Source organism: Delftia sp. S65, assembly GCF_016516495.1.
Classification (GTDB): Bacteria; Pseudomonadota; Gammaproteobacteria; order Burkholderiales; family Burkholderiaceae_C; genus Comamonas; species Comamonas acidovorans.
The window spans coordinates 1-54,233 of sequence record NZ_JACVUR010000012.1 but is presented as its reverse complement, the minus strand read 5'-3'; the positions used below and the strand labels follow the sequence as shown (position 1 = coordinate 54,233).

The following is a 54,233-nucleotide window of genomic DNA, read 5'->3' as shown; positions in this document are numbered from 1 at the left end:
CATCAGCGGCGGGTGCATGCCCCAGCCCATCCCCAGCTCGCAGGCCCGCGTATAGCCCTGGTTGGAGGGAAGAAAGTGGCGCGGGGTGTTGCGCCGCCCCTCCGCGCCCAGGCGCTGCAGCCACTGGTCCTGCAGGCTGTCCTTGCGGCCGTAGCTCATCATGGGAGTGCGCGCCATGGCCTCGGGCGTGATGCCGTCCTTCAGGTAGCGGCGGATGAAGTCGGGGCTGGCGGCCGCCACGTAGCGCATGCGGCCCAGCGGCCAGGTATTGCAGCCGGGAATGGCCGAGGAAGTGGCCGTGACGGCGGCCAGCACCTCGCCCTCGCGGATGCGCTTGGCCGTGTGGTCCTGGTCGTCGATGCTGATGTCCAGCAGCTCGTTGCCGTCGCGCGTGAAGGCGGACATGGCATCCATGAACCAGGTGGACAGCGAGTCGGCATTGACGGCCAGCTTGAGCGTGGGCAGGGCGGTCTGCCCCTCGGGGACCAGCTCCGGGTTCTTGCGGCGCAGATCGTTTTCGAGCAGGGCCACCTGCTCCAGGTGCAGGCACAGCCTGCGGCCCGCATCGGTGCCCGAGCAGGGCTGGCCGCGCAGTACCAGCACCTGGCCCACACGCTCCTCCAGCAGCTTGATGCGCTGGGAAACGGCCGAGGGCGTGACATGCAGCTTGCGCGCCGCGCGCTCGAAGCTGCCTTCGCGCACCACGGCCGCCAGGGCTTCGAGTCCGGCGTAGTCGAGCATTTAGATATTCTTCATTTGGTTGAGTAAATGTAATTTTACTTAACCATTTGCCAGCCAGACAATCCCGGCCATGTGGACTGCAAATGTTTCTTCTTCCTGGCTGGCGGGCTTCACGGTCTGCCTGTCTCTCATCGTCTCCATCGGCGCCCAGAACCTCTATGTGCTGCGCCAGGCCGTGCAAGGCCAGCATGTGCGCGCCTGCGTGGCCTGGTGCGTGGTGAGCGACGTGGTGCTCATCGGCCTGGGCGTGGCGGGCATGGCCCGGCTGCTGGGCGACAACCCCGACCTGGCCCGCTACCTGACGCTGGGCGGCGCCCTGTTCCTGCTGGCCTATGGGCTGATCGCGCTGTGGCGCATGGCCATGGCGCCCGATGCGCAACTGGCGGCATCGGGCGGGCAACTGGCCCCGCGTGGCCTGCTGGGCGTGGTCTCCACGCTGGCCGTGATCACCCTGTTCAACCCCCATGTCTATCTGGACACGGTGCTGCTCATGGGCTCCATCGGCGCGCGCCAGGAAGGTGTGCTCAAGTGGGTCTATGTGGTGGGCGCCGCATCGGCCAGCCTGTCGTGGTTCGTGGCGCTGGCCTTTGCGGGCCGCCGCATGAAGCGCCTGTTCGAGAAGCCGCAGGCCTGGCGCGTTCTCGATGGCCTCACGGGCGTGATGATGCTGGCGCTGGCCTGGTGGGTGGCTGGCAGCGCGTTGGCACCGGCAGTTGGCTGACCGCGCAGATCAGTCTGCGACCGGGGCTTCCTCGCCGGGCGCCCAGGTGCCCACGGCCTCGATGAGGTTCCAGCTGTTGCATTCGATGCAGTAGTGGCCCGTGGCGCCGGTCTTCTGGCTGGTCGCCTCGATGACGACCTTGTGGCCATGGCGCTGGGCCTCGGACAAGGGCTGGATCTTGTCGTAGTTGTATTGCTCGGCCAGGTCGCCCCGGAAGGAAATGGTGATGCGGTCGCGCTTGGGATAGTAGTCACGCTCGTACTTGTCGAGGGTGCGTGTGGCGACGAGGCGGGCCATGCTGTCCGGTGAAGGTGCGCTCAAAGCAGTCTCCTGGTGTATGTCTAGGTTGTGTCAACTTGTTTCATTGTCGGGCTTGTGTTCTGCCATCGGCAACTGCAGCCCGGTCTTGATGCGTTCCAGAGCGATCGAGGTGGTGTAGCGCCGGATGTTGTCGTCTCCGGAGAACAGCCGCGCCGCCAGCGCCTGGTACTCCTGCATATCGGCAGCCGTGACGATCAATGAATAGTCGGCTTCCCCGGTCACGTAGTAGCACTGCTGCACAGCGGGCTCTCGCGCCACGCGCGCGCGAAAGGCCAGGGACAGGTCCGGGCGCTCGTTGGCCAGCTGCACGTTGATGAGCACGGTGAGCGGGCGCCCCGTGCGCACGGGATCGACCACAGCCACGTTGGCCGTGATCACGCCCAGCTCCTGCAGGCGCCGTATGCGCCGCTGCACGGCCGGTGCCGAAAGGTGGACCTGCTCGGCAATGAGGCGCTGCGGCGTGAGGTTGTCGCGCTGGAGCACGTCGAGGATGGCGCGGTCAAAAGTATCGAGTGCGATGGCGGGCATGGGGGAGGGGCGGAAAACGGATGCGGAGCGGTCGGAAAGAGCGAATATTGCGCGAAGAGGCCCCAAAACGAGCCTTTTGCATCGCTGGCCTGCAATATCGTACGTGCCATGACAACAAACACCACATGGAACCGCGCCTGGCCCCTGCTGGCCGTGCTGGGCTCGGTCACGGCATTGGGCGTGGGCACTTCACTGGCCAAGCAGCTTTTTCCGGTGCTGGGCGCCCAGGGCACTTCGGCATTGCGCGTGGGCTTTGCCGCGCTGATCCTGGTGGCCATCTGGCGGCCCTGGCGCTGGACGCTGGCCCGCCCCCAGGCGTGGGCGCTGCTGCGTTTCGGCGTGGCGCTGGGCGCCATGAACCTGCTGTTCTACATGGCGCTGCGCACCATTCCCTTTGGCCTGGCCGTGGCCATCGAATTCTCCGGTCCGCTGGCCGTGGCCATCTACCACTCGCGCCGGCCGGTGGACTTTGTCTGGCTGGCGCTGGCCGTGGCGGGGCTGGCCCTGATTTTGCCGATAGGGGGCGCCGGCGCGGGCGGATTGGTGCTGGAGCCCGTGGGCATTGCCTGCGCCGTGGGCGCTGCCATCTGCTGGGCGCTGTACATCCTGCTGGGGCAGCGCCTGGGCAGCATTCCCAGCGGCCAGGCCGTGTCGCTGGGCCTGGTGTTCGCCGCCATGGTGGTGGTGCCTTTCGGCGTGGCCGAAGCGGGGGCCAAGCTGCTGCAGCCGTCCATCCTGGCCTTCGGCCTGGTGGTGGCGGCCATCTCCAGCGCCTTGCCCTATACGCTGGAGATGATGGCCCTGCGCCGCCTGCCACCGGCCACCTTCGGCATCGCCCTGGCCACGGAGCCTGCGATTGCCGCCCTCATGGGCATGCTGCTGCTGCATGAGCACCTGGTGGGGACCCAGTGGCTGGCCATCGCCTGCATCATGGGCGCGGCCATGGGCAGCGCCATCACGCGGCCCGCTGCGGCGGCCAAGGCGCCGGCCGAGGTGACGCCTGCGGGTTGAGTGGCGATACCAGGGAAGGGGAATGAAAAAAGCGCTGCCGAGGCAGCGCTTTTTTTGCGGGGACATGATGCAGCCGACCGGCTGCACTCCTTGTGCCTCAGAACGCAGGAACGACAGCGCCCTTGTACTTCTCGAGGATGAACTTCTTCACGTCGGGCGTGTGCAGCGCATTCATCAGCTTGGCGATGTTGGGATCGTTGGCACGGTCCTGGCGCGAGACCACGATGTTGGTGTAGGGCGAATCGGCGCCTTCGATGAACAGCGCATCCTTGGTGGGATTGAGCTTGGCCTCGATGGCGTAGTTGGTGTTGATCAAGGCCAGGTCCACGTCAGCCAGCGCGCGTGGCAGCAGCGGGGCTTCGAGTTCCTTGAACTTGAGCTTCTTGGGGTTCTTGGCCACGTCCAGCGGTGTGGGCGTCAGGCTCTTGGGGTCCTTGAGCTCGATCAGGCCCTGCTTGGCCAGCAGGATCAGGGCGCGGCCGCCGTTGGAGGGGTCGTTGGGGATGGCGATGGTGGCGCCGTCCTTCAGATCCTTCACGTTCTTGATCTTCTGCGAGTAACCGCCGAAGGGCTCCACGTGGACCTTGCCATTGGGCACGGCCACCAGCGAGGTCTTGCGGTCCTTGTTGTAGCTGTCCAGGTAGGGCTGGTGCTGGAAGAAGTTCACGTCCAGCTGCTTGTCCTCGACGGCCGCATTGGGCTGCACGTAGTCGCTGAATTCCTTGATCTGCAGGTCGATGCCTTGGGCCTTCAGGGCCGGCTTCACATGGTTGAGGATTTCTGCATGGGGCACAGCGGTGGCGCCGACCTTGAGCACGTCGGCGGCCTGGGCCGTCAGGGCCAGCGTGGCAATCGCGATTGCGGAGAGGGCTTTCTTCAACATGACCGGAGGACTTTCTTCAACGGGTTGCAAAAACGCCGCAGGCCCGGTGGAGTGGTTCTGTATCGGGCGGTACGGCAGGCAGGCGCATAGTCTAGTGCGGCGCCAGCGGCCGCAATGAACAATTTTGCTATTTGGTTATAAGGCTGTGGCTTTTTATGCAGATTCTTGCGATGCCGCAGCGCGTACCATCGCCGCCATGGACTCCGAAATGCTGCAAAAGCTGGTGCAGGTGCACATGCCCTATGGCAAGTACAAGGGCCGGCTGATCGCCGACCTGCCCGGCAACTATCTGAACTGGTTCGCACGCGAAGGCTTCCCCAAGGGAGAGCTGGGCCAGTTGTTGGCGCTGATGCAGGAGCTGGACCACAACGGCCTGTCGCACCTGCTGCAGCCGCTGCGCGCCGGGCCGCGCTGAAGCGCAAGGCCGCTGAACCGGGCCCTGGCCCGGCAGGCTCAGGGGGGAAAGCCTTCCACGGTATCCCGCAACTGAACGAGTACGGCCTCCAGTTGCGGCAGAGGCACCGAACCCAGTCCCAGGCGCAGCGCATGCGGGGCATGGGGTGTCGTTGCGTAGGCGTGGGCCTGCGATACGGCGATGCCGCACTGGGCCAGCGCCGTGGCCACCCGGTCCATTCGCAGCTCCCCGGGCAGGCGCAGCCAGAGGAAGAGCGAGCAGGGGTGGGCCAGCATCTGCATTCCTGCCAGCGCCTTGCGCGCAATCGCCTGCCGGCGCCGTGCCTCCTGCCGCATGCGTTGTTCCTGCTGCCGCACGGAGCCGCTGGCCATCCAGCGCGTGGCCATGGCCGTGATCAGGCCCGGCATGCTCCAGTGGCTGGCGCGCACCACGGCCTTGACGCGGCCGGCCCATGCCTGGGGCACCACCATGAAGCCGAAGCGCAACCCGCTGGCCACGCTTTTCGAGAGGCTGGAGACGTGAATGCAGCGCTCTGGCGCCAGCGTTGCGAGGGTTGCGGGCGCCTTGCCTGCAAGAAAGGCATAGGCAGCATCCTCGATCAGCAGGCAATCGTGGCGCCTTGCGATCTCCACCAGGCGCTGGCGCTGCGCCAGCGGCATCACCCATCCCAGGGGGTTGTGCAGCGTGGGCATGGATGGCGCGTATGCGCCGGCGTGCGCACAGCCGCTCCAATGCATCGAGGTCGGGACCCTCGTCAAGGGCAGGGACCGGCTGGAGGTCCAGGTCCTGGAGCTCGGCCAGCATCCTGAAGCCCGGGTAGGTCAGCGCATCCACGGCCACCGCATCGCCGGGCCGCAGCAGCGCACGCACGGCAATGTCCAGTCCTTGCTGCGCGCCATTGACCAGGAAGATGCGTTCCGGCTCGGCAGCCAGGCCGCGTTCGCGGGCAAGGAAGTCGGCCACGATGCGCCGCTCGTGCAGCCGGCCGCCGGGCGGCTGCTGGTGCATGAGCGCAGCCAGGTCGCCCGAAGCAGCCAGTTCGCGCAGCATGGAGCGCAACAGCCCGGCCTGCCCGGGCCAGGTGGGATGGTTGAAGGACAGGTCGGCCGTGTCCGAACTCAGGCGGGATTCGTCGCCGCCATCCCATTCGCGCTGCTGCGGCCGATCCCGCACAAAGGTGCCGCGCCCGGTTTCACCGATGACCAGGCCGAGGGAGGCCAGCCGCGCATACACCTTGCTGGCGGACGCCACGGCCATGCCATGGCGGGCCGCGAGGTCGCGGTGCGTGGGCATCAGCGTGCCGGGCGCGAGCCGGCCGGCGCGGATGTCTTCGGCCAGCCGTTCAGTCAGCAGAGCAACGCGAGAGGCAGCCATGGAGTGTAGCTAGGACAATTTTTTGATTGTTCCAGTCTAGGTCATCACACTGGCGAGACGGGCATTCCCTTGCCCTCCCTCTCCAGACAGGAAATCCATGCATCTTCCCAGCACTTATCTCCCCGTGCTCGACTATCTGCAGCGGCAGATCGAAGGGCGGCTTGCCGCAGACGAGGCCACGCACATGCGCTATCCCACCGCGATCTCGCAGATGCTGGGGTTTCGCATAGTGGCCGTCGGCGAAGCCATGGCCGTCGTGGAGTTCGACGCCGATGCGCAGCGCCATGGCAACCAGCAGGGCACGGTCCATGGCGGAATGCTGTGCGAACTGGCCGATGCTGCCATAGGCACGGCGCATTCCACTTTGATGGAGCCAGGCCAGAGTTTCACCAGCATCGACCTGAAGGCGGCCTTCCTGCGCCCGGTCTGGCGCTCCAGGCTGTGCGCGCGGGCGTGGGCCGAGCACCGTGGACGCACGATCAGCCACTACCGCTGTGAAATCGAGCGTGATGATGGCAAGACCGTTGCGAGCATTGCCAGCGCCGTGATGACGCTGCGTGGAGAGCATGCGCAAGGCCGTTGAAGCAGCCGCTGGACAAAACAGAAAGGCCGCGACAGGCGCGGCCTTTTGCAAGGAGCAGGCGGTTTACTTGGCGGCAGCGCGGGCGGCTTCTGCCTTGGCCTTGGCTTCGTCGGCCTTGCGCTGCAGCTCGGCTGCCTCGGTTTCAGCGGCCTTGGCCTTGGCTTCGGCTTCCTTGGCGGCTGCATCCTTTTCAGGAGTCATGGCGCCAGCCAGCGCATTGCCGGCCATGGAGCCGGCCACGGCGCCCACGGCAGCGGCGCCCAGCGTGCCCATCATGCCGGAGCCGCGTGCTGCGGGAGCGGCAGCCGCGCCAGGTGCAGCAGCAGCGGGGGCGGCCCCAGCCGCAGGTGCCGCAGCGGGGGCTGCCCCAGCGGTCGGGGCTGCAGGCGCGGCCGGTGCGGCGGGGGTGGACGGAGTCGCCGCCTTGCTGGCGGTGGGCGCCGCAGGCGCTGCGGGCTGAGCGGGGGCCTTGCCGATCGACGCCGGGCGCACGGACTTGCCGCCGCTGCCCATGCGCTTGGCCTGGGCCAGCGTGGGCACGGTCAGCGATGCAATGGCCAGGGCGATCACGGAGGCAGTGGCGCGGAACGAAGTCTTCACGGAGTTTTTTCCAATCATGGTGGTCATGTACACGGTCGGCGCAGGCGGGCCCGCGCCGGTCGGCGCGCCACAGGCTGCCCGTATGCGGGCAGCCTGTGGCCTTGTGTGTCACATGGGGATGGGGAAGGAGATTCCAAGCACCGGCGCGCGGATGCGCCGGCGTGCAGCCTGCTGTTGTAGGTGGGCCACCCGGCGCTGGGGCGGTGGCCTATGGGGCTGCGTGAAGCATTGTAGAAAAGACTGGGGCTTGCCGGAAAAGCAAGCCCACAGAACATTCTCAGCTATTGATTGCGGAGCAGGAGAGTGTCTCTCAGTCTGTCTCGTAGCGGGCTGTCTCTCTCTGCTTCCAACGCCGCAACCGCCATCCACCTGTTGGCATCTTCTCCTAAATCCATAGCAATGTTTCCAGCAAGCATGGGGCTTAGGCGACCTGCCTTCTTAGCGTTCGTGAAGGTGCCAGGTGTGATGTTGTAGTCCCTGCTCCACGCAGATGCGCTCTTCTTTTCGAGCGCTTTCGTCAGTAGTTCCAGAGTGCTAGTCATCTAAAGGCTCCTGTCTGTCAAGCACTTTCCGATTTTGCACGAGTCGTGTAACCGTTGTTATACGAGTCGTGAAAACTGGTAACTTCACGACTCGTCGAATTTCACGATTCGTCGAAGGGGCCAGCAAGCTCGGTCGCAGGCAGTGAACAACAGCCGGGCCTACCGCCAGAAGCAGAGCAGGCGGCTCCTCATCACAACCCAGGAGCCGCCAGCATGCCTACACCTCGAACCCCGTTACGTCCTCCACCTGGTCAAACAAGTCTGGCCGCGCGCCTGGCGGCTCCCGACCAGGCCGACCAGGTGGGGGGCACCCTCACGATTGATCAGTTTGACGCTTGGCTGCATCAAGAGATTGAGGCAGCTAGGGCGAATATGTGGCACAGCCCTCCCGACGAGAGCTTGGCGGATGAGGTTATTCGTTGCGCTTCAGATGTGCGCCACATGGCGCAGTGCCGAGCAGCCTTAGAACTGTTGCGTCGTTTCGGGGAGGGCAAATGACTAGCCGTCTCTACCCACGCCGTTCCGACCAGGTGGGGGACACCCAGCGTGGGCGCGTCTCGGTGTCGGCGCTCTTCTTCCTCGTCTGCGGACTGTTAGCAATCGCGCTACAGGCCTGTTTGCTCGCTGATGCGGTCCAGCGCTTTCTCGGATGGTTCGCATGACCGGCCGCCCCTACACCCACGCGGAGCATGCCGCGCGCTGCCGTGCTGCAGCCCAGGCCGGTCACACCCTCCAGTCACAGCATGTCCAGATCATGCGGCGCGGCGTTCTGTACTGCGCGCAGATCTGCAACGCATGGACCACCCCTGACGGCCAGGACCTCTGGACCGTCGAAACCTCGTTCCCGGAAGCCGCGCGCTTCACGGTGCCTTGCCGTCAGGTGCGCCTGTGCGAACGCTGCTCGTGCGCTGCGGAGGGCACCGGGGCGGAGGGGGCCCCGCTTGCGGGGGAGGGTCCGCGCCGGGGCCCGGAGGGCGTGACGTGCTTGTAACACGTCACTTTAGTCTCACCGATGAGACTTTTCCTGTTCTGGACGCTGCCGTTCCGGGCAACGTTGTCGACCTGGCAGAGCGCCGGGCCGGTCGCGCGGAGTGGTACCCCGCACCCATCACAAAAGCCCAGCTCGTCGGCTTCTGCGACTGGCTTTCGATCTACCAGCGGCACGCATGCGGTGGCCTGCCGCAGATATCGGACGGTGCGTTCATGCGCATCGACAGCGACGGCCAGGTCGAATCGATCACGCTCAAGAAATCGCGTATCGAAGGCTCATTCGAAACTGCTGTGTTTGTGCGCTGCGACGGCGAAACCGTCTGGTTTGAGGGCAACGTTTCGAAGTGGGGCAGGACCGACAACGTGTTCGGTTACTCGTTCATGCAGTGCCTGCAGATCATCAACCGCTTGTTGCTCTCGCTGGGCCTGCCTCCGTTCACCGAAGGTGAAAAGTTCATCACGAACTTCAAGGGCGAGCCTCGCACATGCTGGACCGGCGCCGTCGTCACCCGCGTCGATGTGACCCAGAACTGGAGCGTGGGCGGCAAGGAAAACGCCTACCACTTCATGCGCTACCTGCAGAGCCAGCAGGCGAGCCGTTTGAAGACCGGCACCTACGGCGACGGCGAGACCGTTGACTTCGGCCGCGGCTCCCGCCGTGTCTATTTCAAGGCCTATCTCAAGGGGCCGGAACTGCGCCGCCATGCGGGCCGCGTCGCTGATTCCTCCACGTTCGAAAAGGCCCCCGTCGATCCATATGTCCTGCAGCTTGCCGACTGGTGCGATGCCGTTGGCCTGGTGCGTGTGGAGATGACTTTCAAGGCAACCAAGCTGCACGACATGGGCTGCCACTTCCTCGGGGGATTCGACATGAAGCAAATCGAGATGGAGTTTGAGCAGCGCTGCGAAGTGCTCACGCGCGCCTGCGCTGACGTGGACGAGTTGTCCGAGCTGCCCAAGGCTCTGTTGTCCACCTATCGCATGTGGCAGGCCGGTGACGACCTGACCACCAAGCTGAGCCGCGCCACCTTCTACAGGCATCGGCGCGAGCTCCTTCCGTACGGGGTCGATATCGCCATCAAAAGCAACGTCGTCCCTTTGAAAACGAGGACCCGGGTAATCAAGCTCGGCCCGGTGTCCATGCCTGACTGGTACGAGCTACCGCCACCCGAAAGGAATCGAAATGGCACTCATGGTTGAAGTTGTGGGAATGAAAGCCTTCAAGGGCTTTGTGAACGGAGAGGGCATCAACAGCGGCACCGTGTACGCACGCGTGAAGCTGGACGACCGCTACAACAAGCCGGGCGAGAACTTCAAGGGCGGCTATGCCGTCGAGGACTGGAAGATGCCCGACGCGGATGCTGTGTTTCGCATGCAGCACATCCCACTGCCCTTCGTTGCCGAGCTCGAAGTCGAGCGCGTGAGCAACGGCAAAGAGTCCCGTGAAGTCGTCATCGGTGTGCGGCCCGTTGAGACCCTCGCGCAGGCCCCTGCACGGCCTGCTGCAGCGGATGCAGTGGTACCGGCTGCCGCTCGCCCTGAAGCCCCCGCACAGGCCCGCCAGCAGGCCCCAGCAATGAAGGCGGCAGCGTAGCCATGGACGCTCTCACTCATGACCAGTTTCAACAGCTCATCGCGGGCTTGTTTTTTATCGCGGTCGCGGGGGGCATCTGCGGTGCTGTGGTGCTCAGCGCATTCGTGCATGTCGCTTATCGCTGCGTCCTCTTGATTGGTCGCTATTTCGACCGCCGTGACCGCATCGCGGCCGCTCGCCAGCGTGCCGATTTTTCTTCAGGAGTAAAGCCATGAGTACCTATGTCTGCTATGGCTGCGGATCGTTTTTTGAGACCGAGCAGGAGGAAGGCTCCGATGAGGTTGCATGCACGGAATGCGGCTCCATCGATACGGACTCCCAGGGTGACTACGAGGACTTCGTGGGTAGCTGATGTCTGGCTACTTCGTCTGTCTCCAGCCTGAAATCCCCTGCCAGGCCGTGCACCAGGTCGCGGTAACCGAGGTCACTTTGCAGGACCTCGCCGCGCTGGGCATCACCCCCGGCAGTGTGTCTGTAGCCGTGGGCATCGGCTTCGGTCTTGTCTTCGCGCTCGCAATGCTCGGCTTCGGCTTGGGCGTTGCCTTGCGCATGGTTCGCAGGATCTGAGTTTGCAGCCCAGAGCCCTGCGGCTCTGCGGTGCAAGTTCGCACCTTTTCACCCAACTTTTTTTCGAGGAAAAACCATGATCGCAACCACTCGCAATCTCGCTCGCAAGTACGGCGCCAAGATCGTCGCAGCCACTGGCACAGCCATGGCCGTGACCGCCTCGCACGCCGCTGGCATGGAGGATCTGTTCGATGCCGTGGACATCTCCGGCATTGCTGCGAAGGCTACGGCTCTGTGTCTGGTCATCGTCGGCATCGCCCTGGTCATGAAGGGCCCCTCGGTCGTCAAGCGCATCATCGCCAAAATCTAACAGGCGTTAGCCATGTTGGTCGTCGCCCTGGTTGTCGCTGTTCATGCCGTATTCGCGCTGATCGGCGCGATCGGGGCGATTTGTTTTTTCATGCTTGCGAGGATCTGATGCGCAATCTATTCAGGACTCTTTGCGCCCTCGCGCTATTGGTTTTTGGCGCTGCAGCGCACGCGGATTTCGGCCGTCCTGCCACATACATTTTTAATGGTCAAAGCTATCCCAGTGCTGCCGCTGCGTGTAAGGCTGTTGATCCTAGCTATCCGCCTGCGATGGGTGTTGAGCCTAGTGGATCGGCTGCGGAGACGTACTGGACGCATATGTGTTTACGCCCTGACTCCGATTCGGGCGCTCCAGCATCTGTAGGTTCTCATTGCCCTGATATTGCAGGTCGAACGCGCATTGCGCGAACTCCCGGCCCTATTGCGGGTCGAGGCGTCACGCTGGATGCTGACACCTGTAATTACTCTGGTAGCGACCCCGATGGCACCGGCAATAACGAGGCATGCAAAGGCCTTGAAGATTTCTGCTCAGACCGAAAAAAACAAGGCTGGAACGCGATTTTTCGTGCTCCCGGGATGGGGGCTGAATTCGTTTGCCACGCGGCAGAAAATGCTAACTCTGGTGGTTGGAGCGAGCCCGCGTTTCCAGGGTGCTCTAAGGGCTGCATGGTCAGTACTGGTACTACTGTGTCCGTGCAGGATGATGCAGGCAAGTGGTACACGACAGGCACGGGCAGCTACGCGGGATCGACCTGCGATCCAAACGTCATCAACAAGCTCAACGAGGGAAAGGAAGACGAAAAAGAGGTCACTCCCCCCGACAGCAAAGACCCCGGTAAATGCAATGGTCAGGCGGGCACGGTCAATGGCAAAGATGTGTGTTTGCCCTGGTCTGGCGCAGAGGGCGACAACAAGAGCGAGACGAAGAAAAACCCAGACGGCTCCACCACGAAGACCGACACGAAAACCACCTGCACAGGAAATAGCTGTACCACGACCACGACCACCACCGGCAAGGACAGCAGCGGCAACACGACTGGCACAACTACGACCAGCACCACGACCACCAAAGATGATTACTGCAGTAAGAATTCAGGTAGCTCAGTGTGCGGAGCATTGGACCCATCAAAGAAACCTGGTACAGGCACTGGCGGAGGCTCGGGCGGCTCGGGGAGTGGCTCCTGTGAAGGCGCCGACTGTGAAGATAATGATGGCCCCACGCTGCCCGGCAAGCCTGCCTTTGGCAAGTTCGGCGCTCCTGAGCAGCCCAAGCTCTACACGACCAAATACCCCGACGGCATAGCGGGCGTCTGGAGCGCCAAGACTGCAGAAATTAAGAGCGCGCCGATTGCAAATCTTGTTGGTGATCTGATGCCCAAGGTAGCGGACGGCGGCACCCCTCCCACCTGGATCATTGATCTTGACATGGGCGGCATCGGCAACTTTGGCCAGCGCGACATATCGCCGCCCAGCTGGCTCTGGGGTGTACTCAAAGCCATCACGATTTTGTCCGCGCTGCTGCTCGCGCGTCGGCTTGTTTTTGGGGGTTGACATGCTCAATTGGCTCAAGACAACCATTGCTGACTTTGTGGGCTGGCTCAAGTCCACATGGACCGATTTCGTGGACTGGATCAGGGACACGATTACCACGCTCGTCAAATTTTTCTCTGACTTGGTCGTCAACGTCTTCAAGGCGTTATGGGACATGGCGACGGACCTTGTGTGTTGGGTCATCGAAAAATTGCTCGATCTGGTTGTGTCAGCCGTCAAGGCTCTGGATCTCAGTGGCCTGCAGGGCTTCGCGCCAGCTGGAGGCCTACCCGAAGAAATCCTCAATGTTATGGCGCTGTGCGGCGTGGGATCTGCTGTTGCCATCATCACCACGGCAATCGGTATCCGCCTCGCGCTACAGCTCATTCCATTTACACGGCTCGGATCATGATTAACGGCCTTGAAGGCATCCCAGGCTCGGGCAAGAGCTATGAAGCTGTGGCGTATCACGTCCTGCCCGCGCTCCGGGCGGGGCGCAAGGTCATCACGAACCTGCCGCTCAACATCGACGCCTTTGCGGCCATCGACCCGGCTTGGCGCGATCTGATCGAGATTCGCACCAGGCCGGCGCCGCGGATCGGCGACTGGAATGCCGCCAACATTGCCGAGCATGAGGCATTCCGGCTGTGGACCGACCGCGAGCCTGAGCCTCAGCCTGAAAACATCTTCACGTTCGGCAGCGTCTGGGACTACTACAGCACATGGCGCGGCGACAAGGATCAAGGCCCGCTGTACGTCATTGACGAATGCCACGTCGCGCTCCCCAAAATCGGCACGCCTGATGCTGTTGTCCAGTGGTTCAAGCTGCACCGGCACTACAACGCCGAAGTGCTGCTGATGACTCAATCCTTCCGCGACATCAACCAGCCGATTGCCCAGCTCGTCGCGACAATGATCAAGTGCCGCAAGGCCGACATCCTGGGCAATGCAGATGAGTACATCCGCAAGGTACATGCGGGCTATCGTGGCGCAGTCATCCAGACAGACCGGCGCAAGTACGAATCCAAGTACTTCGGGCTCTACAAGAGCAACACCCAAAGCAGCGGCAGCGCTGAATCGAAAGCTCAGGACGTCTCGCCCATGATCGTGAAGTTCAAGCGCTTCACGCGGCTATTTTGGGTCTTTGCCATCGCTTACATGGTCTACGCGTTTTGGCCCCAGGACGACACCAGCGTATGGGGTCACAAGACCGCGCCTGCAGCCAAAAGATCCACTGCGGCCGTACCCGTGCAGGTCCAGCATGCCCCGACCGCGCCACAGGCCCAGCAAGGCCTCGCCCAGGGCGCACAGCAGTCTGCAGGCACGTCGGCAACCCCAACTGCACCTGAGGTCAAAGACCCTCTGTTTGGCAAGCTGCTGCACATGACTGGCGACCTCAGTAAGCAGGGCAGGGACCAGATCACATTTGTTGTCAGTAGCGAGGGGCGCCGCGTGTTCGACCTGACAAGCGACGACCTGGTGCAAGCTGGCTACAAGGTCCACCGGCTGGCGAACTGCATGGCGACGGTCACATATCAAAGCGTGGTACGGCCAGTCACTTGCGATGCTCCGTACACGGCCAGCGGGAGGGGGGATAAGCCGGTGGTCATTGACACATCGACAGGCGCTCGCAGCGATCGGCCGACACAAACGCTAGCGGCGCCGCTCCAGCAGGTCCCCCAGCTCGTGGCCCAGCAGGCGACTCAGCAGGAGGGCTACAGCGCTGCACTCGCGCGCCGCAATGCTCAGGTGAGATCTGTGTTGACAGATTGATTCTGTTACAACCCTGTCTATGCAACTCAAAGCAGCGACAGTATTTCTATTTGTCCTTCTGATTAGCTCGGCAAATGCTCAGGTGTATCGATGTGGCAATACATATAGCAACCAACCGTGTAAAGGCGCGAAGGAGGTCGATACATCGCCCGCCTTGGCAGATCCCAGAGGTGCACAAACCAAAGAGATATTTTTGTGTCGGGCTGCACCGGGACGGCTGTATTGGAATCATGAACATTGCTCTGCTCGAGGGTGGACTGTCGAACGGATCGCAAGGGTTCCTCTGGCTGCTTCGTGGGATGATCAGGTCGAGATGGCACGTAGCCAAAAACGCAATGCGGAATCGCTGGCCAGTGCGCCCTACTCGTCCGGTTCTTCGAGTTCAGAAGCACCGTCGAATAGATCAGCCTGCCAGCAGCTCGATGAGCGCATCAAGTGGCTGGATGGCTTGGCGCGAGTTGACAGCAGACCCTGGATTACCGAAGAGCGTCGTCTTTCGAGAGACAAGCAATTCAGGCTACGCTGCTGAGGGGTATGGGGCATCGCCCCATGTCAACACTTGCCGCGCAACATGCCCGGCGCCATCGTCCATCAGGTCTAAACCGCGCCTGGCCCGCGCTTCCAGATTTCGACCAGGTCGAACACATCGTCCAGCCGCAGCCCTCGCAAGCCGAGGCGTTTCGCGCGTTGGCAAAACCCTCGCAAACTGACCAAGCCTGCTGCGTGCCCTGAGAAACGGTATTGCTGCAGGCATTTTTATTCCCACAAAAATACGCTAGGAGAACGTATGCGTTATGGGTATGCGCGAGTAAGCACCCTTGATCAAGACACATCAATGCAGGCGAGCGCACTTGTTGCGGCACGGTGTCATGAGGTTGTTCAGGAAAAGCGTTCAGCGGTGAAGTACAGGCCAGAGCTCGAAGCTCTACTGCTGCGTCTTCGTCGAGGTGATGAGCTTGTCGTTTACAAGCTGGATCGGCTCGCTCGTAGTCTGCGCGATTTGATCCGCATCATTGAGCATGTTCAGGGAGTAGGAGCCAGGCTTCGCAGTCTCACAGAGCCCATCGACGTGGAGACTTCAATGGGGCGGATGATGCTGCAGGTCCTTGGCGCTGTTGCAGAGTTTGAGCGGAGCTTGATTAGAGAGCGGTGCATGGCCGGGCAGCTTGAGGCAATCAAGAAGGGCAAGACCCTTGGCCGGCCGCCGAGCATTCCTTTGCAGGATGCAAACGAGATCATCCAGCTTGCTGATTCCGGTATTCCACAGCGGGCTATTGCAGAGGCCTATGGCGTCAGCCCGTCCAGTGTCTTCCGCTTGCACGCAGAGGCGACGGGCCGCAAACCTCGCAGATATGGCCAACTCAGACAGTTGGTCTATAACAACTTAAAACCCACTCGCTGAGTGGGTTTTTGAGTGCTTTTAATGGCTTTTGCTATCAGTTTTGATTGCTTCAAAAGCCATTGATTGCGGAGCGGCGCAGCGGCCTGCGCCCGCCGCTGCCGCCCGTTTTCAGCGCAGGACTTCCAGCAGGCGGTCCAGGCCGCCTTCGGTGATGGAGACCTTGGCTTCGTTGCGCACGCGCGGCTTGGCGTGGTAGGCCACGGACAGGCCTGCGACCTGCATCATGGGAATGTCGTTGCTGCCGTCGCCCACGGCGATGCACTGGTCGGGGCGAATGCCCAGCAGCGAGGCGACTTCCAGCAGGGTGCGGCGCTTTTCGGCGCCGTCGCAGATGTCGCCCCAGGGCTGCTCGATCAGGCCGCCGGTCAGCGCGCCGTCACGCATCTCCAGCACGTTGGCACGCACGAAGTCGATGCCCAGCATGCCGCGCACATGTTCGGCAAAGTAGGTGAAGCCGCCCGAGACCAGCAGCACCTTCAGGCCCGCAGCCTGGGCTGCGCGCACCAGGGTCTCGGCGCCCGGGGAGAGCTTCAGGCGCTCGGCCAGCACGCGGGCCATGTCGGCCTCGGTCACGCCGACGAGCTTGCCCACGCGCTGGCGCAGGCTGTCCTTGAAGTCGGTGATCTCGCCGCGCATGGTGGCTTCGGTGATGGCCGAGACCTCGGCCTTCTTGCCGGTGGCGTCGGCGATTTCGTCGATGCACTCGATGGTGATCAGCGTCGAGTCCATGTCGAACGCGATGAGCTTGTAGTCGGCCAGCTTCAGTGGCGGCTGGATGCCGCGGATCAGCAGTCCGGGCGCGAATTCGGTGACATCGGTCATGGGTGGGGCAGCAAAAAGGGGACGGGCCGCCGGGCTGGCGGGAAACAGGCGCAGATCATATCCAGTGGCGGGCCTGCCGTCAGGCTGCGGGCGGCTGGCGCAGGTAGATGGCGTCCGACCAGGTGGCCAGCCATTGGGGGCGAAACACCACGAAGATGGCGGTGACCATGCCGGTGACCACGGCATCTCCCCAGGCCATGAGCCAGCGCGCGATGCGTGACAGATCCTCGTTGACGCCGGGCAGGGCGTGGCCCGCCGCCTGGGCCAGCAGGGCCGAGATGAAAACGCACAGCACCGTGCCCGCAAAGCCGCGCGCGAGAATGAAGACAAAGATCTGGTGCGGCAGCCAGCGCCGCAGCGCTGCACCCCAGAGCATGGCCAGCGTGGCGGGCACGATGCCCTGCCAGACCGAGATGCCCAGCGCATCGCCCCAGCCCAGGGCCGGCGACAGCAGGGCGGCCAGCCCGCCCACGATGAGCAGCAGCGGCACGGCCAGAGGCCAGCCCAGCATGAGCACCACCAGCGGCGCAGATGACCACTGCAGTTGCAGCGGCATGCGGTGCAGCGTGGGCAGGGCCCAGATCCAGGGCAGCAGCACGAGCACGCCCAGCAGCGGCGTGACCAGGGGCGAGGCCATGCGGTCCTGCGGGCCGCCCGGACCAGTGCGGCCGGCCAGCATGCGCCAGGGGCGCAGCCACAGCGCGGTGGCCAGGGCCAGCAGGGCGATGCTCGCTTCGAGGAACATGGCTGGAACGACGCGTTCTATGCGGGCTGGGCCGCCTTCGCCTCCACCAGCGGCTGGCCCAGGCTGCGCAGCACGTCGCGCACCATCTGGGCACGGTCCTTGGGGTTGTCCAGGGCACGCTCGATGCGCAGCTTTTCGTTGCCGGCCAGCTTGATGTGCTTGTTCTTCTGGATGAGGTGGATGATGGCCATCGGGTCCACGGGTGGCTGGGGCTTGAAGGTGATGTTGATGACGCCGGGCGCCGCATCCACCTTGACCACGCCGTAGGGCTGGGACAGCACGCGCAGGCGGTGCACGTCGATCAGCGTCTGCGCCTGGGGCGGCAGCTTGCCGAAGCGGTCCACGATTTCTTCGAGCAGGGTGTCGATCTGGTCGCTGGTGCGGGCCGTGGCCAGTTTCTTGTAGAAGGACAGGCGCAGGTGCACGTCGCCACAGTAGTCGTTGGGCAGCAGGGCCGGCGCGTGCAGGTTGATGTCGGTGGAGGCCGACAGCGGGCTGAGCAGGTCGGGCTCCTTGCCGGCCTTGAGGCTGCGCACGGCCTCGGACAGCATCTCGTTGTAGAGCTGGAAGCCCACCTCCATCATGTTGCCGCTCTGGTTCTCGCCCAGCACCTCGCCGGCGCCGCGGATCTCCAGGTCGTGCATGGCCAGGTAGAAGCCCGAACCCAGCTCCTCCATCTGCTGGATGGCCTCCAGCCGCTGCTGGGCCTGCTTGGTCAGGCTGTCCAGGTCGGGCACCATCAGGTAGGCATAGGCCTGGTGGTGGCTGCGGCCCACGCGGCCGCGCAGCTGGTGCAGCTGGGCCAGGCCGAACTTGTCGGCGCGGCTGATGAGGATGGTGTTGGAGCTGGGCACGTCGATGCCGGTCTCGATGATGGTCGAGCACAGCAGGATGTTGTAGCGCTGGGCCACGAAGTCGCGCATCACGCGTTCGAGCTCGCGCTCGGGCATCTGGCCGTGGGCCACGGCAATGCGTGCCTCGGGCAGGATTTCCTCGAGCTTTTGCTTGCGGTTCTCGATGGTCTCGACCTCGTTGTGCAGGAAGTAGCACTGGCCGCCGCGCTTGAGCTCGCGCAGCACGGCCTCGCGGATCACGCCCGTGCCCTCGTTGCGCACAAAGGTCTTGATGGCCAGGCGCCGCTGGGGCGCGGTGGCGATGACGGACAGGTCGCGCAGGCCTTCCAGCGCCATGCCCATGGTGCGCGGGATGGGCGTGGCCGTCAGCGTGAGCACGTCCACCTCGGCGCGCATGGCCTTCATGGCTTCCTTGTGGCGCACGCCGAAGCGGTGCTCCTCGTCGATGATCAGCAGGCCCAGGTTCTTGAACTGCGTGGACTCGGACAGCAGCTTGTGCGTGCCCACGACGATGTCCACCGAGCCGTCGGCAATGCCCTTGACGGCCGCCGTGATCTCCTTGCCCGAGCGAAAGCGCGAGACTTCGGCCACCTTGATCGGCCACTTGGAGAAGCGGTCCACCAGGGTCTGGTAATGCTGCTCGGCCAGCAGCGTGGTGGGCGCGAGAAAGGCCACCTGCTTGCCGCCTGTGATGGCCACGAAGGCCGCGCGCAGCGCCACCTCGGTCTTGCCGAAGCCCACGTCGCCGCAGACCAGGCGGTCCATGGGCTGGGGGCTGATCATGTCCTGGATCACGGCGTGGATGGCGGCGCGCTGGTCCGCCGTTTCCTCGAAGCCGAAGTCGTTGGCGAACTGCTCGTAGTCCTGGGGCGAGTAGCGGAAGGCATGGCCCTGGCGTGCGGCGCGGCGCGCATAGATGTTCAGCAGCTCGGCTGCCGAGTCGCGCACCTGCTCGGCCGCCTTGCGCTTGGCCTTTTCCCACTGCGTGCCGCCGAGCTTGTGCAGCGGCGCGTCCTCGGGCGAGACGCCCGTGTAGCGGCTGATCAGCTGCAACTGGCTGACGGGCACGTAGAGCACGGCGTTGCCCGCGTACTCCAGGTGCAGGAACTCCTGCACGGCCGGCGTGCCGTCAGGGTTCTTCTGGCCCATGTCCATGTTGACCAGGCCCTGGTAGCGGCCGATGCCGTGGTCCGAATGCACCACGGGGTCGCCCACCTTGAGTTCGGACAGGTCCTTGATCAGCGCCTCCACATCGCTGACCTGCTCCTGGCGGCGGCGCCTGCGGCCCGTGGGGCTGGTGGCGAACAGCTCCGTCTCGGTGACGAAGTCCAGGCCTTCCTCCACCCAGGCAAAGCCGTTCATCAGCCCGGCCGTGGCAATGCCCACCTTCTCGCCCGCATCGCCCTGGAACTCGGCCAGCGAGTCGAAGACCGGCGGGTTCACGCCCGAGGCGCGGAAGAAGTCCAGCAGGCTTTCGCGCCGGCCATCGGACTCGGCCAGCAGCAGGATGCGGTGGGCGCTGCTGGCAATGTGCCTTTGCAGGCGCGCCAGCGGGTCTTCCGCGCCGCGCACCACGGACAGGTCCTCCAGCTTCTGGAAGATGGCGCTGTCGGCCACGTCCTCGGTGCCTGGGCGCAGCGCGAGCTGGGCGTGCTCCTTGGCGCGCGTGTAGAACTGGTCGGCGGACAGGAACAGCACCTCGGGCGGCAGGGCCGGGCGCTCGGGGTCGCCCTGCACCAGGCGGAAGCGCTCCTTGGTGTCCTGCCAAAAGCGCTGGAAGGCCGGCTCCAGGTCGCCATGCATCACCACGGTGGCATCGGCGCCCAGGTAGTCGAACACGGTGGCCGTTTCGTCGAAGAACAGCGGCAGGTAGTACTCGATGCCGGCCGTGGCAATACCCTGGCCCATGTCCTTGTAGATGCGGCTGCGCGTGGGGTCGCCCTCCAGCAGCTCGCGCCAGCGCTGGCGGAACTTGGCGCGCGCGTCCTCGTCCATGGGGAACTCGCGGCCGGGCAGCAGGCGCACCTCGGGCACGGGGTAGAGGCTGCGCTGGGTGTCGGGGTCGAAGGTGCGGATGGAGTCGATCTCATCGTCGAACAGATCCACGCGGTAGGGCTGCAGCGAGCCCATGGGAAACAGGTCGATCAGGCCGCCGCGCACCGCGTACTCGCCGTGGCTGACCACCTGGGAGACATGCTGGTAGCCGGCCAGCGTCAGCTGGGCCTTGAGCTTGGCCTCGTCCAGCTTCTGGCCGCTCTTGAACTCGAAGGTGTAGCCGGCCAGGAAGGAGGGCGGCGCCAGCCGGTACAGCGCCGTGGTGGCGGGCACCAGCACCACGTCGGCACCATGCTCCTTGTCGCGCTGGTTGATGCGCCACAGCGTGGCCAGGCGCTCGCTGATCAGGTCCTGGTGGGGAGAGAAGCTGTCGTAGGGCAGGGTCTCCCAGTCGGGGAACAGCGCGCAGCGCAGGCCCGGGGCGAAGAAGGCCATCTCGTCGATCAGCCGCTGGGCATCCGAGGCGTCGGCCGTGACGATGGCCGTCACCCGGCCAGCAGCCTTCTCGCGCTCGCCCAGGCGGGCCAGCAGCAGGGCGTCGGCGCTGCCCACAGGGCGGGGCAGGGTGAAGCGTTTTCCGGGAGTGAGCTTGGGCAGTTCCATGGTGCTTGGACGTGGGCGCCGCAGCGCCTGGGCGAAGTAACGACAAAACCCCTCGGCACGCGCAGAGGGGTATCGAACCATTTTAGCCAGCACGCATGACGGACATGCAGGCATGCCCGCATGTCCATGGTGGCGCATGGCCGTCACTACAATGCGCCACCATGACAGATCTGCTTGCGGCGGCTGCGCCCGCATCCCTGGAGCCGGCCCGCCTGTGGGCCTTGATCCCCTGTGCGGGCACGGGCTCGCGCGCCATCGCGCCCGATGCGCCTGCGCCTGAACTGCCCAAGCAATACCACCTGGTGGCCGGTGCGCCCATGGTGGCGCACACGCTGGCCGCCTTTGCGGGCGCAGCGCGCGTGCACCATACCCTGGTGGTGATCGCGCCTGGCGATGATTTCTGGCGCCAGGGCCTGCCGGGCCCGTCGCCCACGCGCTACTCCACGGCGGCCTGCGGCGGCGCCACGCGGGCCGAATCCGTGACCAACGGCCTGAAGGAGCTGCTGGCGCGCGGTGCGAGCGCGCACGACTGGGTGCTGGTGCACGACGCCGCGCGCTGCCTGGTGACGCCCGAACTGATCGATGCCCTGATCGACGCCTGCGAGCACGATGCCGTGGGCGGCCTGCTGGCGCACAAGCTGCCCGACACGCTCAAGACGGCCGTGACCGGGCCTGGCGGGGTGCGCGTGGCGGGCACGGTGGACCGCAGCGACAAATGGCTGGCGCAGACGCCGCAGATGTTTCGCATCGCGCCGCTGCTTGACGCCCTGGAGCACGCGGGATCGGCCGTGACCGACGAGGCCAGCGCCATGGAGGCCGTGGGCCAGCGCCCGCGCCTGGTGCCCGGCGGCGCGCAGAACTTCAAGGTCACCTATCCCGATGACTTTGCGCTGGCCGCCGCCGTGCTGTCGCAGCGCGCGCATGGCGCGACGCTGGAACGCTACCGGGGCAAGCGCGACCAGCCGCAGGCGTCGGGCAATCCGTTTTTCTGAACCTGGAATGTTTCACATGAATTTTCGTATTGGCGAGGGCTGGGACGTGCATGCCCTGGTGCCCGGGCGCAAGCTGATCCTGGGCGGCATCGAGGTGCCGCATGAACTGGGCCTGCTGGGCCACTCCGATGCCGACGTGCTGCTGCACGCCATCACCGACGCGCTGCTGGGCGGCGCGGCGCTGGGCGACATCGGCCGGCATTTCCCCGACACCGACCCCGAGTTCCGCGGCGCCGATTCGCTGGTGCTGCTGGTGGAGGCGGCGCGCCGCGTGCGCGCCACGGGCCTGGAGATTGGCAACATCGACAGCACCATCATTGCCCAGGCCCCCAAGCTGGCGCCGCACATTCCTGCCATGCGCGAGCGTATCGCCACGGCGCTGGGCCTGGCGCTGGACCAGGTCAACGTCAAGGCCAAGACGGCCGAGAAGCTCGGGCCCGTGGGCCAGCAACAGGCCATGGAGGCGCGCGCTGCCGCCTTGCTGTTCCGCGCCTGACCAGCTGGATGCCATCCCCATGCAAAAGGCCCCGGCGATCGGTCAACGATCGCCGGGGCCTTTGTATTTGCCGAACGTATCTGCCGAACGCGCGCTGCGTGCTCAGTCCTCTCCGTCCAGGGCGCCGTCCTGCGCACGCGGAGGTAGCTGGCGCTTGATCTGCGGGCGCTGCAGACGCTGCTCGGGCTCGGCACCCTTGGCCACGCCCGAGGCACGCTGCAACTGCACATGGGCAACCAGCCCGCCCGTGGAGGAGTTGGACAGCGCAAACACGCCGCCCATGCGCTGCACCGTCTTGTCCACGATGGACAGGCCCAGGCCCGCGCCCGCTGCGGCCGTGCGCGCGGAGTCGCCACGGAAGAAGGGCTGGGTCAGGCTGGCCAGCTGCTCGGGCGGCACGCCACGGCCATGGTCGCGGATGCGAATCACGACCCAGCTTTCGCGCTCCGATGCCGTCACGTCCACGTGGGTGGTTTCGGTCTCGGGCGTCTTGCCGTAGCGGCGTGCGTTCTCGAACAGGTTGGAGATCACGCGCGCCAGTTCCACCTCGTCGGCCAGCACATAGACGCCTTCGGGCACGGCCATGCTGATCTGCAGCTCGCGGTGGTCCTGCACCGCATAGACGCAGGACGACACCACGGCATGCAGGTTGACCGGGTTGAGGGTCACATGGTCGGGGCGGGCGTAGTCCAGGAATTTGTCGATGGTGGCGTCGAGCTGCACGATGTCGGCCACCATGTGCTCGCGCGCCACGTCGTCTACCACGCTCATCTCGGTCTCCAGCCGCAGGCGGGCCAGCGGCGTGCGCAGGTCGTGGGAGATGCCAGCCAGCATCACCGCGCGGTCCTGCTCCAGCTGGGCCAGTTTCTGCGCCATGCGGTTGAAGCCGATATTGACCTCGCGGATCTCGCTGGTGACGGCTTCCTCGTCGAGCTGGCTGGCGTCGAAGTCGCCATCCCGCACGCGGTTGGCCGCATAGCTCAACTGCTTGAGCGGCCGGTTGATCAGGCGCGCGATGGCTGCCGCCCCCGCCAGGGACAGCAGGCCGGCCGTGATCAGCCAGATCAGCCAGGTGCGCCCGCTGGCCGGTGTGAAGCGCGAGCGGTCCATCAGCAGCCAGGTGCGGTCGCCATTGATGGTGAAGCCCACCCACAGCCCCGGTTCGCCATTGACGCTGCGTGCCACGATGGTGCCGTAGCCCAGGCGGCGCGTGAGTTCTTCGGTCAGGCGCTTGCCCAGCGTGCTCTGGTCCAGCAGCTCGAAGCTGTCGCCGGGCTCGCGCGGCAGAATGCGCACGCCTTCCTGGTCGGCCATGGTCTTGATCAGCGAGACACGGTTGATGGCATCCGAATGCACCAGGGCCGCGCGGCTGAGGTTGACCAGCGAGGCGATCTGCTGGGCGGTGTGCAGCGTGCGCGGCTCGAACTCGAAGGCGCGCAGCGTCTGCAGCCACGCCAGGATGCTGCCCACCAGCAGCAGGGCCAGCAGGCAGAAGGTACGCCAGAAAAGATTGAGTCCCAGCGGAGAGCGCGCAGTCATGCGCCGCTCGTAGTCGAGCGGCGCAGGGCTGGTGGCGTCGTGGGGCGGGACGGTGAAGGAACTCATGGAATGCGGTTCGTCATTCTAGGGGCCGGCTGCGAGATTACGCCTGTGCCGGCCAGCCTGCGTTACCGGTTGTCTCGGTCGACAGGGTGAGGTTTTGGCGCTGCGCATTGTCAACGGCACATAAAACGTTACGGCCCCAACCCAGGGACGCCGAGCAAGAGCCGCCTCGCGGCGAGGGCGTCGTCCCCCTCCCGCGGAGCGAGAGAGGGGGAAGGCGCGCAGCGCCTCAGGGGGTGATGCATTTCAGTTCGCGCCATCGGGTACGAACACGTAGCCCACACCCCAGACCGTCTGGATATAGCGCGGTGCGGCGGCATCTTCCTCGATCAGCTTGCGCAGGCGCGAGACCTGCACGTCCAGGCTGCGGTCGAAGGGCTCGAACTCGCGGCCGCGCGCCAGCAGGGCCAGCTTCTCGCGCGACAGCGGCTGGCGCGGGTGGCGCACCAGGGCCTTGAGCATGGCGAATTCGCCCGTGGTCAGCGGCAGTTCCTCGCCGTTCTTTTGCAGCACGCGCGTGCCCAGGTCGAAGGTGAAGGGGCCGAAGCTCACCACCTCGTTGTCGCCGGAAGGCGCGCCCGGCGCTTCCTGCGGCGGGCGGCGGCGCAGCACGGCATGGATGCGGGCCAGCAGTTCGCGCGGGTTGAAGGGCTTGCCCAGGTAGTCGTCGGCGCCCACTTCCAGGCCCACGATGCGGTCCACATCCTCGCCCTTGGCGGTCAGCATGATGATGGGCGTGCGGTCATTGGCCGAGCGCAGGCGGCGGCAGATGGACAGGCCATCCTCGCCGGGCATCATCAGGTCAAGCACGATCAGGTCCACTGTTTCGCGCAGCAGGATGCGGTTCAGCGCCTTGCCATCTTCGGCAATCATGATCTCGAAGCCTTCCTGCGTCAGGTAGCGGCGCAGCAGGTCGCGGATGCGCGCATCGTCATCCACCACCAGGATCTTGTCGGTGCGGTTGGTCGTAGTGGCCATGTTCATCCTCGGTCGGTCATTTGTAACAGCCGCCATTGTTACCAGCTTGCGCTGAAAAGTCTGGTCAAAACCCCGAACTTTTGCCGTGTGTTACAGATGTTGCGTTTAAATTTAGAACGGAAAATGTGTCTTTAGAATATTTAACTATGGGTTCACCGCGTTGATGCATTTATCGTTGCAATAATGTTGTGAATGACGGGGCGAATAGGCCTGAACGGCTCCACACCTGTCACCATCTGGCGGCATGCCGTAGCGAAAGGGCGGCATGCAGTTGTATCCCTGAACTACCTTTCATTTCAAAGGGTGAACGCATGAGCAAGCTTTCCAAACAGCTGTCCCGCCCCTGGGTCAAGTCCGTGGTCGCGGCCACTGCGCTGGCCTGTGCCAGCGGTGCCTGGGCGCAGAACGCCGCCTCGGCGCAGGCACAGCCGGCCAATGTGGTGCAGTTGTCTGCAGAAGGCTCGGTGGATGTGGTGCAGGACCTGCTGACCGCCACCTTGTCGGCCACGCGCGAAGGGCGTGATGCCGCCACGGTCCAGTCCCAACTGCAAAAAGTGGTCGAGGCCGCCATGGCAGTGACCAAGCGCAGCGCCCAGTCGGGCCAGATGGATGTGAGCACCGGCAGCTTCGGCATCTATCCGCGCTATGGCAAGGACAACAAGGTGGAAGGCTGGCAGGGCCGCGCCGAGATTCTTCTGCAGGGCCGCGACTTCGCGCGCATCACGCAGACGGCGGCACAGGTGCAGGACATGACGCTGTCGCAAGTGGGCTTCGGCCTGTCGCGCGAGGCCCGTGAAAAGGTCGAGGGCGAGGCCCAGGCCAAGGCCATCGAACAGTTCAAGCAGCGTGCCACCACGCTGTCCAAGAGCTTCGGCTTTGCCAACTACAGCCTGCGCGAGGTCAACGTGAGCAGCAGCGATACCTCGGTGCCCATGCCGCGTCCGCGCATGATGGCCATGTCCGCCAAGGCCGCCGGCGCGGAAATGGATGCCGTGTCCGTGGAAGCGGGCAAGGCGCAGGTGATGGTCCACGTGTCGGGTTCGGTGCAGATGTACTGACCGGGTGACCCATCCATGAAAAAAGGAGCGCCGTGGCGCTCCTTTTTTGGCAGTGGTCCTGTCTGGCCGCGATTACTGCGCAGCCCAGCCGCCATCCATGTTCCAGGCCACGCCGCGCACGTTGGCGGCAGCGGGCGAGCAGAAGAACACGGCCAGCTCGCCAAGCTCCTCGGGCGTAGTGAACTGCATCGAGGGTTCCTTTTCGCCCAGCAGCAGCTTCTTGGCTTCTTCATTGCTGATGCCGTGCTGCTCGGCCTTGGCGTCCACCTGCTTTTGCACCAGCGGCGTCAGCACCCAGCCGGGGCAGATGGCGTTGCAGGTGATGCCGGAGGTGGCGTTCTCCAGGGCCGTGACCTTGGTCAGCCCGACAATGCCGTGCTTGGCCGCCACATACGCGGACTTCTGCGCCGAGCCCACGAGGCCGTGCACCGAAGCCACGTTGATGATGCGGCCCCAGCCCTTGCCGCCATCGGCCGCCTGCATCATGGGCAGGACCAGGCGCGAGGTGTGGAAGGCGCTGGACAGGTTGATGGCGATGATGGAATCCCAGCGCTCGGGCGGGAAGTCTTCCACCCGTGCCACGTGCTGGATGCCGGCATTGTTCACGAGGATGTCGATCTGGCCGAAGTTGCGCACGCTGTACTGGACCATGTCCTCGATGTCTGCCACGCGGCTCATGTCGGCACCGTGGTAGGCGACCTGGGCGCCGGCGGCCTGGCCTGCGGCCAGCACTTCGGCACGGGGGCCGTCCACATCGCCGAAACCATTGAGCACGATATTGGCGCCCTGGCGGGCCAGCGCCTTCGCGATCCCGAGGCCGATTCCGCTGGTCGAACCGGTCACGAGGGCGGTCTTGCCTTTCAACATAGAGAGTCTCCGAATGAATGTACGATGCAACACAGCCATTATCGGCGCCGGCTCCGCGAATGCGTTTCCATGAATCATCCTACGCTGAACTACGTATCCTGCCCGGCAGTTGCCGGGCGTGCCTCACCCTGGAGCCGTACTGCCAGCCCGGCTGCTCAAGAGAATGCGTCGCACCGCATGGCCTATTGGGAATGGAATCGCACCGGCGATCCGAACCATCCCCATGTCGTGGTCTGCGTGCACGGCCTGTCGCGCCAGGGGCGTGACTTCGACGTGCTGGCCGAGCGGCTCAGCGAACGCGCCCGCGTGATCTGCCCCGACGTGGTCGGGCGTGGTGAAAGCGACTGGCTGCAGGATCCGGCCGCCTACCAGGTGCCTCTTTACGCAGCCGACATGCTGGCCTTGCTGGCCCAGGTGCATGCGCAGGCGCCCGTCGAACAATTGGATTGGGTGGGCACCAGCATGGGCGGGCTGATCGGCATGGCGCTTGCAGGCCAGCCGGGGCTGCCGCTGCCGGCGCCCATCCGCAGGCTGGTGCTCAACGATGTGGGGCCTGTCATCGAGTGGTCTGCCCTGGAGCGCATAGGTCAGTATCTGGGCAAGGGCCTGCATTTTGAAAATCTTGAACAGGCAGCCCATGCGCTGCTCTTGATTTCCGAAGGCTTCGGCCCACATAGCGAAGGGCAATGGTTGCGATTGACGCGACCTATGATGCGGCCGGCCGCCGATGGCGGCCTTGTCTTGCACTATGACCCTCAGATTGCAGTGTCCCTGCAGCAGATGACGCCCGAGATGGCCCAGGCCGGCGCAGCGCTGCTGTGGCAGCTGTATGACCAGATCAAGGCACGCGTCTTGCTAGTTCGTGGTGCGCAGTCCGATCTGCTGACTGCGGCCACGGCGCAGGCCATGGCGCAGCGCGGCCCGAAGGCGCATTGCGTGGAATTTGAAGGGGTGGGGCATGCGCCCACCTTCGTCGCAGCAGGGCAGGTGGCCTTGCTGTGCCGGTTCTTATGGGGAGAAGAGCGCTTGCCAAGCACCATGAATCTTGCCGAGCAGGCCAGGGAGAGTGACGAATGAAGACCGCCAGCAGCGAGGCCGCCGTGCAGGCGCCTTCGCCCGCCGCAGCCGCGCCGGGCCAGGTGCCGGCGGTTCTGCCGCACCTGATCACGGCCACGTCGCAGACCCTGCCCGAACAGGTCAACGCGCTGGCCCGCGCGCGCACCTTTGCCGAGCCGCTGATCGCCACCGAGACCATGGAGTCCGGCGAGAACACGATGGCCCATGCCGATGCGGTGGCCGCCATCCTCAAGACCATCGGTGGCTCCGAAACGATGCAGGCGGCGATCTATCTGGTGCATGCCAGCGTGCACCTGAATCGTCCGCAGGAAGTGATCGCCAAGGCCTTTGGCGAGAATTTCGCCACCCTGGCCGTGGAAACCAACAAGCTCATGCGCGTGCAGCAGCAGGCGCGCGGCGCCGAGCTGGGCGGCCAGTATCTGGACGATGAGGCCACGCAGACCGAGAACGTGCGCAAGATGCTGCTGGGCTTCTCGCGCGATCTGCGCGTCGTGCTGCTGCGGCTGGCCTCGCGCCTGCAGACGCTGCGCTACTACGCGGCCAGCAAGCGCCCGGTCTCTCCCGGCATTGCGCGCGAGGCGCTGACGGTGTTCGCGCCGCTGGCCAACCGCCTGGGCATCTGGCAGATCAAGTGGGAGCTGGAGGATCTGTCCCTGCGCTTCCTGGAGCCCGAGACTTACCGTGAAGTGGCCCGCCTGCTCGATGAAAAGCGCGTGGAGCGCGAAGCCTACATGGAGCAGATGCGGGCACGGCTGGAGGCCGACCTGCGCGCGCACAGCATCAGCGCCACGGTGCAGGGCCGGCCCAAGCACATCTACAGCATCGTCAAGAAGATGCGCGGCAAGTCGCTGAACTTCGACCAGGTCTTCGACATCCGCGCCATGCGTGTCGTCGTGCCCACGATCAAGGACTGCTACGCCACCCTGTCCTGGGTGCATGAGCAGTTCACGCCCATCGAGGCGGAGTTCGACGACTACATCGCCAAGCCCAAGCCCAACGGCTACCAGTCGCTGCACACCGTGGTGCGCGACGAGACGGGCCGTGCCATCGAGATCCAGATCCGCACCCAGGCCATGCACGACCATGCCGAGCACGGCGTGGCCGCCCACTGGGCCTACAAGGAGGCGGGCACCAAGGGATACGCGGGCGTCACCGCCAGCAGTGAGTACGACGCCAAGATCGCCGTGCTGCGCCAGCTGCTGGCCTGGGGCAGCGACCTGGCGGGTGCGCACCATCGCGGCCTGTTCGAGGATCGCATCTACGTGCTCACCCCCGACGCGGCCGTCATCGAGCTGCCGCAGGGCGCAACGCCCGTGGACTTTGCCTACTCGGTGCACACCAGCCTGGGTCACCGCTGCCGTGGCGCGCGCGTGGACGGCGCCATGGTGCCGCTGAATACACCGCTGCAAAACGGCCAGACCGTGGAGATCACCACGGTCAAGGAGGGGCGCCCCTCGCGCGACTGGCTCAACGCCGACCTCGGCTACCTGACCAGCAACCGTGCCAAGGCCAAGGTGCGTGCCTGGTTCAATGCCCAGGCCACGCACGAGACCGTCGCGCGCGGCCGGGAGGCCGTCGAGAAGCTGCTGCAGCGCGAGGGCAAGACCGCCGTCAAGCTGGAGGAGCTGGCGGTGCAGCTGGGCTTCAAGTCGGCAGATGCGCTGTTCGAGGTCGTCGGCAAGGATGAATACTCGCTGCGCAACATCGAGACCGTGCTGCGGCCCGCCGAGGTGGAGGAAGAACCCGAGGAATTCACCCTCGTGCGCAAGGCGCGCGGCACGGACTCGCCCAAGGGCGGCGTGCTGGTCGTTGGCGTGGACTCGCTGATGACCCAGCTGGCCAAGTGCTGCAAGCCTGCGCCGCCGGACGACATCCGGGGCTTCGTCACGCGCGGCAAGGGCGTGAGCGTGCACCGTTCCGACTGCTCCAACTTCCGCGAGATGGCGGCGCGCAATTCCGAGCGCGTGATCGACGTGGCCTGGGGCCAGCCCAAGGCGGCCACCGTGGCCTCGGCCGTCTACCCGGTCGATGTGTCCGTGGAGGCCGCCGACCGGCAGGGCCTGCTGCGCGATATCTCGGAAGTCTTTGCGCGCGAAAAGACCAATGTCATTGGCGTGCAGACCCAGTCCGTCAAGGGAACGGCCTGGATGACCTTCACCGTGGAGGTGGCCGATTCGGGCCGCCTGAGCAAGGTGCTGGGCATCGTGGCCGCCGTGGCGGGCGTGCGCTCGGCGCGGCGGCGTTGAGCATGTTCAGGCATTTTTGCCTGGACGCTGAAAAAGCCGTGCTAGAATCGCTTTCTCGAACAAACACAGGCGCGTAGCTCAGCTGGTTAGAGCACCACCTTGACATGGTGGGGGTCGTTGGTTCGAGTCCAATCGCGCCTACCAATTTTCCATTGCCAGATGGAATGCAAAAAGCCTTCTGATCACTCAGAAGGCTTTTTTGTTTGTGCGTTCTCCCTGTGGTCTTGCCTTGGCCTGTCTTGTGATCGAACATGCATCACTTTGGGAGACATGGATGATCAAGACAGTTTCGCCCGAGGCGGCCGCGTCGGCCAGCGTATTGATCAACCAGCGCATTGCCGAGCTGGGCGACTGGCGCGGCGAGGTGCTGGCGCATGTGCGCCGGCTCATCGTGCAAGCGCTTCCGGACGCGATGGAAGAGTGGAAATGGTCGGTGCCGGTCTGGTCGTGCAGCGGCATTCTGTGCACGGGCGAGGCCTACCAATCGGCCGTGAAGCTCACCTTTCCCAAAGGCGCATCGCTGGCCGACCCGCAGCACCTGTTCAACGCCAGCCTTGAAGGCAAGGTGCGCCGTGCCATCGATATCCGCGAGGGCGAGGAGATCGATGCGCAAGCGTTCAAGGACTTGGTGCGCGAGGCAGCCGCCCTCAACGAGGCGGCTGCCAGGAAGAGGTCGCCGAAAGGATGAAGGTCCGCGCTCAGGTGCCGATGCCGGCCTGTGCCTGCAGGTAGTCGTTTTGCAGCAGGTACATGCGGATGGCGTTGCGGTACTGGCCGTTGGCGAAGAACTCGTCGATCAGCACGCCTTCCTGCACGAAGCCTATGCGTGCGTAGATGTGGATGGCCTTCTCGTTCTCCTGGTCCACATGGAGAAAGATCTTGTGCAGGTTGAGCGTCTTGAAGCCATAGTCCAGCGCCAGCCGCGTTGCCTGGGCTGCGATGCCCTGGCCTTGCTGCTCGGGGGCGATGATGATCTGGAATTCGGCGCGCCGGTGGATCAGGTCGATCTCCACCAGCTCGACGAGACCGGCGCGATCGCCCTGGTGCTCGACGATGAAGCGGCGCTCGGTCTGGTCGTGCACGTGGGCGTCATAGAGCGCGGAAAGCTCGTCGAAGGTCTCGTAAGGCTCCTCGAACCAGTAGCGCATGATGGCGGCATTGTTGTTGAGCAGATGCACGGAGCGCAGATCTTCGCGCTCCAGGGGTCTCAGGCGGATGCTGTGATTCATGCGCTCATTGTGCGAGAGCCGCGGTATCCGGCTGCAGGCCACGGATTACCAGCCGGTAGATCAGATCGGCCGCCGTGTCGTAGTCGTCGGCGGTCAGTTCCGGCCGGCCCAGCAGCAGCGCGAACTGGGCCTGCTGGTCGGCGTAGGCCTGGGTCACGGACCAGAGGATGAACATCAGGTGGGTGAAATCCACGCGGGCAATCTTGCCCTGCGCCACCCAGCGCTCGAAGGCCTGCACGTCGGCTGCCAGCGCCGGGCCCACCTGGCTCGCTATGGCCTGCCCGAAGCGGGGCGCGCCGGCCATCACCTCGCGCGTGAAGACACGGGAGCCATGGGGCCGTTCGCGCGAGGACTGCAGCTTGGCCCGGATGTAGATGCGCAGGGCCTCCGCAGGGTCGTCGCCGCGCAGCAGGTCGGACATGCCGGCCAGCCACTGCGTCAGCACGTCGCCCAGCACGCGCAGGTACAGCTCCTCCTTGCTGGCGAAGTAGTACAGCAGGTTGTGGCGGCTCAGGCCGGCGTCGTGCGCGATCAGTTCCAGCGATGCGCCTTCGAAGCCGTATTGCGCAAAGTGAAGCTCGGCCGTCTGCAGGATGTTCAGTTCCTTGCGCAGGCGTGCAGCCGTGGGTTTGCGCGTGGCCGATCGAGCCAGGGAAGGGGGCGCATTGTCAGAAAGGGTTGCCATTGCGCAGATGGTAAGTCGGGATAAGTGGCGCCATTTTGGTGCGATTGTCTGGCATCTTTCTTGCTGACGACTTTCTGGGTGATTTTACTGATTGGTAAATTTTTTCACCCGCGTAAATTCCGTTCCACCCCCGGTGCGCCCGACAAGAGGCGTCACTTACACATGCGAGGACCACGATGAAACCTCCGAAGACTGTGTTGTTGGATCCGGGGCCGTTCAGGAGTCCTTCCTGCGGCCCGCCTTGCGTTGTCCGAGATGGCTCGGCGTGCACCTGCATGCCGCGGCCCCTTTCACGCCCTCAATCCTGACTCTGGAGGATGCACCATGGATAGCCCCGCGCAACGCGCCTGCGGCATTGCCGCCGGCCGCCTGAACCTGGCCGATTACGCGGCCAATTTCTCCGACGCCCATCCCGCGCTGAACCGTTCCCAGGCCTTGATCGAGGCCGAGCGCTGCTACTACTGCTATGACGCGCCGTGCACCACGGCCTGCCCCACCAGCATCGATGTGCCGGCCTTCATTGCCCGCATTGCCCAGGACAATGTCCGTGGCGCGGCGCGCGAAATCCTCACGGCCAATCCGCTGGGCGGCATGTGCTCCCGCGTCTGCCCCACGGAGCAGCTGTGCGAGCAGGCCTGCGTGCGCAACACCCAGGAAGACAAGCCGGTCGAAATTGGTGCACTGCAACGCTATGCGACCGATGCCTTCATGGCCTCCGATGGTGCACCGCTGTTCCAGCGTGCCGCCGCCACGGGCCGCAAGGTGGCCGTGGTCGGGGCAGGGCCTGCCGGCCTGACCTGCGCCCATCAGCTGGCGCTGCAGGGCCACGACGTGGTGCTGTTCGATGCCCGGCCCAAGCTGGGCGGGCTCAATGAATACGGCCTGGCCAGCTACAAGACTCCCGGTGATTTTGCGCAAAAGGAGATCGACTGGCTGCTGTCCGTGGGCGGGATCACGCCGCGCAACAACCAGCGGCTGGGGCGAGATTTCACGCTGGATTCGCTGCTGGCGGCGCATGACGCCGTATTCCTCGGCCTGGGCCTGGCGGGCGTCAATGCGCTGGGCGCGGCCGAGCCGCAGGCCGAAGGCTTGCGCAATGCGGTGGACTTCATTGCCGACATCCGCCAGGCTGCCGACAAATCCACGGTGCCGGTGGGCCGGCGTGTGGTGGTGATCGGCGGCGGCATGACGGCGGTGGATGCGTCCGTGCAGGCCAGGCTGCTGGGCGCCGACGAGGTCACCATGTTCTACCGCCGTGGCAAGGATGCGCTGTCCGCCTCCTGGGTGGAGCAGGAATGGGCGCAGACCCATGGCGTCAACCTGCGGCTGTGGGCCGCGCCCCAGGAGATCCTGGTGCAGGACGGCAAGGTCTGCGGCGTGCGCATGGCCTGCACCCGCATGGAGGGCGACAGGCTGCAGGTGACGCAGGAGGTGTTCGACGTGCCGGCCGACATGGTGCTCAAGGCCATTGGCCAGACCTATGTCGGCACGCCGGCGGGCGCGGCCATTGCCCTGCGTGACGGCCGCATCGACACCGACGACGAAGGCCGCACCAGCGTGCCGCGCGTGTGGGCCGGCGGCGACTGCCGCGCCGGTGGCCAGGACCTGACCGTGCAGGCGGTGGAGCACGGCAAGGTCGCCGCGCGAGCCATGCACCAGGCGCTGACCAGCGCCGTGGTGGCCGGGGTTTGAGCGGCTGTGCCCGCGCTTTTCAAGGAGCATTGACATGGCAGACATCAGCAGCCGCTTTCTGGGCATTTCCAGCCCCAATCCGTTCTGGCTGGCCTCGGCACCGCCCACGGACAAGGAGATCAACGTCACCCGCGCATTCGAGGCCGGCTGGGGCGGAGTGGTGTGGAAGACGCTGGGCGAGGACCCGCATGTGGTCAACGTGAACGGGCCGCGCTACTCCACCCTCATGGCGCAGGACCGGCGCGTGATGGGCCTGAACAACATCGAGCTGATCACCGACCGGCCGCTGCGCACCAACCTGGAGGAGATGACCCGCGTGAAGAAGGCCTGGCCTGACCGCGCGCTGATCGCCTCGCTGATGGTGCCCTGCGTGGAGGAAAGCTGGAAGCGCATCCTGCCCATGGTGGAGGACACCGGCGCCGACGGGCTGGAGCTGAACTTCGGCTGCCCGCACGGCATGAGCGAGCGCGGCATGGGCGCGGCCGTGGGCCAGGTGCCCGAGTACATCCAGATGGTCACGCAGTGGTGCAAGCAGTACAGCCGGCTGCCCGTGATCGTGAAGCTCACGCCCAACATCACCGACGTGCGCTTTCCGGCGCGGGCGGCCAAGGCCGGCGGCGCGGATGCGGTGTCCCTGATCAACACCATCAACTCGCTGATGGGCGTGAATCTGGACACCCTGGTCATGCACCCCAGCACCGACGGCCAGGGCTCGCACGGCGGCTACTGCGGCCCGGCCGTGAAACCCATCGCCCAGAACATGGTGGCCGAGATCGCGCGCGACCCGCAGACGGCGGGCCTGCCCATCTCGGGGATCGGGGGCATCACCACCTGGAAGGACGCGGCCGAATACATTGCGCTGGGATGCGGCAATGTCCAGGTGTGCACGGCGGCCATGGTCTACGGCTTTCGCATCGTGCAGGACATGTGCGACGGGCTGTCCAACTACATGGACGCGCACGGCTTTGCGCGCATCGAGGACTTCCAGGGCCGGGCCGTGCCCACGGTCAGGGACTGGAAGGACCTCAACCTCAACCACATCGACAAGGCCGTCATCAACCAGGACAGATGCATCCAGTGCGGGCGCTGCCACGTGGCCTGCGAGGACACCTCCCACCAGGCCATCACCTTCAGCAAGGAGGGCGGTGTGCGCCGCTTCGAGGTGGATGACACCGAATGCGTGGGCTGCAACCTGTGCGTGTCCATCTGCCCCGTGCCCGAATGCATCACCATGCGCAGCCTGCAGCCGGGCGAGGTGGACCCCCGCACCGGCAAGACGGTCACCGGGGAGTATGCGAACTGGACCACGCATCCGAACAACCCCATGCGCCAGGCCGTGACGGCGCAGGGCTAGAGGGGCATTGCGGCAGGTCGGCGCACGGCCCGCATCCGGGCCGACCTGGCACGAAATGCGCTTGATGGAAAAGGTCAGACCCTGGATCAGCAATGGATTGGTGATTTCTCTCTTCGAGAAGGAGCTTCGCAATGTCGCATGCCCCGCATTCCGGTGAGTCCACAGGCAGCCTGTGGAACCACGACCTCGCACCCACGCTGCCTAGCCAGCGCACCTGGACCTGGTACCACTTCGCCGCCCTGTGGATAGGCATGGTGATGTGCATTCCGGCATACACCCTGGCCGCCAGCATGATCACGAACGGCATGTCGTGGTCGCAGGCGGTGATGACGGTGTTCCTGGGCAATCTCATCGTGCTGATTCCCATGCTGCTCATCGGCCATGCCGGGGCCAGGTACGGCATTCCCTTTGCCGTGCTGGCCCGTGCCTCGTTCGGCACCCACGGGGCCAAGCTGCCCGCACTGCTGCGGGCCCTGGTGGCCTGTGGCTGGTACGGCATCCAGACCTGGTTCGGCGGCATGATGATCTACACCCTGCTGGGCGTGCTGCTGGGCCATCCGCTGGAAGGCGAGAAGATCGCGGGCCTGGGCATCAATGTGGGGCAGCTGGTGTGCTTTCTGGTGTTCTGGGCGATCCAGTTCTACTTCGTGGTGCATGGCATCGAGTCCATCCGCAAGCTGGAGACCTGGACTGCGCCGCTCAAGATCCTGATCTGCTTCGTGCTGCTGGGCTGGGTCTACCAGAAGGCCGGCGGCTTCGGCCCCATCATGGAGCAGCCTTCGCAGTACGCGCCGGGCGGCCCCAAGGCGGGCCAGTTCATGTCGGTGTTCTGGCCGTCGCTGACGGCCATGGTGGGCTTCTGGGCCACGCTGGCCTTGAACATTCCGGACTTCACGCGCTTTGCCAAGTCGCAGAAGGATCAGGTCGTGGGCCAGGCCATCGGCCTGCCGGTGCCCATGGGGCTGCTGGCCATGCTGGCGGTGGTGGTGACATCGGGCACCGTGGTGATCTACGGCAAGGCCTTGTGGGACCCCGTGGATGTCGCCAGCCGCATGACGGGCGCTGCCGTTCTGATCGCGCTCATCGTGCTGCTGATCGACACCGTGAGCGTGAACCTGGCGGCCAACCTGGTGGGGCCGGCCTATGACTTCTCCGCCCTGGCGCCCAAGAAGATCAGCTACCGCGTGGGCGGCTACATGACGGTGGCGATTGCCATCGTGATGATGCCCTGGAAGATCCTGGAATCGACCGAGGGCTACATCTTCACCTGGCTGATCGGCTACTCGGCCCTGCTGGGGCCGATCGCGGGCATTCTGATGGTGGACTACTTCCTGGTGCGCAAAAAGCAGCTGGTGGTGGAAGACCTGTACAGGGAAGAGGGCGTCTACCGCTACTCCAACGGCTGGAACTGGGTGGCCGTGGCAGCCTTCGCCCTGGGCGTGGCGCCCAACCTGCCCGGCTTCCTGCACGCGGCGTTCCCCGCTGCATTCCCGAACGTGGGTGATTTCTTCAAGCATGCCTATGACTACGCATGGTTCATCGGCCTGTTCATTGCCGGCGTGGTCTACCGCATCGGCATGGCAGGCCAGGTGACCAAGGGCGCACCCGCGCTGAGCAAGGCATAGGCCGGACCAACCAACAGGAGGCATGACGCTATGGGTCAATCACAGGGTTCGGTATGGGTGCGTGGCGGCACGGTGGTGAATGCAGACCGGCAGGAGAAGGCCGATGTGCTGTGTGTCGATGGGACGATTGCGGCCGTGGGGCCGGATGTGGCTGCCCTGGTGCCGGGCGGGGCGCAGGTGATCGATGCCTCGGGGCAGTTTGTCATGCCCGGCGGCATCGATCCGCATACCCACATGCAACTGCCCTTCATGGGCACGGTCACGGCCGATGACTTCTACACCGGCACGGTGGCGGCGCTGGCCGGTGGCACCACCAGCATCATCGACTTCGTCATTCCCGATCCGCAGGAGCCGTTGCTGGACGCCTACCGCAAATGGCGCGGCTGGGCCGAGAAGGCTGCGGCCGACTACTCCTTCCACGTGGCCGTCACTTGGTGGAGCGACAGCGTCCATGCCGACATGGGCACGCTGGTGCGCGAGGAGGGCATCAACAGCTTCAAGCACTTCATGGCCTACAAGAACGCCATCATGTGCGACGACGAAACGCTGGTGAACAGCTTCAAGCGCGCGCTGGAGCTGGGCGCCATGCCCACGGTGCATGCCGAAAACGGCGAGCTGGTCTACCTTCTGCAGCAGGAAGTGGCCAAGATGGGCATCACCGGGCCCGAGGGCCATCCGCTGGCCCGCCCGCCCATGGTGGAGGCCGAGGCGGCCAACCGCGCCATCGCCATCGCCGGCGTGCTGGGCGTGCCCATCTACGTGGTGCACGTCAGCTGCACCGAGGCGGCGCAGGCCATTGCCGCTGCCCGAGCGCGCGGCCAGCGTGTGTATGGCGAGGTGCTGGCCGGCCATCTGGTGATCGACGAAAGCGTGTACCGCGACCCCGACTTCGCCAAGGCCGCCGCCCACGTGATGAGCCCGCCCTTCCGCGCCAAGGGCCACCAGGAGGCATTGTGGCAGGGCCTGCAGTCGGGCCAGCTGCACACCACGGCCACCGACCATTGCACCTTCTGCGCCGCGCAGAAAGCCATGGGCCGGGACAACTTCGCCAAGATCCCCAACGGCACCGGCGGCGTGGAAGAGCGCCTGGCCGTGATCTGGGATGCGGGCGTGAACACCGGCCGGCTGACGCCCAGCGAATTCGTGGCCATCACCTCGGCCAACACCGCCCGGCTGTTCAACATCTATCCGCGCAAGGGCCTGGTCGGCGTGGGGGCCGATGCCGATCTGGTCGTCTGGGACCCTGCCGCCACCCACACCCTGTCGGTCAAGACCCAGCATTCCAAGGGCGACTACAACATCTTCGAGGGCCGCACCGTGCAAGGCATGCCCAGCCACACCATCAGCCAGGGCGTGGTGGCCTATGCGCAGGGCGATCTGCGCGCCGAGATGGGCAAGGGGCGCTATATCAAGCGCCCGGCCTTCGGTCCCAACTTCGACGCGGTGCAGCGCCGCGCCGCCACGCTGCAGCCCACGGCCGTGGTGCGCTGAAGCCCGCATGACAAGGAGACCGCAATGGATACAGATACCCAAGTGAAGCAGGACATCGCGCAGCTGCGCGTCAACGGAAGCCGGCTGTGGGATTCACTCATGGAGCTGGCGCAGATCGGCGCCACGCCCAAGGGCGGCGTCTGCCGCCTGACGCTGACCGACCTGGACCGCCAAGGCCGTGATCTGGTGACCCGCTGGGCGCGCGAGGCGGGCATGACGGTGACCATCGACAAGATCGGCAACGGCTTCATGCGCCGGCCCGGGCGCGACAACAGCCTGCCGCCCATCATGACGGGCAGCCACATCGACACCCAGCCCACGGGCGGCAAGTTCGACGGCAACTACGGCGTGCTGGCGGGGCTGGAGGTCGTGCGCACGCTCAACGACCACGGCATCGAGACCGAAGCGCCCATCGAGGTGGCCTTCTGGACGAACGAGGAAGGCTCGCGCTTCGTGCCGGTGATGATGGGCTCGGGCGTGTTCGCCAAGGCCTTCACGCTGGAGCATGCCTATGCGGCCACCGACTCCGAAGGCAAGACCGTCAAGGGCGAGCTCGAGCGCATCGGCTATGTGGGCAGCCAGGAGCCGGGCGACCACCCGATCGGCGCCTACTTCGAGTCCCACATCGAACAGGGCCCGGTGCTGGAGGACAACGCCAGGACCATTGGCGTGGTCACCGGCGTGCTGGGCATCCGCTGGTACGACTGCGTGGTCACGGGCATGGAAGCCCATGCCGGCCCCACGCCCATGGCCCTGCGCAAGGATGCGCTGCAGGCCGCCGCGCAACTGATGCAGGAAGTGGTGGCCTGCGCCCACCGCCATCCGCCCCACGGGCGCGGCACGGTGGGCATGGTGCAGGTCCATCCCAACAGCCGCAACGTGATCCCGGGGCAGGTCAAATTCAGCATCGACCTGCGCAACGCCACCGATGCCGACTGCGAAGCCATGGACGCCGACATCCGCGCCGTGGCCGACCGCATCAGCCGGGAGACGGGCCTGCCCATAGCGATCAACCTGGTGTCCAGCTACCCCGCCCAACCCTTCCATGCCGACTGCGTGGATGCGGTGGCGCGCGCCGCCAAGGCCCTGGGCTACTCGCACATGCCCGTCGTCTCGGGCGCCGGGCATGATGCGGTCTACATGGCGCGGCTGGCACCGGCCGGCATGGTGTTCATTCCCTGCAAGGACGGCATCAGCCACAACGAGATCGAGGACGCCACGCCGGCCGACATCACCGCAGGCTGCAATGTGCTGATGCACGCCATGCTGGAACGCGCCAGGGTGCTGTGATCGGAAAAACTGCGCAACTTGCCCGGAAGCCCTGTTTTGCACTGCTATACTTGCGGCTTCAACAAACGACAGGCGCGTAGCTCAGCTGGTTAGAGCACCACCTTGACATGGTGGGGGTCGTTGGTTCGAGTCCAATCGCGCCTACCAAACAAAGCAGTCTCACCAGGGGCTGCAGAAAATCCCGCTTAAAGCGGGATTTTTTTTGCCCGGACGGCGGCAAGGCGACCATTCGCTCTGTCGCATGCGTTGATCACCATCAGGGTTACTGCTGCGCCAGGTGCTGTGTGCGCTGCCTAGAATCTGTTGCAGTGCAATAGATCAATTGCCCGTACAAGCACGTACAAGAGGAGAAGCATTGCAATGCAAGAGACGACAACAGCCGCCGCCCCCAGCGCTCAGCGCGTGATCAAGAAATACCCCAACCGCCGTCTCTACGACACCAACACGTCCTCCTACATCACGCTGACGGAAGTCAAGCAGCTGGTAATGAGCAACGAGCCCGTGGTGGTCAAGGACGCCAAGAGCGGCGAAGACCTCACGCGCAGCATCCTGCTGCAGATCATTCTGGAAGAAGAGGCCGGCGGCGCGCCCATGTTCTCCGAGACCGTGCTGGCCAACATCATCCGTTTCTACGGCCATGCCATGCAGGGCTACATGGGCTCCTACCTGGAAAAGAACGTGCAGATGTTCACCGACTTCCAGAACAAGCTGGCCGAGCAGGCCCAGGGCACCTCGCCCGAGGCCTGGAGCCAGTTCATGCGCATGCAGCCGCCCGCCATGCAGAACATGATGAGCAGCTACATGGAGCAGTCGCAGAACATGTTCACCCAGATGCAGGACCAGATGCAAAAGCAGACCGAGCAGATGCTGGGTGCGCTCGGGATCAAGCGCAATAGCTGAGCTTGCAGGGATAAGTTCAGGGGCGGTTTACCAAGTTCTCGCAGAACTGGGACAATATCGCCCCTATGACCCCCACGAGCGACGCAACAACCATGACAACCCCTGCAGGCGCGGCCGCTCCGCGCGTGGGCTTCGTGTCTCTTGGGTGCCCGTAGGATACTGCATCTATACCCTTCAAGGCGTCGCAAGTTTAGGTGCACTGTATGAGCGCTAACGCGGAATACAGCTACCTCTGGGATGGCACCGAGCCTGGTTGGGTGGTGCTTGAACACACGCGAGACGAGGCGGAAGTGTTGATCGCGTTTGGCGTCGATGGGCCGACTCTCGCCGAGATCAAGGCACTCCGCTCGGTGTCTGCGGCGCTCAAGAAAATGCCGGCTGCAGATGTTCTCAAACAACTGAGAGGCTTGGGGTCACTCTCTCTGGGTCTGCATGAGAGTCGGGCCGCCCGAAAACTGCAAATGCATTGCCAGTCGATGGGGCTTAGGGTTTCCGCGCTACCGGCTCAGGATGTGCAGCGCAGCCTCATCAATACATTGACGAAGCGATTCCTGTTGATCGAAGACGACCAGACTTGCAGGTCAGTAGTCGCTGACGCTCTTGCAAACGGGCTGCGGATCGTGCATTCGCAAAATTGATCTGTGTGTTAGTACTTGCTGCTAAATTTGTTTGACCTTCATGACTGAAGACGAACGGATCGATTGGACTCTGGCTTGGGCTATCAGCCCTAGGACAGAAGGAGCGGCGGACGGAGCGGACAGGCAGGAGATTGACACTTCATCTCCTGGGGTTCCGTTCGGTTTTGTGCATCTGCTTATGAAGCCTGTGAGGTGCGAAGAGGATGCGCGAGACTTTTGGGCCGCATGCATTGGAGGCGACGAGCTCGTTGATCCGCTGCCCGCCACGTTGGTTCGATTGGGGGTAGACCGGTTGACTTCTATCCTGCATATAGTCCAGCAGGACACGCAGCGGGTCGGTGATGAAGTTAGGCTGGACGCCGCCGACGAGTGGTTCGAGTGCTTTCAGCTGAACGGTGGGTGTAGTTGCTGCTTTGGGTTAGTATTGCTTTTTCGGTCGTTGTCTGAGGCTGCCTACGTTCACTGGCATCGAGAGTCTTGATGCTGCTTCACGGCCTGTAGGTTATTTTATAATTCCAGCACTACGCGACATAGGAGCGAAAATTAGCAAGCCATGCCTGTTTAAAAATCAGTGCAACACTGGGATTCAACAGTTGCTTGAGCAAGCATTCACATGCTCTGTCCCGGGTTGATGACGTGTCGCAGGGTATTGCTTGGGCGTCGGATTGGTAGGCATGGATGTTAATTTTTTAGATTTTTCGGCAATTTCGTGCTTAAATTTTGACTTAATTACAATTCGTATATTTAGTATATTGTTGTCATTAACAGGGGTATGATGACGTCCAAATTTAACGAAAATGAACTTGCTCCTGATGAAGAGGGGTCTAAAAAGGTTACAGCGAAAAATGCGAAAGAGCGTCGTGCTTTTTCTAAGCTGCAACGGGAGCTTTCTGATGAAGATCTGAGATCGGCTGGGGTTCATAAAATGTTACTGGAGAGTCTTGAAAATTTGCAAGAAGATTGCGAATCTTTGAGGCGTGTAGAGAAGATGTATCATGAATCTGATAAAAAGGTTGCTGTTTTAGAGGCGCAGCAAAAAGTATCAAAGAGTGCGGAAATAGTATCAATGAGTAGCTTCGCTATAGGCGCTGCGGCATTGGGGTATGCCCCCGCAGTCTGGGCTTCTCAGCCATCAGGTTATGTGTGTTTGGTTTTTGGTTCTGTTCTTACAGTTCTCGGTGTCGCGGCCAAGGTGGTGAAAAAATGACATTAGCAATTTCTTCGTATGCCGACTCGGGGAACTTTGAAAAGGAGAGGGTGGTTCTTAAAGTTTATGAAGATCTTGATGTTGGGAAATATTTGATATTCAAATCATCTATTTTCGATGGAAAAGCTACTGCTGGATCTAAGGTGATTTATTGGTTCCCAGATAGTGAGGTCAAGGCCGGGGATTTAGTGATTCTTTATACAAAGTACGGAATTATGGCAAAAAAAGAATTGGATTCTGGGAAGACTGCTCACTTCTTTTACTGGGACCTTGATGAGCCGCAATGGGGAGAGAAAGATACATGTGCGGTTCTGATGAAATCTGGCGGTTGGGCAATAAAACTTGCATACGATCCAGATGCGCCAGAGGCTTAGTTTCGTGAGTTAACTAGGTTCTATGGGATTGCTTAAAATGCGCAAAAAGCCTTTTCCTTGAAGAAAGTTGCGGTAGCAGTTGACTGCGACGGCCTGGGCTTCGCGCGCCACGTCCTTGCCTGCTGCGATAACCTGGCCATCCTCGGTAATGATGGCCAAGCGCCCGGGTTTGCCATTGATGGTGACGCGGAGTCCCTCATGGCTCACTGCGCTGATTTGCACGCCGTCTATAGCGCCAGTAGGTTGTGTGCCGATCATGCGTGTGCCTCCCCTCTGCTCTTGCGGTACGGCTTTGTAGTGCTCAGGTCGCTATCAGCTTGCAGCATTTCGCCACCGCTGCTCTCTGTACGAGCGATCAGCCTGCGCGTGACTTCTTGGATCTCATGGGCCGTGAGTTGCTGCAACTGGAATTCATGCAGGTCAATCGCGGTGGTGAGGGCGTCTAGCTCGTAGAAGTGCACAGCGCTTGGGTGCCAAGCGCCGCCGGCGCGGCAGCGCGCAAAGTAGGCTTCGCATGCTGCCTGGGCGCTGTCGAAATGTTCGGCCAAGCCGTGGACGATGCCCCCGCGCTCTACCTCTTGGGCCACCTGGATAGTGCTGTGCATGACAGTGGCGTGCAGTTCGGTGGCTGTGCCGGCGCGGATCTGCGCGAAGCATTCGCGCACGGGGTCGATGATTGAGGCGATCTCTGTGCTCGTAAGCTTGGTGCCGTGGTGATTGATCACGGCAAAGGTGTCAGGACGACCCGCCCAGCGACTGCGGAATGGTTTGCGTCGGCTGCTCATGCCAGGCTCTCCAGTTCCTTGGTCTCAAAAATCGCGGCCTTGGACACAGAGCCAGGCTTGCCCGCAAACTCCACTTTCCAGCCCTCGGCCGTTAGCGCGGCCACGGCTCCCTCTTGCCAGCGATGTGCGCTATCGGGGTTGAGCACACGCACGCGCTTGCCCACAAGGGGGTCCGCTGTGTAGGGTTCCAGCTCCTCGGCCTCGAAGCCTGCGCGCTGGCCTACGCCGGCGCCGAATTCAACGATCAGCGACAGATGGCCAGGCCGCACTACGCCCACGCGGCCGCACTCTTTTCGGGGGCGTCCGGTTGGTCCCTTGAGGCCAGCCTTAACGCGCACCAGGTCGCCGCTGTGTAACTCGGGTGCCTGGCTGGTGGCTGATTGATCTGCTGCCCCGATGCCGGCGTCCGCACTGTCCTGGCCATCGTTAGCGGTGGCGGTCTGCGCGGGCGCAGACTGCTGCGCGTCAGGGGTCAAGGTGTGGTCAATATCAGCGGCCTCAGAGGAGGGCGGCAGGCCCTGCGCAGCGTCAGCTGCGACTGGGCCTGTATCGTCGCCCTGTGCGGCTGCGGCCGCGCCTGATTCTTGGTCTTGGAGCGCGGCCGCGATAGCGGCCGAGGCTTCGGCGGCAGTCGTCTTCGGCTCTGCGCTCGCACGCGCAGCGGGGGATTTTTTGGCTTTGCCCTTCGCGCGACTCTCGCCAGCGCGCGCAGCGGGATCAAGGGGTAGATCTGCCTTCGGAGCGGCAGGTTTGACGGGGGCAATCTTCGGCAGATGCTTGTCGGCCGCTGCAATCTTGACCTCTTTGATTACAGCCTGCAGGCGCTCCTGCAGCACAGCGCCGGCCACCAGCATCAGGCCCTCATTCGGCGTGCCGTTGTAAGGGTTGTGCGTGGCGCGGCTGTCGCCCTGCATGATGCACAGGAGCTGCAGGAAATCGGGGTTGACGGTTTCCTTGGCGTACTCGATCAGCGCGGCATGGGCGCCCACGCGGTCGAAGCCGAGCACATCGGCGATGGCCTGTGCGTCATCCGTTCCGAGGCTCTTGACGGAGCGCAGGGCGAGATAGCGATGCACATCCAGATTGAAGGCCGGGGGCTGTTCGGCATTGAGGTTGTTCCAGGCGCGATCCAGCAGGGCATCGCGCCAGGCCTGTTCAAACTTGGCCTTTGCCTTCGCTTCGGCCTGGGCCTTCTTGGCCTCGGAGAACTGCCGCGCTTCCTTGGCCACTTTCTCGGACGCCTTCGCTTGGCCGTCCACGATCTTCAGCAGGCGCAGCACCGTCTCATTGGGCAGGGCATCAACTAGCTCACCCTTGCGGCGCGGACTTTCGATCTTGACCGGCTGGATGCCCTCGGCCTTCATTTGGTCGCCGATGATTTTTCGCAGGGGGTGGTCGCCTGGGCTGTCCTCGATGGCGTCCAGACGGCGATAGCCGAGCAGCTTCTCGTTGTAGCCCTGGGCCTGAAGCTCTTCGGCTTCCTTGCCGACGATGACGGTATGCCCTTTGTCTTTGGCTTCCTGCACGATGCGGGCCGTGTGTGCTTCGGCCTTGGCCTCATAGCAGGACTTGTCAGTGCAGATGTCTGCACGGCCCATTTCCTTTTTCAGCTCCGCATTGGCGCCGGTGCGCTTGCTGCAGTCCGCGCAACTGCCAGCGGAAGGCACCAGGGTGGCGTCTGTGATCGTGAACTTGGCCCGGTCCAGGCGCACCATGTACTCGTTTTGCACAAGATCCTCGCACGCGCGGTAGCTGGGCTTCTCCCCTTGCCAGTCGGTGCGGGTGATGTCTTTGAGTGCTTTGATTTGAAGTTGTGCACTGGGGATGCGTGCCAGCAACTGCGCGCGGCTGAAGTCAATGTCCCCTTTGCGCAGCACCTCGCGGACCTCTTCGCACAGGTCGAGGATCTTCATGACGTTGAAAACGTAGGTGCGGCTCTTGCCCACGTCCTCTGCGATTTTCTCAGCAGTGGTTTCTCCAAGGTCCAGCAGTTCCCTGTAGCCTTCGGCTTCTTCGAGCTTCGTGATATCGGTACGCTGCAGGTTCTCAATGACGGCCGCGCGCAGGGCGTCAGCGTCCGACATCGGGCGGATCATTGCGGGGATTTCGGCAACGCCTGCGAGCTGGCTGGCGCGCCAACGGCGTTCCCCTGCCACCAGTTCGTACTGCGCGCGCTCGCGCTTCTCGGCCTTCGCAATTTGCTGCTCATCGCCAATGCGCGACTCGGGCAGGGGGCGCAGCAGGATGGGCTGCAGAGCGCCGCCCGTGGCTTTGATTGAGTCGGCCAGCTCCTGTAGCTTCGCTTGGTCGAAGTGCTTGCGCGGGTTGCGCAGGCTCCGTGCAATGCTCATGACGGGCACATGCAGCATCAGGGCGCCTGCGCCAGGGGTGGGCATGGCGGCGGTCTGGGCGTCGTGTGTGCTGGTCATGCTGCAAGTCCCTCCTGCTGGCCCTTGATGCCAAAGGCGCGGCGCGCTGCGTTGCGGACCTCGGCTGTGACGCTGTGGCCGAACTCCTCCGGGTCCAGCAGATCGCGCACCAGGGCGACGCAGGCGGCTGTGTCGGGATCGACGCGGGGGCTGTCATAGATCACGCGCCGGCAGGCCGGTTGCCGCTGGATGTGCTGGATCATTTCCAGTGCTGCGGATTCTTGGGGCGCCAGAGGCGCGCCTACGCGAGGTGTTCGCAGATCCGATTCGACTTGGACCGCGCCAGGGCCGACATGCTTGATTTCGATGACGATTGCTTTAGCCATGAGCGGCCTCCAGGAGTTGCATTTGGGGTTGGATGGGGGCGGGCTCATGCAGCGGCTGGATGTCGCTGCAGTGGCCCAAGGTGTGGCGGATCTGGTGGACGGGCGCGGTGATGGACACACGCATGCCGCGCTTGAATGACTTGGCACGCTGCTGGGCCTGCGCGCGGGCTGCTGGCGGGTAGACCTGCTCAGCCTTGACAGGCAATTGGCCTGGGCCGTCGCTGTCGATCAGCAGGCATAGGACTGGCATGGGTGTGCTGTCCACGCCCTGGGGCAGCGTGCGCACCTCGGCGTCTTGCACCAGGGTGCCGGTGATCAAGATCAGAGCCATGGCGCGCCCCCGAACTTGATGGCAACGAGGGCGCCGAACATAGCCAGGACCAGCCAGCGCAGCACGGTGCGGCGGACGCGGCGCGGCAGGTATGGGCCTTCCATCTGGATGGGCGGGCGGCTCATCGTGCTGCCCTCGCGCTGATGGGGTGGCCGTGCCCGAAGAGGACCATGGCGCGGGCGATGGCATCCGCTGCGCCCGTGGCGCGGATCGTGTGGCGAGTCCGGCCGCATGTGACGGTGTAGAGGGCCATCACTCACCCCTTGCGGCGTCGGTCAGCTCAACGCCGGCCAAACCAGGGATGGACATCAGCACGTCGATGACGTGGCTATCCGGTGGCGGGATATCGAGGGCGATGTATGCCGCACTGGCGGCCTGCAGGATGCCTTGCTGCAGCCGAGCGGTGGCTGCTGCACACATGGCGTCCAAGTTGAGCTGAGGACGGCGCTCTGGCCTCACATCTCGCAGAGCCACTGCCACCATGCTGTGGTAGAAGGCCGCGCGGAATGCGCTGTCGATTCCTAGGGCAACGCACGATGCCTGCGTGCAGACGTATGCACTGTTTGGAGTGGTCCGTGCGGGGACTGAAGGAGTGTTTTGCATGCCATTCCTAGATCCGACCCACCTCCACTTGGGCCATTCCGTTCAGGGAATCCCTCTGGAGGAATGAGGGCTCCTTGCTCCGAATTTGGAGCGAACGGGTCGGATCGTATCTAATAAGGAATGAAAAATCAACCGAATTCGGAATGAATGTGGACTGCAGGCTGTGATGGTAGGGTAGGATACTGTTAATATATACAGTAGTTCACCAAGGGGACACTATGGATCTGGGGGCTGAAGTCAAGGCGGGGGAGTGCCGTTTAGGTGGTGCCGTGCTGTACCACGTCCGCTGCGACGGGGTCTCTTGCTTGTCCGTTTTTGGTGCCTGCGACAGCCTTGAGGTTCGCGGTTTAGTAGACCTGTGGGCCGCTACCGCACCTCTTGCAATGCGTGATTCGCATTGCTCTGGGGTGGTGCTGAATTTTTCGCAACTGCGCTTAAGTTCACCGCCTGTGGGTGAGGATTTCCTAGGCAAGCGTGTCCCCGTTGCGGGGTTTGTTTGCTCGGCGGATTGCGTGGCCGCTTTGCGGGCACACGCGATCACGCAAGTTCATGCAGGTCTACTTAGAGGGGTGTTTGTTTCGTCGGATCTTGCGACGCAGTGGGTGCGGGAGCGCTCTCTGGCGTTGAGCCTGCACCGCCGCTTGCAAGCAGCATCAACTGGGATGCAAGCATGAATGCCCGTTCTTGCTGATCTCCTGATGGCAGCTCATCCAGCTGTCGTGCCAAGTCCATAGCTAGCGGGCTTGCGGTCACTGTGAAGTTGGCGCTCTTTCCCAAATCAGGGTGGAGTAACTGCCAGGGCTCGACGCCGAACACTGTTGCGAGTTGGTCGAGCACATCTATTCCAACAGACGTTTCCATCGCCTTGATTCGGCTTGCCGTTGCTGGACTCAGCTTGGCCTCGCGCGCAAGTCTGTTGAGGTTCTCGCCGCCGAACTGTTGATGCATCAGCGTCGTCAGGTTCCCCCATAGGACTGGCTTGCTGTTGTGTGCGGGCATGAGGCGTTCGGACTCCAGAGTGGACACCAACGAGCCTATCTTTGATTTCGTATCTTTTGCGGTATGTTTTTTTGACACGATGCATTCCGTATTAGGTATGATCGGCGGATGGCTATCTCCATCCCTAGTTCTGATGACGTGCGCAGTCTGCTGCTGAAGCTCAGGCAGCGGGATCTTCGAGATGTGTTTGAGCAGACCGGTGTTCCTGTGCCGACGTTGGTGAAGATTCGGCAGGGAACAACGCGCAATCCAGGCATAGAAACCGTGCGCAGCATCTACAGAGCGCCTGCGCTTCAGTGCCATATCGCCGGCGCGGCGGCCGGCAAGAGGGAGGCCGATGCCTAGTCTTTTCTCCCCCTCCAGCAACCCGGCAACGTCGCCCGGGATTCGTCTCCTTCCCCAACTTGGTGCTGCACACGCGGGAAGGCGTGTGCGGCTTGCGTTGCTGGCTGGAGTGGGGCTTTCTTTATCTCGCAGGAGGTTTGCTATGGACCAAGACACTTCGGCGCGCCGGAAGTACTACAGCGCTATGCACCGGGCGGGCCTGTTCACAGCCGGCCAGCTGCGCTATCTCGAAAGATTGCCTGCTGATGGATCTGAGTCAGCAACTCCTTCGTACTCCCTACATGGCTTCGATAGGCGTCAAGCATTGCCTCGCTGCCCTGGCTGTTCAGCAGATGGCCTTCCACTTCAGGCCCGTTCTTCTCGAATTCTTGTCGGATCGCTTTCAGTGATTGCGCTGGGAGCGTGCGCAGCACTGCTTCAAGCAGCACGGCGGAAGCGATGAGCTGGCCTTGCAGCCTATCTGGGGAAATCTGTTCATCCATGTCCGTACTCCTGTGTGTCTTCGATGGTGTGTGTGGAAGCCTCCATCGTAGCCATGGCAGGGGCGGGCGCCATCCTGAAATTTCCAGCGTTCAAGGGGAGCCCCAATGACTCGCCGCTACTCCAGCGCCGATTGGCGCGACATCTTCTACAACGCTGTACGCGAGGCGCCGGGCGGTGTTACTGCTGCGGCCGCGTTTCTCACGGACCGGCGCGAGAAGGCCATTCACCCGGAAGACCTGCGCCGCCGGCTGCGTGGTGCTGACGGAGAGTCGCTGAGCACAGAAATGCTTGAGTTGCTGAGCGAGTGGCTGATTGACATGGGCAGGCCGGATGCCAGGCGCTGGCTCCAGTCTTTCAACGCGCGGTTCTCGATGGCTGCGGCGTACCTGCCGCCACCGCCAGAAGGTGGCTGGGCCTGCGAGGCCTCGGCCATCAGGCAGAAGGTCATGCAGATCACAGCAAAAAACGGTTTGCTCGCCGGGATCTGCTCCCGCGTGACGGAAGACAACCAGATCGACAGCACTGAGTGCGATGAGCTGGAAGCGGGCTGCATGGAAATCATCGAGCTGGTGTTCCGCCTGCGCCGCAATGCGCGCCGTGCTGCTGGCAGGTCGGAGGACTTCACATGAGGCCTGCAGGCGAAGTGAGCACCACGCTGCTGCATGTGGTGGAGAGCCTTTGGACGCCCGAGCGTGGTCCAACGCTCAGCGAGATTTCAGCGGCGGCTGCTGTCGCTGGTGTCGCGGTGTCTGCGGCCCGTAGCACGGTGGCCAACATGAAGCGCTATGGCCGCCTGGTCATTTGCGGGGAACGCAAGGTGCCAGGGCGCAATAGGCCAGCAGCCGAGTACGGGCTGCCCCAACCGATTTCTAAAACCGCCGCGAACGATGCGGCTTTCGGCCTGGCACAGGCCATTCAACTTTGGGGGTAGTTCTCTGATGGGTTCGTTGCATGTCGTCGGTGTTGGGGACGCCGATGTGATGTTTTCGTGGGTGTGTGGAGGCCGCTATGTCTGACGAAAAGCCAGCATTGCCCGCCGCCCCGGTCCCGGTGTGGGACAGCATTCCCGCTGAACTTGCGCAGCGTCAGCAATGGGTGTTGTGGAAGTTTGAATGGGATGCCCGTCGCTCGGCATGGCTCAAGGTGCCCTATTACGTGGGCGGTGGACGCCGTTCCGGCGATCAGGGCAGCGACAGGGACCGCCAGCGGCTTGCAACACTGCCGGTGGTGCGTTCGGCCTTCGAGCGCAAGCAGGGACTTGCTGATGCGTGGAGTGGGATCGGCTTCGGCTTCCTGCCGGGCGATGGACTTATTGGCATCGACCTGGACAAGCATGTGGACCCAGCCACCGGGGAGATGTCTGAGCGCTGCAAAAAGATCATTGCGGCCTTCCACACGTTCACGGAAATTTCACCCAGCGGCACGGGCGTGCATCTGTACCTGCAGGGGCATACGCAGACGGCCAAGAGCAATGACATCGGCGTGGAGATGTTTTGCGAGCGGCAGTATTTTACGGTCACGGGCAGGCATGTGGCGGGCACGCCCGTGGAGGTGTCGCAGGCCGATGAATCGGCGATCCGCCGCATGCACGCCACGATTCAAGAGGCGAAGGAAAAGCGGCAGGCGCCTGCATCTCCCCCGCCTTCCCGGCCAGCGCAGCAAGCCGGAGGGGTAGTTGAGGGCCGCAATGATTTTGCTCACGTCAACGAGCAGGCGATGCGGGCCTTGCACGTCTGGGTGCCTGCCCTGTTTGGAGGGCGTGAGCAAAAGAGCCCGAAGGGCTATCGCATCACATCCAAAGCGTTGGGCCGAGACCTCCAGGAGGACATCTCCATCCATGCCGATGGCGTGGACGATGGAATCATGGACTGGGGTGTGGCCGATATGGGCGATGCGCGCGGAGGCCGCCGCTCACCCATCGATCTGGTCATGGAGTGGGGTCCTGGGACGGCCAAGCCTGCCGAGGCCTTGAAGTGGCTCGCTGGCGTGCTAGGCATCGTGCTCCAGCCTCCAAAACCAAATCGCGCGAACGAGCGTGCTCCCGCTGGGGGGGATGCTGTTGCGCCAGGCGCTGCTGAGACTGATGCTGGGGACGGCGGCGATGCCGACAAGCCAAAGAAGGGCAAGCGCAAGCCGAGCCATGACGGCGAGTTGACGGCGCTCTATGACAAGCTGGTGTGGGGCAAAAACTCGTACATGGACTGCCGTCCCAACGTGATGTATTGCCTTCAGCTTGACCCAGCCCTGGCGGGCCTGGCCCGATACAACACCTTCACGATGGCCGTAGACCGCAGCCGCGAGGCGCCATGGGGACGGGAGGCGGGCGCCTGGGATGAAGAGGACGACATGATGCTGGGCGAGTATCTGCTGCAGTCGCACTCGCTCAACATCAACTCCAAGGGCACGCTGCGGGACGGTGCTGTCATGGCAGCGCTGCAGGACAAATACAACCCCATTGAGGAGTTGATCCGCGCTGAGGTTTGGGATGGTGAGCAGCGTCTTGAGCACTGGCTGACGAAGGTGTACGGCATTGAAGAGCGTCCATACACGCGCCTCATCGGCAAGTGCTTCATGATGGGATTGGTTAACCGGGCCATCAACCCAGGTTGCAAGTTCGACTACATGTTGATCATCAAAGGCGACCAAGGCCTGAAGAAAACTTCCGCTTGGCGAGCCATTGCCTACCCCTACTACACGGATAACGCGATTCGTGTTGGCGATAAGGACAGCCAGCTGGCCCAGCAGATGGCCTGGATTGTGGAGTCGGCCGAGCTGGAGTCTCTGAACAAGGCTGAGTCCACGGCGATCAAGCAATACCTCTCAGCACAAGAGGACTGGTTCCGCCCGCCGTATGGCGCGCAGATGGTCAAGTCCAAGCGCCATTTCGTCAACGTGGGCACCACGAATGCCGACACCTTCCTGCGTGATGCCACGGGTGATCGCCGCTTTTGGCCTCTGGAGGTGCGCCAGGTCAACGCGGACGCACTGATCGAGATGCGCGGCCAACTGCTGGCCGAGGCGCTGCACCGGCTCAATGCCGGCGAGCGCTATTGGCCGGACAGGGACGAGGAAAAGACCCTGATCTTTCCTGAGCAAGAACCTTTCAAGCGGTCCGATCCGTGGGAGGACCTGTTGGATGCCTATGTCAACGGCAACGACGGCCTGCACGTCAACGATCCCGCTCCGATGCGGCGCCAATTCTTCCCGCGCACTGAGCTGTACCAGGTGCTGCAGATCAAGCCCGACCGGGTGGACAACGCGGGCCAGATGGACACGCGGATCAGCAATGCCATGAAGTCGTTGGGTTTCAAGGTGCACAGGGAAAGCACCGGCCTGCGCAAGCGCGGTTTTCTCCGGCAGCCCAAGGATGCGGTCACGCCAGTGCTGGCGGCCGCTCCTGCTGCGCAGGAAGCCCCTCAGTGGCCCTATGACGCTCCGGGGGAGGGTGATGACCTCCCGATCTGATTTCAACGCTGTGGAGCACAGCGGGATGCCTCGCGGGCTGGTCACGCCCCGGCTGGGTGGATGCGTCTGCATCCGCGTTGCCGGTCCTGTCGCCACCGCCGTCCTGCCGTCCACCGTTCGTCCACCCCGGGGTGGACGGCGTAAGTGATTGATTTTTATGGGTGAATCGGCGATCCGTCCAGCCGTCCACCGCCGCGTGCAGACGTGTGCACATAGGCGTGTGTGCGGACAGGCGGGCGCGTGTCTGCGCGCTCGCGTGCGGGCAGTTTTTTATTTTTTTCTGTGGTCGGGATGGACAGATGGACGGATTGAGGATTGGCGCGGGTTTGCGCCGTCCTCCCCTCGTCCACCAGCCGTCCATGCCGTTGATCTGTTGGGGAGTTGGGAATGAACAAACCAGCCAGCTTGAGAGACCGGATGCCTGAGACAGCGGATTGGGTGGACCAGAAGCGTGTCCAGTGGGGCAGGGATTATGTGGACCAGTGCATACGCCGATCCTTGCGCGGCGAGCCGGGGTGGTTCTATGCGATGGAGGGCGGCAAGGTGCTCGGCACGCCCTGGCCCATGGATGTCCTGGCGCCATTGGTCGGCAGCGGCACCCGCACAGTGGCACAGCTGCAGGCTGCTGCGGTGCTCCTGGGCGTTGGCTTCGCTGGGTTCATGCGTGAGCCGGAAGGGAATGCACATGGCGCGCATTGAGCGAATCAGGCAGCGGCTGGAGAACTGGGCACTTTGGAGATCCAGGCTCGACAGCAACAGCCTGGGGTATCACACGGTCAACGTGCTGGCGGTGGATGTCTGGGGACGCAACAGCTACAACGGCAGCCAGATTCCGCACGTCGAGCAGGAAGCAGAGGAGACAGACCAGGCTGTGCAGGCAATGGAGCAGGCGAAGGCTCATCTTTATGACACGGTCTATGCCTACTACCTGCAAGACCTGGGAGTGTCGAGCATCGCCCGCACCTTGGGCAAGGGGCAGAGCACTGTCCATGCTCAGCTTGGCCAGGCAGACCAGTTCATCGACCGATGGCTGCAGGAGCAGCAACGCATCAAGGAAGAGCGCGAGGCACTGGCGCGTGGCCGTGAGTACATGCGGCGCGCGGGGAGTTTTACAACATAGAGAGTTGGGCTACATTTGCGGCAAGCTAGTGCTCAGTGACCCCAACCACTGGACACATGCCAGCCCCGCCCGGTGCAGACCCGGCGGGGCTTTTCTTTTGGCTTCACAGGAGACATCGCCGTGCCATCAGCCGCCCCGCGTCCGTGCTCGCATCCGGGCTGTGGCGTGCTGGTCCGCGATGGCACGGGCCGGTGTCCAAAGCATCCAAAGCAGTCCTGGGCAAAGAAGCCCACAGCCGCCAAGCGCGTGACGGGCCGCAAGCTCCAGCAGTTGCGCAAGGAACTGTTTGAACGTGAGCCGCTGTGCCGGCCCTGTTACCGCAAGGGCATCGTGACCCTTGCGACCCAGCGGGACCATGAGATCCCATTGGAAGAGGGTGGGACCGATACCAAAGACAACGAGCAACCCATCTGCGCCGACTGTCATGACGAGAAGTCAAAGGCTGAGCGAGCGCGCGGGGTGCGGCGTGCATGGGCTGGATATCGGGAGGGATGAGCCCGCCCGAAGTTGGGCCGGCCGGGCCAGGGGCGCGCCCCGCGGGGGCCCCCCCGGGCCAGGCGATGAAGGCGTCGCCGGGCCGGAC

The 54,233-nt window shown here is 63.7% G+C and carries 59 protein-coding genes, 2 tRNA genes and 1 pseudogene (1 of these 62 running past the window's edge); 39 read left to right on the top strand and 23 right to left on the bottom strand.

Going from position 1 to position 54,233, the window contains the following annotated elements:
• Positions 1-741 carry the 5' portion of an HTH-type transcriptional regulator ArgP gene (locus IAE24_RS12830; RefSeq protein ID WP_012204684.1) on the bottom strand. It extends 165 nt beyond the left edge of the window, so 741 of the gene's 906 nt are visible here — the first part of the coding sequence; its start codon is at positions 739-741; the stop codon falls past the left edge of the window.
• A gap of 70 nt (positions 742-811) precedes the next feature.
• On the opposite strand from IAE24_RS12830, the gene IAE24_RS12825 reads away from it, so the two are divergent.
• A complete protein-coding gene (locus IAE24_RS12825) occupies positions 812-1,462 on the top strand; it encodes a LysE/ArgO family amino acid transporter (protein ID WP_012204685.1) in 651 nt (216 codons plus the stop codon).
• A 9-nt stretch (positions 1,463-1,471) separates the two neighbouring features.
• On the opposite strand, the gene IAE24_RS12820 is transcribed toward IAE24_RS12825, so the two are convergent.
• Together IAE24_RS12820 and IAE24_RS12815 are read right to left on the bottom strand one after the other, a co-directional pair.
• Positions 1,472-1,783: a hypothetical protein gene (locus IAE24_RS12820; protein ID WP_199961426.1), complete on the bottom strand. Its 312-nt coding sequence runs from the start codon at positions 1,781-1,783 to the stop codon at positions 1,472-1,474.
• 30 nt (positions 1,784-1,813) lie between these two features.
• Positions 1,814-2,311: an Lrp/AsnC family transcriptional regulator gene (locus IAE24_RS12815; protein WP_013803176.1), complete on the bottom strand. Its 498-nt coding sequence runs from the start codon at positions 2,309-2,311 to the stop codon at positions 1,814-1,816.
• Positions 2,312-2,419: 108 nt separating this feature from the next.
• On the opposite strand from IAE24_RS12815, the gene IAE24_RS12810 reads away from it, so the two are divergent.
• On the top strand, positions 2,420-3,322 hold the full coding sequence (locus IAE24_RS12810; protein WP_034391880.1) for an EamA family transporter: 903 nt from the start codon (positions 2,420-2,422) through the stop codon (positions 3,320-3,322).
• A 97-nt stretch (positions 3,323-3,419) separates the two neighbouring features.
• Here IAE24_RS12810 and IAE24_RS12805 read toward each other — a convergent pair whose 3' ends face one another.
• Positions 3,420-4,205, bottom strand: a complete 786-nt coding sequence (locus tag IAE24_RS12805; RefSeq protein ID WP_012204689.1) for a MetQ/NlpA family ABC transporter substrate-binding protein — start codon at positions 4,203-4,205, stop codon at positions 3,420-3,422.
• A 196-nt stretch (positions 4,206-4,401) separates the two neighbouring features.
• On the opposite strand from IAE24_RS12805, the gene IAE24_RS12800 reads away from it, so the two are divergent.
• On the top strand, positions 4,402-4,620 hold the full coding sequence (locus tag IAE24_RS12800) for a DUF3820 family protein (protein ID WP_063326593.1): 219 nt from the start codon (positions 4,402-4,404) through the stop codon (positions 4,618-4,620).
• A 38-nt stretch (positions 4,621-4,658) separates the two neighbouring features.
• Here IAE24_RS12800 and IAE24_RS12795 read toward each other — a convergent pair.
• Positions 4,659-5,994 (bottom strand): annotated as a pseudogene (locus IAE24_RS12795) (aminotransferase-like domain-containing protein).
• Positions 5,995-6,091: 97 nt separating this feature from the next.
• Here IAE24_RS12795 and IAE24_RS12790 point away from each other — a divergent pair.
• On the top strand, positions 6,092-6,577 hold the full coding sequence (locus IAE24_RS12790) for a PaaI family thioesterase (protein ID WP_012204692.1): 486 nt from the start codon (positions 6,092-6,094) through the stop codon (positions 6,575-6,577).
• Positions 6,578-6,640: 63 nt separating this feature from the next.
• Here IAE24_RS12790 and IAE24_RS12785 read toward each other — a convergent pair whose 3' ends face one another.
• The gene (locus IAE24_RS12785) at positions 6,641-7,204 is read right to left on the bottom strand and encodes a hypothetical protein (protein WP_043819363.1); all 564 of its coding nucleotides are present in this window, start codon (positions 7,202-7,204) and stop codon (positions 6,641-6,643) included.
• Between the two features lie 1,173 nt (positions 7,205-8,377).
• Between IAE24_RS12785 and IAE24_RS12780 the strand changes: the two genes are divergently transcribed.
• From IAE24_RS12780 to IAE24_RS12730, 11 genes are all read left to right on the top strand, one after another.
• Positions 8,378-8,710 (top strand): hypothetical protein, encoded by a 333-nt coding sequence (locus tag IAE24_RS12780; RefSeq protein ID WP_200016372.1) that lies wholly within the window; start codon positions 8,378-8,380, stop codon positions 8,708-8,710.
• On the top strand, positions 8,701-9,909 hold the full coding sequence (locus tag IAE24_RS12775; RefSeq protein ID WP_236884664.1) for a phage/plasmid replication protein, II/X family: 1,209 nt from the start codon (positions 8,701-8,703) through the stop codon (positions 9,907-9,909). Before IAE24_RS12780 ends, IAE24_RS12775 begins: the two co-directional genes overlap by 10 nt.
• 10 nt (positions 9,910-9,919) lie before the next feature.
• Entirely contained in the window at positions 9,920-10,303 is a 384-nt protein-coding gene (locus tag IAE24_RS12770) for a hypothetical protein (protein WP_199961424.1), read from the top strand.
• Between the two features lie 2 nt (positions 10,304-10,305).
• The gene (locus IAE24_RS12765; RefSeq protein ID WP_199961423.1) at positions 10,306-10,518 is read left to right on the top strand and encodes a hypothetical protein; all 213 of its coding nucleotides are present in this window, start codon (positions 10,306-10,308) and stop codon (positions 10,516-10,518) included.
• Positions 10,515-10,655, top strand: coding sequence for a hypothetical protein (locus IAE24_RS12760; RefSeq protein ID WP_199961422.1), 141 nt, complete (start codon positions 10,515-10,517; stop codon positions 10,653-10,655). The genes IAE24_RS12765 and IAE24_RS12760 overlap by 4 nt, the downstream gene beginning before the upstream one ends.
• The gene (locus tag IAE24_RS12755; RefSeq protein ID WP_199961421.1) at positions 10,655-10,870 is read left to right on the top strand and encodes a hypothetical protein; all 216 of its coding nucleotides are present in this window, start codon (positions 10,655-10,657) and stop codon (positions 10,868-10,870) included. Before IAE24_RS12760 ends, IAE24_RS12755 begins: the two co-directional genes overlap by 1 nt.
• Before the next feature lie 76 nt (positions 10,871-10,946).
• A complete protein-coding gene (locus tag IAE24_RS12750) occupies positions 10,947-11,180 on the top strand; it encodes a hypothetical protein (RefSeq protein ID WP_199961420.1) in 234 nt (77 codons plus the stop codon).
• 107 nt (positions 11,181-11,287) lie between these two features.
• The gene (locus tag IAE24_RS30260) at positions 11,288-12,730 is read left to right on the top strand and encodes a hypothetical protein (protein WP_199961419.1); all 1,443 of its coding nucleotides are present in this window, start codon (positions 11,288-11,290) and stop codon (positions 12,728-12,730) included.
• Between the two features lies 1 nt (position 12,731).
• On the top strand, positions 12,732-13,121 hold the full coding sequence (locus tag IAE24_RS12740; RefSeq protein WP_199961418.1) for a DUF2523 family protein: 390 nt from the start codon (positions 12,732-12,734) through the stop codon (positions 13,119-13,121).
• A complete protein-coding gene (locus IAE24_RS12735) occupies positions 13,118-14,482 on the top strand; it encodes a zonular occludens toxin domain-containing protein (RefSeq protein WP_199961417.1) in 1,365 nt (454 codons plus the stop codon). Before IAE24_RS12740 ends, IAE24_RS12735 begins: the two co-directional genes overlap by 4 nt.
• Positions 14,483-15,269: 787 nt before the next feature.
• Positions 15,270-15,884 carry a recombinase family protein gene (locus tag IAE24_RS12730; RefSeq protein ID WP_199961416.1) on the top strand — a complete coding sequence of 205 codons (615 nt, stop codon included), beginning with the start codon at positions 15,270-15,272 and terminating at the stop codon, positions 15,882-15,884.
• A gap of 108 nt (positions 15,885-15,992) precedes the next feature.
• Here IAE24_RS12730 and serB read toward each other — a convergent pair whose 3' ends face one another.
• From serB to mfd, 3 genes are all read right to left on the bottom strand, one after another.
• On the bottom strand, positions 15,993-16,706 hold the full coding sequence (serB, locus tag IAE24_RS12725) for a phosphoserine phosphatase SerB (RefSeq protein WP_012204694.1): 714 nt from the start codon (positions 16,704-16,706) through the stop codon (positions 15,993-15,995).
• Positions 16,707-16,785: 79 nt separating this feature from the next.
• On the bottom strand, positions 16,786-17,451 hold the full coding sequence (locus IAE24_RS12720; protein ID WP_199961415.1) for a hypothetical protein: 666 nt from the start codon (positions 17,449-17,451) through the stop codon (positions 16,786-16,788).
• A 17-nt stretch (positions 17,452-17,468) separates the two neighbouring features.
• Positions 17,469-20,963 carry a transcription-repair coupling factor gene (gene mfd, locus IAE24_RS12715; RefSeq protein WP_034391890.1) on the bottom strand — a complete coding sequence of 1,165 codons (3,495 nt, stop codon included), beginning with the start codon at positions 20,961-20,963 and terminating at the stop codon, positions 17,469-17,471.
• A 161-nt stretch (positions 20,964-21,124) separates the two neighbouring features.
• On the opposite strand from mfd, the gene ispD reads away from it, so the two are divergent.
• Positions 21,125-21,955, top strand: coding sequence for a 2-C-methyl-D-erythritol 4-phosphate cytidylyltransferase (ispD, locus tag IAE24_RS12710; protein ID WP_013803158.1), 831 nt, complete (start codon positions 21,125-21,127; stop codon positions 21,953-21,955).
• A gap of 16 nt (positions 21,956-21,971) precedes the next feature.
• Positions 21,972-22,451 (top strand): 2-C-methyl-D-erythritol 2,4-cyclodiphosphate synthase, encoded by a 480-nt coding sequence (gene ispF / locus IAE24_RS12705; protein WP_013803157.1) that lies wholly within the window; start codon positions 21,972-21,974, stop codon positions 22,449-22,451.
• A gap of 102 nt (positions 22,452-22,553) precedes the next feature.
• Here the strand turns inward: ispF and IAE24_RS12700 are convergent, their stop codons facing one another.
• Complete coding sequence (locus tag IAE24_RS12700) at positions 22,554-24,056, bottom strand: ATP-binding protein (RefSeq protein WP_012204699.1); 1,503 nt, start codon at positions 24,054-24,056, stop codon at positions 22,554-22,556.
• A gap of 243 nt (positions 24,057-24,299) precedes the next feature.
• Positions 24,300-25,037 carry an osmolarity response regulator transcription factor OmpR gene (gene ompR / locus IAE24_RS12695; protein ID WP_017404718.1) on the bottom strand — a complete coding sequence of 246 codons (738 nt, stop codon included), beginning with the start codon at positions 25,035-25,037 and terminating at the stop codon, positions 24,300-24,302.
• Between the two features lie 305 nt (positions 25,038-25,342).
• Between ompR and IAE24_RS12690 the strand changes: the two genes are divergently transcribed.
• Positions 25,343-26,089 carry an SIMPL domain-containing protein gene (locus IAE24_RS12690; RefSeq protein WP_043819357.1) on the top strand — a complete coding sequence of 249 codons (747 nt, stop codon included), beginning with the start codon at positions 25,343-25,345 and terminating at the stop codon, positions 26,087-26,089.
• Positions 26,090-26,161: 72 nt separating this feature from the next.
• Here IAE24_RS12690 and IAE24_RS12685 read toward each other — a convergent pair whose 3' ends face one another.
• The gene (locus IAE24_RS12685) at positions 26,162-26,956 is read right to left on the bottom strand and encodes a 3-hydroxybutyrate dehydrogenase (protein WP_012204702.1); all 795 of its coding nucleotides are present in this window, start codon (positions 26,954-26,956) and stop codon (positions 26,162-26,164) included.
• 69 nt (positions 26,957-27,025) lie between these two features.
• Here IAE24_RS12685 and IAE24_RS12680 point away from each other — a divergent pair, with 69 nt between their 5' ends.
• The 4 genes from IAE24_RS12680 (at position 27,026) to IAE24_RS12665 (ending at position 30,967) form a co-directional block, all read left to right on the top strand.
• Complete coding sequence (locus IAE24_RS12680) at positions 27,026-28,033, top strand: alpha/beta fold hydrolase (protein WP_199961443.1); 1,008 nt, start codon at positions 27,026-27,028, stop codon at positions 28,031-28,033.
• Positions 28,030-30,279 carry a RelA/SpoT family protein gene (locus IAE24_RS12675; protein ID WP_034391898.1) on the top strand — a complete coding sequence of 750 codons (2,250 nt, stop codon included), beginning with the start codon at positions 28,030-28,032 and terminating at the stop codon, positions 30,277-30,279. Before IAE24_RS12680 ends, IAE24_RS12675 begins: the two co-directional genes overlap by 4 nt.
• 67 nt (positions 30,280-30,346) lie before the next feature.
• Positions 30,347-30,423 (top strand) — tRNA-Val (locus tag IAE24_RS12670).
• A 130-nt stretch (positions 30,424-30,553) separates the two neighbouring features.
• Entirely contained in the window at positions 30,554-30,967 is a 414-nt protein-coding gene (locus IAE24_RS12665; RefSeq protein WP_199961414.1) for a DUF1801 domain-containing protein, read from the top strand.
• Between the two features lie 10 nt (positions 30,968-30,977).
• Here the strand turns inward: IAE24_RS12665 and speG are convergent, their stop codons facing one another.
• Positions 30,978-31,508 carry a spermidine N1-acetyltransferase gene (gene speG, locus IAE24_RS12660; RefSeq protein WP_012204707.1) on the bottom strand — a complete coding sequence of 177 codons (531 nt, stop codon included), beginning with the start codon at positions 31,506-31,508 and terminating at the stop codon, positions 30,978-30,980.
• Positions 31,509-31,512: 4 nt separating this feature from the next.
• Positions 31,513-32,193, bottom strand: coding sequence for a TetR/AcrR family transcriptional regulator (locus IAE24_RS12655; protein WP_013803152.1), 681 nt, complete (start codon positions 32,191-32,193; stop codon positions 31,513-31,515).
• Between the two features lie 324 nt (positions 32,194-32,517).
• Between IAE24_RS12655 and IAE24_RS12650 the strand changes: the two genes are divergently transcribed.
• The 10 genes from IAE24_RS12650 (at position 32,518) to IAE24_RS12605 (ending at position 42,764) form a co-directional block, all read left to right on the top strand.
• Complete coding sequence (locus IAE24_RS12650; protein WP_199961413.1) at positions 32,518-33,885, top strand: NAD(P)-dependent oxidoreductase; 1,368 nt, start codon at positions 32,518-32,520, stop codon at positions 33,883-33,885.
• Positions 33,886-33,919: 34 nt separating this feature from the next.
• Entirely contained in the window at positions 33,920-35,239 is a 1,320-nt protein-coding gene (gene preA, locus IAE24_RS12645; RefSeq protein WP_199961412.1) for an NAD-dependent dihydropyrimidine dehydrogenase subunit PreA, read from the top strand.
• 131 nt (positions 35,240-35,370) lie between these two features.
• Positions 35,371-36,864 (top strand): NCS1 family nucleobase:cation symporter-1, encoded by a 1,494-nt coding sequence (locus tag IAE24_RS12640; RefSeq protein ID WP_013803149.1) that lies wholly within the window; start codon positions 35,371-35,373, stop codon positions 36,862-36,864.
• A gap of 30 nt (positions 36,865-36,894) precedes the next feature.
• Positions 36,895-38,355, top strand: a complete 1,461-nt coding sequence (gene hydA / locus IAE24_RS12635) for a dihydropyrimidinase (protein ID WP_199961411.1) — start codon at positions 36,895-36,897, stop codon at positions 38,353-38,355.
• Between the two features lie 24 nt (positions 38,356-38,379).
• Positions 38,380-39,645, top strand: a complete 1,266-nt coding sequence (locus tag IAE24_RS12630) for a Zn-dependent hydrolase (RefSeq protein WP_012204713.1) — start codon at positions 38,380-38,382, stop codon at positions 39,643-39,645.
• A 70-nt stretch (positions 39,646-39,715) separates the two neighbouring features.
• Positions 39,716-39,792, top strand: a tRNA-Val gene (locus IAE24_RS12625).
• A 213-nt stretch (positions 39,793-40,005) separates the two neighbouring features.
• Positions 40,006-40,545: a polyhydroxyalkanoate synthesis repressor PhaR gene (phaR, locus tag IAE24_RS12620; RefSeq protein ID WP_043819348.1), complete on the top strand. Its 540-nt coding sequence runs from the start codon at positions 40,006-40,008 to the stop codon at positions 40,543-40,545.
• 203 nt (positions 40,546-40,748) lie between these two features.
• Positions 40,749-41,183 (top strand): hypothetical protein, encoded by a 435-nt coding sequence (locus tag IAE24_RS12615; RefSeq protein ID WP_199961410.1) that lies wholly within the window; start codon positions 40,749-40,751, stop codon positions 41,181-41,183.
• 775 nt (positions 41,184-41,958) lie between these two features.
• Entirely contained in the window at positions 41,959-42,390 is a 432-nt protein-coding gene (locus IAE24_RS12610) for a hypothetical protein (protein ID WP_199961409.1), read from the top strand.
• Positions 42,387-42,764 (top strand): hypothetical protein, encoded by a 378-nt coding sequence (locus tag IAE24_RS12605; RefSeq protein ID WP_199961408.1) that lies wholly within the window; start codon positions 42,387-42,389, stop codon positions 42,762-42,764. The genes IAE24_RS12610 and IAE24_RS12605 overlap by 4 nt, the downstream gene beginning before the upstream one ends.
• 9 nt (positions 42,765-42,773) lie before the next feature.
• Here IAE24_RS12605 and IAE24_RS12600 read toward each other — a convergent pair whose 3' ends face one another.
• From IAE24_RS12600 to IAE24_RS12570, 8 genes are all read right to left on the bottom strand, one after another.
• On the bottom strand, positions 42,774-43,022 hold the full coding sequence (locus tag IAE24_RS12600; RefSeq protein WP_199961407.1) for a hypothetical protein: 249 nt from the start codon (positions 43,020-43,022) through the stop codon (positions 42,774-42,776).
• A complete protein-coding gene (locus IAE24_RS12595) occupies positions 43,019-43,549 on the bottom strand; it encodes a hypothetical protein (RefSeq protein WP_199961406.1) in 531 nt (176 codons plus the stop codon). The genes IAE24_RS12600 and IAE24_RS12595 overlap by 4 nt, the downstream gene beginning before the upstream one ends.
• Positions 43,546-45,978, bottom strand: a complete 2,433-nt coding sequence (locus IAE24_RS12590) for a ParB/RepB/Spo0J family partition protein (RefSeq protein WP_199961405.1) — start codon at positions 45,976-45,978, stop codon at positions 43,546-43,548. The genes IAE24_RS12595 and IAE24_RS12590 overlap by 4 nt, the downstream gene beginning before the upstream one ends.
• Positions 45,975-46,181, bottom strand: a complete 207-nt coding sequence (locus IAE24_RS12585; RefSeq protein ID WP_061287631.1) for a hypothetical protein — start codon at positions 46,179-46,181, stop codon at positions 45,975-45,977. Before IAE24_RS12585 ends, IAE24_RS12590 begins: the two co-directional genes overlap by 4 nt.
• A 115-nt stretch (positions 46,182-46,296) precedes the next feature.
• Complete coding sequence (locus IAE24_RS12580) at positions 46,297-46,635, bottom strand: hypothetical protein (RefSeq protein ID WP_052155259.1); 339 nt, start codon at positions 46,633-46,635, stop codon at positions 46,297-46,299.
• Positions 46,626-46,760: a hypothetical protein gene (locus tag IAE24_RS30580; protein WP_267908930.1), complete on the bottom strand. Its 135-nt coding sequence runs from the start codon at positions 46,758-46,760 to the stop codon at positions 46,626-46,628. The genes IAE24_RS12580 and IAE24_RS30580 overlap by 10 nt, the downstream gene beginning before the upstream one ends.
• A 127-nt stretch (positions 46,761-46,887) precedes the next feature.
• On the bottom strand, positions 46,888-47,238 hold the full coding sequence (locus IAE24_RS12575) for a hypothetical protein (protein ID WP_199961404.1): 351 nt from the start codon (positions 47,236-47,238) through the stop codon (positions 46,888-46,890).
• A gap of 561 nt (positions 47,239-47,799) precedes the next feature.
• Positions 47,800-48,315 (bottom strand): helix-turn-helix domain-containing protein, encoded by a 516-nt coding sequence (locus IAE24_RS12570; protein WP_199961403.1) that lies wholly within the window; start codon positions 48,313-48,315, stop codon positions 47,800-47,802.
• A 30-nt stretch (positions 48,316-48,345) separates the two neighbouring features.
• Here IAE24_RS12570 and IAE24_RS12565 point away from each other — a divergent pair, with 30 nt between their 5' ends.
• Positions 48,346-48,582, top strand: coding sequence for a hypothetical protein (locus IAE24_RS12565; protein WP_199961402.1), 237 nt, complete (start codon positions 48,346-48,348; stop codon positions 48,580-48,582).
• A gap of 203 nt (positions 48,583-48,785) precedes the next feature.
• Here the strand turns inward: IAE24_RS12565 and IAE24_RS12560 are convergent, their stop codons facing one another.
• Entirely contained in the window at positions 48,786-49,064 is a 279-nt protein-coding gene (locus IAE24_RS12560; protein ID WP_199961401.1) for a hypothetical protein, read from the bottom strand.
• Positions 49,065-49,169: 105 nt separating this feature from the next.
• On the opposite strand from IAE24_RS12560, the gene IAE24_RS12555 reads away from it, so the two are divergent.
• The 6 genes from IAE24_RS12555 (at position 49,170) to IAE24_RS12530 (ending at position 54,145) form a co-directional block, all read left to right on the top strand.
• Entirely contained in the window at positions 49,170-49,694 is a 525-nt protein-coding gene (locus IAE24_RS12555) for a hypothetical protein (RefSeq protein ID WP_043819330.1), read from the top strand.
• 14 nt (positions 49,695-49,708) lie between these two features.
• Positions 49,709-49,996, top strand: a complete 288-nt coding sequence (locus IAE24_RS12550; RefSeq protein ID WP_325100530.1) for a hypothetical protein — start codon at positions 49,709-49,711, stop codon at positions 49,994-49,996.
• Positions 49,997-50,073: 77 nt separating this feature from the next.
• Positions 50,074-52,530: a VapE domain-containing protein gene (locus tag IAE24_RS12545; protein WP_199961399.1), complete on the top strand. Its 2,457-nt coding sequence runs from the start codon at positions 50,074-50,076 to the stop codon at positions 52,528-52,530.
• A gap of 387 nt (positions 52,531-52,917) precedes the next feature.
• Positions 52,918-53,229, top strand: a complete 312-nt coding sequence (locus tag IAE24_RS12540; RefSeq protein ID WP_152547177.1) for a hypothetical protein — start codon at positions 52,918-52,920, stop codon at positions 53,227-53,229.
• Positions 53,216-53,650 carry a hypothetical protein gene (locus tag IAE24_RS12535; RefSeq protein ID WP_043819329.1) on the top strand — a complete coding sequence of 145 codons (435 nt, stop codon included), beginning with the start codon at positions 53,216-53,218 and terminating at the stop codon, positions 53,648-53,650. Before IAE24_RS12540 ends, IAE24_RS12535 begins: the two co-directional genes overlap by 14 nt.
• A gap of 120 nt (positions 53,651-53,770) precedes the next feature.
• Positions 53,771-54,145: an HNH endonuclease gene (locus tag IAE24_RS12530; RefSeq protein ID WP_199961398.1), complete on the top strand. Its 375-nt coding sequence runs from the start codon at positions 53,771-53,773 to the stop codon at positions 54,143-54,145.
• Positions 54,146-54,233 lie beyond the last annotated feature (88 nt).

Excerpts from the sequence above, each read along its gene's own strand:
- IAE24_RS12825 (WP_012204685.1), top strand. The coding sequence starts at position 812 with ATGTGGACTGCAAATGTTTCTTCTTCCTGGCTGGCGGGCTTCACGGTC.
- IAE24_RS12815 (WP_013803176.1), bottom strand. The coding sequence starts at position 2,311 with ATGCCCGCCATCGCACTCGATACTTTTGACCGCGCCATCCTCGACGTG.
- IAE24_RS12810 (WP_034391880.1), top strand. The coding sequence starts at position 2,420 with ATGACAACAAACACCACATGGAACCGCGCCTGGCCCCTGCTGGCCGTG.
- IAE24_RS12805 (WP_012204689.1), bottom strand. The coding sequence starts at position 4,205 with ATGTTGAAGAAAGCCCTCTCCGCAATCGCGATTGCCACGCTGGCCCTG.
- IAE24_RS12800 (WP_063326593.1), top strand. The coding sequence starts at position 4,402 with ATGGACTCCGAAATGCTGCAAAAGCTGGTGCAGGTGCACATGCCCTAT.
- IAE24_RS12790 (WP_012204692.1), top strand. The coding sequence starts at position 6,092 with ATGCATCTTCCCAGCACTTATCTCCCCGTGCTCGACTATCTGCAGCGG.
- IAE24_RS12785 (WP_043819363.1), bottom strand. The coding sequence starts at position 7,204 with ATGACCACCATGATTGGAAAAAACTCCGTGAAGACTTCGTTCCGCGCC.
- IAE24_RS12780 (WP_200016372.1), top strand. The coding sequence starts at position 8,378 with ATGACCGGCCGCCCCTACACCCACGCGGAGCATGCCGCGCGCTGCCGT.
- IAE24_RS12770 (WP_199961424.1), top strand. The coding sequence starts at position 9,920 with ATGAAAGCCTTCAAGGGCTTTGTGAACGGAGAGGGCATCAACAGCGGC.
- IAE24_RS12765 (WP_199961423.1), top strand. The coding sequence starts at position 10,306 with ATGGACGCTCTCACTCATGACCAGTTTCAACAGCTCATCGCGGGCTTG.
- IAE24_RS12760 (WP_199961422.1), top strand. The coding sequence starts at position 10,515 with ATGAGTACCTATGTCTGCTATGGCTGCGGATCGTTTTTTGAGACCGAG.
- IAE24_RS12755 (WP_199961421.1), top strand. The coding sequence starts at position 10,655 with ATGTCTGGCTACTTCGTCTGTCTCCAGCCTGAAATCCCCTGCCAGGCC.
- IAE24_RS12750 (WP_199961420.1), top strand. The coding sequence starts at position 10,947 with ATGATCGCAACCACTCGCAATCTCGCTCGCAAGTACGGCGCCAAGATC.
- IAE24_RS30260 (WP_199961419.1), top strand. The coding sequence starts at position 11,288 with ATGCGCAATCTATTCAGGACTCTTTGCGCCCTCGCGCTATTGGTTTTT.
- IAE24_RS12740 (WP_199961418.1), top strand. The coding sequence starts at position 12,732 with ATGCTCAATTGGCTCAAGACAACCATTGCTGACTTTGTGGGCTGGCTC.
- IAE24_RS12735 (WP_199961417.1), top strand. The coding sequence starts at position 13,118 with ATGATTAACGGCCTTGAAGGCATCCCAGGCTCGGGCAAGAGCTATGAA.
- IAE24_RS12730 (WP_199961416.1), top strand. The coding sequence starts at position 15,270 with ATGCGTTATGGGTATGCGCGAGTAAGCACCCTTGATCAAGACACATCA.
- serB (WP_012204694.1), bottom strand. The coding sequence starts at position 16,706 with ATGACCGATGTCACCGAATTCGCGCCCGGACTGCTGATCCGCGGCATC.
- IAE24_RS12720 (WP_199961415.1), bottom strand. The coding sequence starts at position 17,451 with ATGTTCCTCGAAGCGAGCATCGCCCTGCTGGCCCTGGCCACCGCGCTG.
- mfd (WP_034391890.1), bottom strand. The coding sequence starts at position 20,963 with ATGGAACTGCCCAAGCTCACTCCCGGAAAACGCTTCACCCTGCCCCGC.
- ispD (WP_013803158.1), top strand. The coding sequence starts at position 21,125 with ATGACAGATCTGCTTGCGGCGGCTGCGCCCGCATCCCTGGAGCCGGCC.
- ispF (WP_013803157.1), top strand. The coding sequence starts at position 21,972 with ATGAATTTTCGTATTGGCGAGGGCTGGGACGTGCATGCCCTGGTGCCC.
- IAE24_RS12700 (WP_012204699.1), bottom strand. The coding sequence starts at position 24,056 with ATGAGTTCCTTCACCGTCCCGCCCCACGACGCCACCAGCCCTGCGCCG.
- ompR (WP_017404718.1), bottom strand. The coding sequence starts at position 25,037 with ATGAACATGGCCACTACGACCAACCGCACCGACAAGATCCTGGTGGTG.
- IAE24_RS12690 (WP_043819357.1), top strand. The coding sequence starts at position 25,343 with ATGAGCAAGCTTTCCAAACAGCTGTCCCGCCCCTGGGTCAAGTCCGTG.
- IAE24_RS12685 (WP_012204702.1), bottom strand. The coding sequence starts at position 26,956 with ATGTTGAAAGGCAAGACCGCCCTCGTGACCGGTTCGACCAGCGGAATC.
- IAE24_RS12680 (WP_199961443.1), top strand. The coding sequence starts at position 27,026 with ATGAATCATCCTACGCTGAACTACGTATCCTGCCCGGCAGTTGCCGGG.
- IAE24_RS12675 (WP_034391898.1), top strand. The coding sequence starts at position 28,030 with ATGAAGACCGCCAGCAGCGAGGCCGCCGTGCAGGCGCCTTCGCCCGCC.
- IAE24_RS12665 (WP_199961414.1), top strand. The coding sequence starts at position 30,554 with ATGATCAAGACAGTTTCGCCCGAGGCGGCCGCGTCGGCCAGCGTATTG.
- speG (WP_012204707.1), bottom strand. The coding sequence starts at position 31,508 with ATGAATCACAGCATCCGCCTGAGACCCCTGGAGCGCGAAGATCTGCGC.
- IAE24_RS12655 (WP_013803152.1), bottom strand. The coding sequence starts at position 32,193 with ATGGCAACCCTTTCTGACAATGCGCCCCCTTCCCTGGCTCGATCGGCC.
- IAE24_RS12650 (WP_199961413.1), top strand. The coding sequence starts at position 32,518 with ATGGATAGCCCCGCGCAACGCGCCTGCGGCATTGCCGCCGGCCGCCTG.
- preA (WP_199961412.1), top strand. The coding sequence starts at position 33,920 with ATGGCAGACATCAGCAGCCGCTTTCTGGGCATTTCCAGCCCCAATCCG.
- IAE24_RS12640 (WP_013803149.1), top strand. The coding sequence starts at position 35,371 with ATGTCGCATGCCCCGCATTCCGGTGAGTCCACAGGCAGCCTGTGGAAC.
- hydA (WP_199961411.1), top strand. The coding sequence starts at position 36,895 with ATGGGTCAATCACAGGGTTCGGTATGGGTGCGTGGCGGCACGGTGGTG.
- IAE24_RS12630 (WP_012204713.1), top strand. The coding sequence starts at position 38,380 with ATGGATACAGATACCCAAGTGAAGCAGGACATCGCGCAGCTGCGCGTC.
- phaR (WP_043819348.1), top strand. The coding sequence starts at position 40,006 with ATGCAAGAGACGACAACAGCCGCCGCCCCCAGCGCTCAGCGCGTGATC.
- IAE24_RS12615 (WP_199961410.1), top strand. The coding sequence starts at position 40,749 with ATGAGCGCTAACGCGGAATACAGCTACCTCTGGGATGGCACCGAGCCT.
- IAE24_RS12610 (WP_199961409.1), top strand. The coding sequence starts at position 41,959 with ATGACGTCCAAATTTAACGAAAATGAACTTGCTCCTGATGAAGAGGGG.
- IAE24_RS12605 (WP_199961408.1), top strand. The coding sequence starts at position 42,387 with ATGACATTAGCAATTTCTTCGTATGCCGACTCGGGGAACTTTGAAAAG.
- IAE24_RS12600 (WP_199961407.1), bottom strand. The coding sequence starts at position 43,022 with ATGATCGGCACACAACCTACTGGCGCTATAGACGGCGTGCAAATCAGC.
- IAE24_RS12595 (WP_199961406.1), bottom strand. The coding sequence starts at position 43,549 with ATGAGCAGCCGACGCAAACCATTCCGCAGTCGCTGGGCGGGTCGTCCT.
- IAE24_RS12590 (WP_199961405.1), bottom strand. The coding sequence starts at position 45,978 with ATGACCAGCACACACGACGCCCAGACCGCCGCCATGCCCACCCCTGGC.
- IAE24_RS12585 (WP_061287631.1), bottom strand. The coding sequence starts at position 46,181 with ATGATCCAGCACATCCAGCGGCAACCGGCCTGCCGGCGCGTGATCTAT.
- IAE24_RS12580 (WP_052155259.1), bottom strand. The coding sequence starts at position 46,635 with ATGGCTCTGATCTTGATCACCGGCACCCTGGTGCAAGACGCCGAGGTG.
- IAE24_RS30580 (WP_267908930.1), bottom strand. The coding sequence starts at position 46,760 with ATGAGCCGCCCGCCCATCCAGATGGAAGGCCCATACCTGCCGCGCCGC.
- IAE24_RS12575 (WP_199961404.1), bottom strand. The coding sequence starts at position 47,238 with ATGCAAAACACTCCTTCAGTCCCCGCACGGACCACTCCAAACAGTGCA.
- IAE24_RS12565 (WP_199961402.1), top strand. The coding sequence starts at position 48,346 with ATGGCTATCTCCATCCCTAGTTCTGATGACGTGCGCAGTCTGCTGCTG.
- IAE24_RS12560 (WP_199961401.1), bottom strand. The coding sequence starts at position 49,064 with ATGGATGAACAGATTTCCCCAGATAGGCTGCAAGGCCAGCTCATCGCT.
- IAE24_RS12555 (WP_043819330.1), top strand. The coding sequence starts at position 49,170 with ATGACTCGCCGCTACTCCAGCGCCGATTGGCGCGACATCTTCTACAAC.
- IAE24_RS12545 (WP_199961399.1), top strand. The coding sequence starts at position 50,074 with ATGTCTGACGAAAAGCCAGCATTGCCCGCCGCCCCGGTCCCGGTGTGG.
- IAE24_RS12540 (WP_152547177.1), top strand. The coding sequence starts at position 52,918 with ATGAACAAACCAGCCAGCTTGAGAGACCGGATGCCTGAGACAGCGGAT.
- IAE24_RS12535 (WP_043819329.1), top strand. The coding sequence starts at position 53,216 with ATGGCGCGCATTGAGCGAATCAGGCAGCGGCTGGAGAACTGGGCACTT.